The sequence below is a fragment of the Listeria farberi genome (assembly GCF_014229245.1).
In the GTDB taxonomy this organism is placed as follows: domain Bacteria; phylum Bacillota; class Bacilli; order Lactobacillales; family Listeriaceae; genus Listeria; species Listeria farberi.
Genome location: NZ_JAARZJ010000003.1, coordinates 173,015 through 230,685 on the forward strand (window position 1 = coordinate 173,015; position 57,671 = coordinate 230,685).

Consider the following 57,671-nt stretch of genomic DNA (forward strand, 5'->3'; position numbering starts at 1 on the left):
AAGATGAAGAAGGTAAACAAGGTCAACTTAAACCTGTTGAAACAGATGAAGAATGGGATATGATTGAAGAAATCCTTGCAACTTTCCTTGCTGACGAAGACGAAGAATAATATTTTAAAAAGCATGTCCTGACAAAAACTGTCAAGACATGCTTTTTATTTTGCGTTTCTAGCTCGTTTATTCCATACTTTGTAAGCAAGGTAGACAACGATGGCAATAACTAAAGCTAACATTAAATAGCTAATTGGTCGCGTATATTTTTCCACAACGCTCCAATTGGAACCTAATGAATAACCAAGCCATGTCAGAAAAATATTCCACGGAATGCAACCTAAAATCGTATATATAACAAATTTCCAGACATTCATTTTGGCAATTCCAGCCGGTAAAGAGATAAATGTTCGGATAACTGGCAAAATACGACCGAAAAATACAGCTCTAGCTCCGTAACGACCAAACCAAAGTTCGGCTTTATCCAAGTGCTTCACATTTAAGAATATGTACTTTCCGAATTTCAATACTAAAGCTCTACCGCCGAATTTACCAATGTAGTAAGCAATCAGTGAACCGACTAAGTTACCAGCGATACCAGCAAATACAACGAGCCAGAAATTCAATTTCCCAGCTTCCGCCATAAATCCGCCAAACAGCATGATAACTTCACTTGGAAGCGGAATGCAGACACTTTCGATGAGCATTCCGAGGAAAATTCCCCAGTGACCAAGTGAGTCTACTAACCACATCGTAAAATCTTGCAAACTTTGTATTAACGTATGTAACATCCAAAAGACTCCTTCAATCTTTATTTAATTGGCAGAAGCAAGTCCTTGACCGATTCTGTCTTGTTCGTTTAATCACGCTGTTTATTATACCGAAAAAACATAAAAACGTCACTTTTTAAGAAAATTTTCCGTATTGAATAGCATTTTTTTTAGATAATCGGTATAATAGATAGGAATTGTTTTCAATGAAATGAGGTCTATAATGAAGAATACAAAAGGTAAGAAAATTACAATTATTATTTCTGTTATTATTCTAATTTTAGTAATCGCAACTTTTGCAGGGTATTATTATGTGAAGTCTCAGCTAGAGCCAAGAGACGAAGCAAGCAAAGAGAAGATCGCTGTTGAAATTCCAGCAGGATCTAGTATTTCAGATATATCTACTATTTTAGAAGATAAAAAAGTCATTAATAACGCTTCTATTTTCTCTTTTTATGTAAAATATAATAATGATACGAATTTAAAAGCTGGGAACTATGAATTCAGTCCAGCGATGAACACAGATCAAATCGTAAAAAAAATGCAAGAAGGTAAAACTGTAGTACCTGCAAAACTAATCATTCCAGAAGGATACACGTTAGACCAAATTGCTGATAGAATTGTCGCTTATCAACCTAAATTAAAAAAAGCCGATGTTCTTAAAATAATGGATGATCCAGAGTTTGTTGCTTCCATGATAAAAGCATATCCAGAGACAGTAACCAATGATGTGTTAAATAAGGCCATTAAACATCCATTAGAGGGTTATTTGTATCCAGCTACGTATACTTTTAAAGGAACAGATGTATCTGCTGAACAAATTATTACGGAGATGGTCAAAGCAACAGATGTTAATATTGCTAAGTACCGCGACGAACTAACTAAACAAAAAATGTCCGTGCATAAATTCCTAACAATGTCTTCCATCATTGAAAAAGAAGCAACTGCTGATGTGGATCGCAAAATGATTGCTAGTGTTTTTTATAATCGTTTAGCAAAAAATATGCGTTTACAAACCGATCCTACTGTTCTATATGCGCTTGGTGAACATAAAAGCAAGACAACTTATAAAGATTTAGAAGTAGAGTCGCCGTATAACACATACAAAAACAATGGATTGCCACCAGGTCCAATTTCTAATAGCGGTGATACATCTATGGAAGCAGCTCTTTACCCAGAAAAAAGCGATTATCTATACTTTTTAGCGAATACGAAAACTGGTAAAGTTTATTTCTCTAAAACATTAGAAGAGCACAACAAACTAAAAGAAGAGCATATTACGAAAAATAATTAAAATGAACCACTTGTCAGAAACATGTTTTGCATGCTTTTGACAGGTGCTTTGTTTGTTAAAATGAGGGGATTTAGCAGTGAATGATATAATTCATGATTATTTATTAAAACATATTCCGAAGAGCGCGCCTTTTTTTGAAGAATTAGAAATATATGCAAAGAAACATGAAGTACCAATTATGGAGCCGGATTCGTTACATTGTTTATTACAAATTTTAGATATTCAAAAACCAAAGCGTATTTTAGAACTTGGAACAGCAATCGGATATTCTGCTTTAAAAATGGCAGATAAACTTCCAGGAACTGAGATTATCACTGTCGAACGTGATGAAGAACGATATAAAGAAGCTATACATAATATACAGCGTTACGGGGCTTCTGACAGAATAAAAGTCTTGCTTACGGATGCCATTGAAGGATCAGAAGAAATTTTAAAGTATGGTCCATTTGATGCCATATTTATTGATGCTGCCAAAGCGCAATATGAAAAGTTTTTCCATATTTATACAGATTCCCTTGCTCCAGATGGGGTGATTTATAGTGATAATGTTCTTTTCAAAGGACTTGCACTTGATATGTCACCAGAAAAACAGCGTAAACTTCGAGTTGCTCGCAAAATGCGCCATTTTAATGATTTCTTAGTGACGCATCCTGATTTTGATACTACAACTATTCCACTCGGAGATGGTTTATCTATCTCAAAAAGAAAGAAAACTGGAGGCATATCATGACAAAAAAACCAATCGTAGTTGGTGTAACTGGTGGTTCAGGTTCAGGTAAAACCAGTGTAACTAAAGCAATTTGTGATCATTTTAGTGGACACTCTATTTTAATGATTGCGCAAGATGTCTATTATCATGATCAAGCAGATATTAGTTTTGAAGAACGTTTAAAAGTAAACTACGATCATCCGTTAGCTTTTGATACGGACTTACTTATTTCCCATATAGCAGCGCTACGTCGTTATGAAACAATTGAAAAACCAATTTATGATTATGAAAAATATACACGTAAGCAAGAAGTAGAAATTCAAGAACCACGAGAAGTAATTATTTTAGAAGGTATTTTAATTTTAGAAGATAAGCGATTACGTGACTTGATGGATATTAAAGTATATGTTGACACAGATGACGATATTCGTTTTATTCGCAGGCTATTAAGAGATATGAAAGAACGAGGTCGAACAATGGATTCTGTTATCGATCAGTATCTTTCTGTAGTAAAACCAATGCATAACGAATTTATTGAACCAACAAAAAAGTTTGCTGATATAATTATTCCAGAAGGCGGGGAAAATCATGTGGCGATTGATTTGATGACAACTAAAATTGAATCAATCTTGCAAAAACATGTATAAGTAACAGGTAACACTTGTCAAACAGATTAATTTAAGGTAAAATTTTTCTAGTAAAAAGAGAGACAATTGCTTGCTATTTCAAGCGTGACATGTTAATCTTTCTCACGAGTAGTAATATTTTTTATGAAGGTGCGGAGCGATATCTCCGTGCTTTTCTATACAATAATGAACAAACAAAAGGAGCGAAAACGATTGGCGACAGAAAAAGTATTTCCAATGACCCTAGATGGGAAAGCAAAATTAGAAAATGAATTACAAGAACTTAAGACAGTAAAACGGAAAGAAGTAGTAGAACGGATTAAAATTGCCCGTAGCTTTGGTGATTTATCTGAGAACTCCGAGTATGATTCCGCAAAAGACGAACAAGCTTTTGTTGAAGGTCGTATCACTACTATTGAAAATATGATTCGTAATGCTCAAATTATTGATGCAGCAGAAGCTCATAATGGTTTAGTAACACTTGGAAACACCGTTACATTTATTGAATTACCAGACGGAGAAGAAGAAACATACACGATTGTAGGAAGCGCAGAAGCAGATCCTTTTGAAGGTAAGATTTCTAACGATTCTCCAATTGCTAAAGGTTTACTTGGTCATAAAGAAGGGGAAGAAGTAACTATCCAAACCCCTGCTGGCGACATGAGTGTTAAGATCGAAAAAATCACTGCATCTTAATTTTATCTGTTTTTATACAGCGGTTACTTATAAGGTGGTGAAAGCAAATGGCAGATAATCGACAATCAAATAACCGTCGCATTAAACAAAACCTAGTCGAGGGATCTCGCTCAAAACAAAATACAAAACGAAAAAAAACGAATTTAGTTTTAAATCTTTTAATTATCGTGGTAAGCTTACTTATCATTGGTAGTCTATATTTTGTTCTGTTTAAAACTGAAAGCGATCCAACTCAGCAAGATAACAAAACGGCATCTTCCAATACAAAAAAAGAAGATGCCGCTAAATCAAATAAAACTTCCGAAAAAAAATCGACTTCTTCGGATGAAAAATCAACAGAAACGACTAAAAGTGATGATCCTAATGTGGCAAAAGTTATTACAAAAGACTGGAAACCAATTGGAACTGAGCAAACTGGCAATCATGTGAATTCTTACAGCTCTACAAGTGTAGACTGGCAAGAAAAACGTAAAGCTTTTTCAGCAGCGACAGATATTCCAATCTCAAATACATCTCTTTGGTTTGTAGAGCAAGGGGCTGACCCTGCTACTCAAGCAATTGGAACACTTTCCACAAAAGAAAATCCTGATAAAGCTTACCGTGTTTATATTACATGGGTAGATGGTGAAGGATGGCAACCAACAAAAGTAGAAGAGCTAAAAACAAACGACAAAAGATAAAAGCACAGAAGTTAGTTGTTAACGACTGTGCTTTTTTGGAGGTTACATAATGAAAATAGGCATTATTGGAGCAATGGAAGAAGAAGTAGAACTTTTAAAAAACACCATGTCCAGTATAGAAGAAGTTATTATTGGCGGAGCAAAATTTTATATTGGCGAAATTGCCGGTAAAGAAGTGGTGCTTTTAGAATCAGGCATAGGAAAAGTTAATGCTGCCCTTGGTACCACACTTCTAGCAGACCGTTTTAAACCAGAAATTATTATTAATACAGGTTCAGCTGGAGGCATAGGTGAGGGTTTAGCAATTGGTGATGTCATTATATCTGATCGCTTAGCATATGGTGATGTTGATGTTACTGAATTTGGTTATACATATGGCCAAGTTCCCCGAATGCCAGCTTTTTATCAAGGTGATGCTGTTCTTTTGAAAAAAGCGGAGACAATTTATCGTGATTATTTTGCAGATAGTGAAAATAAAGCAGTATATGGTCTTGTAATTACAAATGATTCATTTATTATGCGTCCAGATCAACATGAAATTATTCGAACATTTTTCCCAGATGTGAAAGCTGTAGAAATGGAAGCTGCTGCCATTGCACAAGTAGCTTATCAATTTGATATTCCATTTCTCATTATCCGAGCTATATCGGATTTAGCCAATCAAGAAGCGACAATGTCTTTTGATGAGTTTATTCATCTAGCTGCAAAACAATCAGCTACTTGTATCATTGAATTATTAAAAACGATATAAAAAATCCAGGAGAAAGATTCTCCTGGATTTTTTTATTTTACATATTCTTCTGTTAAAGTAAGGAAATCTTCTACATCTTTAGCTGCAAGGGCAACTGCTTCTTCCCAGAAATCAGCTTTACGCAAGTCGACTCCAAGATGTTTTTCAGCAAGTTGCTCTGTAGTCATAGAACCCGTATCTCTTAGAAGAGCAATATATTTATCTTCATAGCCTGCACCCTCAGCTTGTGCTTTATGATATATACCAAGTGAGAATAAGTAACCAAAAGTATATGGGAAATTATAAAATGGTACGTCAGCAATATAAAAATGTAATTTAGAAGCCCAAAATTGCGGATGATATTCATCTAAAGCATCCAAGTAAGCTTCACGTTGCGCTTCCTCCATTAGGGAGTTAAGTCTATCAACTGAAACTACACCTTGTTTACGTGCCTCATAGAAATTACATTCAAAAATAAATCTAGCATGAATATTCATAAAGAAAGCAATACTACGACCAATTTTGTCTTCAAGTAGGGTGATTTTTTCTTCTTTTGTTTTCGCGTCTTTTACAGAAGCATCGGCAATAATCATTTCAGCAAAAGTAGAAGCAGTTTCCGCCACATTCATTGCGTAATCAGTGTTTTCAAATGGCTCTTCCCGAATAACGTGGGAGTGGAAGGCGTGTCCGAGTTCATGTGCAAGAGTTGCCACAGTACCAGGAGCTCCGTCATATGTCATGAAAATCCGGCTTTCTTTTTCGACCGGGAAATCCGTACAAAAGCCACCTGGACGTTTATTATCACGATCTTCAGCTTCAATCCATCCTTTTTCAAAAGCGGACTTCGCGAAGTTTGCCATTTTTGGGCTGAATTTATTAAATTGTTCGATGATAAATTCGGCGCCTTCTTGATACGTATATTTCTTAGGCTCACTTGAAAATACAAGAGGAGCTTCAACATCGTAAAAACTTAATTTTTCAAGACCAAGTAATTTAGCTTTTCTATCTAAGAATCGAACAAAAGTAGGCTTGTTCGTTTGGATAACATTCCACATAGATTTTAATGTTTGTTCATCTAAACGATTAATTGCTAGTGGCTCATCTAGGATATTTTCCCAGTTACGAATATCATATGTAGCTAAGCGGAAGCCTGACAAATGATTTAGTGTATCGCTAAATAAACGAGATTCTTCTTGCCAAACGCGCGTATATTCTTTGAAAACTGCTTGACGTACAGCGCGATCAGGATGATTTAACAAGTTTAGCGCTTGACCGGCAGAAACATCTTTTTCTTCTCCATCAATTGTAACGTGCATACGGAGTTTACCAACGATAGTATCATAGTGGTCAGACCAACCTCGATAACCATCTACGGATAAAGAATTAATCGCTGCTTCTTGTTCTTTACTGCCTTTTTTACGACGGTTGGTACGTGCTTCACTTAAAATAAAACTAATTTGTGATAAACCATTTTGCTTCATTAGTTCATCCCAAACACGGTCAGATATTTGAGCAAATTTGTCATGCCATTCATCTTCTGCCGTCGAAAGAGTAGCAACATATTGATAAATTAACGCAGAAAGTTCGTTTGCACGAGTATCATTCACATCTGCTGAAGCTAGACATTCTAAAAAAGAACCAGCAGTTAATAAAATTTTTGAGATGTCTGCATTTTGATTAACTAATAGTAGAAATTCTACTGAAGCTTCGGCATTTTCGGGAACTTCCCATTCAGATACATTCATAACAAAGCTATCCAAATCAGCTTTTACCTCTTGCAGTGTTTGCTGTAATTCTTCTGAACCACTACCGCCTACATATATGTTTTCTAAATCCCAAGTTAATGCATAATCTTTTGACATTAGTGTACCTCCTTAAAAAAATCATATCCTTTCATATTATAGCATTTTTCTAAGGTTTTTTTGTAAAATAAGCAGAAAGATGGTAAAATTTATAGATTATTAGTCTAATTGAATGTATGATAGAATAGACTGTACTAAATAAAAGAATGAGGTGCCAATACGTGTTAAAGCAATTCTCACCAGATAAAATGTTGAATACTCCATTTGGAATAACAGCAGAGCAGCTGCATAAAATGGGAAAGACTACTATTTTGACAGATCTTGACAATACGCTGCTTGCTTGGGATCAACTAGATGCAACGGATGAAGTTATCAACTGGTTTACTATATTGAAAGAAGAAGGAATCAAAGTTATGATTTTTTCTAACAATAATGAAGAACGAGTTGCTCGTGTGGCAAAAGCGATTGATGTCCCTTATTTAGCGCGGGCAAAAAAACCCTTAGGTGCTAATTTCCGCTGGGCACTAAAAGAAATGAATGCAACACCAGAAGAAACTGTGATGATTGGTGATCAAATTATGACAGATATATTCGGTGGGAATCGTCAAAAATTAACAACTATTTTTGTTCGTCCTGTGAAACAGACAGATGGTATGGCGACAAAATTAAATCGAATGATGGAAAGCGTTATTTTAAAGCGATTAGCAAAGAAAAACCAAATTAAGTGGGAGGAATCACTTTGACAGAAGAAATTAGATGTATTGGTTGTGGAGCGATTATTCAAACAGAAGATCCTGATAAAATCGGCTATGCGCCAAAATCATCCTTGAATAATGAACAAGTTATTTGTAAAAGATGTTTTCGTCTAAAGCATTACAATGAAATTCAAGATGTGGCGCTAACAGACGACGATTTTTTACGTATTTTAAATCAAATTAGTTCGAAGCAAGCTTTGATTGTCTATGTGGTGGATATTTTTGATTTTGATGGTAGTTGGTTGCCTGGGCTTCCTCGTTTTGCAGGAAGCAATCCGGTATTACTTGTCGGTAATAAAGAAGATGTATTACCAAAATCATTAAAACGCGATAAATTAACACGCTGGATGAGAACACGTGCCAAAGAACAGGGATTGGCGGCAACAGATGTGGTATTAGTTAGTGCTGAAAAAGGTCACGGTTTTGATACGCTTTTAGAGAAAATAGAAGAATTACGAAATGGACAAGATGTTTATGTTGTAGGTTGTACGAATGTTGGTAAATCAACACTTATCAATCGTATTATCAAACAAGCGTCTGGAGAAAACAATGTAATTACAACATCGCAATTTCCAGGGACAACACTGGATAAAATTGAAATTCCATTAGCAGATGGCAATGTACTTGTTGACACACCAGGAATTATCAATCATCACCAAATGGCACATTTTATTGATACGACGACACTAAAAGCTATTACACCTAAAAAAGAAGTCAAACCAGCCGTCTTCCAATTAAACGAAGAACAAACCCTATTTTTAGGGGCGCTTGCTCGCTTAGATTATGTTTCAGGTGGTCGCAAATCATTCGTAGTCTATGTATCTAATAATTTACCGATTCATCGGACGAAATTAGAAAAAGCGGATGCATTATATGAGAACCAAGCAGGATTAGTACTTCAACCGCCTACAGAAGAAGGAATAGAGGCACTTCCGAAGCTAGTACCGTATTCGTTCACAATTAAAGATAAAGCAGATATTGTCTTTTCCGGACTTGGCTGGGTTACAATTCCAGAAGGCGGCGCGAAAGTAACTGCTTGGGTTCCAGAAGGCGTGAGTGCAACTATCCGAACATCACTCGTTTAAAACTAAGGAGGCCTATCATTTGGAAAAATATGTTGTTATCGGAAATCCTATTCGTCACTCGTTATCCCCAGCTATGCAAAATCGGATTTTCCAAGAACTTGGAATGAATGCGGAGTATAATTCTGTTTTAATAGAAGAAGACACTTTTGAAACAGAAATCAAAAAACTAATGGATTCTGGTGTGCGCGGCTTTAATATTACCACGCCATTTAAAGAGCGTATTTTACCATTTTTAGACGAACTAGAGGATCTTGCAGCAGCTTCTGGCGCAGTGAATACGGTGCTGAAAAAAGAAAACAAGTGGTACGGATTTAATACAGATGGTAAAGGCTACTTAGAAGGATTAGAAGAAATCCGCTCAATTACAAAAGAAGATTCTATTTTAATCACTGGTGCAGGCGGTGCAAGTAAGGCAATTTATCTAGCACTTACAACGCATACAGATGCTAAAATAACCGTTGCCAACCGAACAGCGGAAAAAGCGATTGAAATGACGAAAGATAATAATCATCAAGCTTTAACACTAGAAGAAGCAGAAAAACAACTGGCTGATTTTACAATTATCATTCAAACAACTTCTATCGGTTTAGAAGCTTCTAAAAATAAAAGCCCAATTTCGTTGGCAAATGTAAAGCGAGGGACGATTTGTTCTGATATTATTTATAATCCAGCGGAAACTGCTTTTTTAAAAGAAGCAAAGAAAAATGGTGCCATTACCCAAAATGGCTTACCAATGTTTGTTAATCAAGGGGCACTTGCCTTTGAAATATGGACTGGCATTAAGCCAGAGCGATCACTGATGAAAGAAGCAGTACTCGAACAATTAGGAGGAAACTAATGTTAACAGCTACACAAAAACGTTTTTTAAGAAAAGAAGCGCATAATATCCAACCTATCTTTCAAGTAGGAAAAGGTAGCGTATCACCAAACTTAATTATCCACGTGAAAGAAGCTTTAGAAGCAAGAGAACTAATTAAAATCTCTATTTTGCAAAATTGCGAAGAAGATAAACAAACGGTTGCAGAAAAAATCAGCGCTCGCTCAGGCGCAGATATTGTTCAAGTTATTGGTAGAACGATCATTCTCTACAAAACTTCAATAAATAAGCAACAAATTAAATTGCCATAAATCTGGAGGAAACCTGCGATGAAACATAAAGTCGGTATCTTAGGTGGAACTTTTGATCCGCCACATTTAGCACACCTCCGCATGGCAGAAGAAGCCAAGCAGCAACTCGGGCTAGAGAAAATTCTTTTTCTACCTAACAAAATTCCGCCTCATAAACATATCAGTGGTATGGCTTCAAGTGATGAGCGTCTAGAAATGCTTCAATTGATGATAGAAGGTATTGATTCCTTTGAAATTGATACACGTGAACTCATGCGTACTGGAAAATCCTATACGTATGATACAATGCGTGATATGATTAGCGAACAGCCGGACACAGATTTTTATTTTATTATCGGCGGGGACATGGTAGAATATTTGCCAAAGTGGTATCATATAGATGACTTGGTAAAAATGGTGACATTCGTTGGAATTAATCGTCCACTTTATCAAACTGAAGTTCCGTATGATATCGTTAAAATCAATATGCCGGAAACGACAATTTCTTCCACAGAAATTAGGAATGATATTGAGAATGCAGGTGCCTTTCTACCAGAGAAAGTATGGTCATATATAAAGGAGCATCAACTTTATGGAAAGAAATGAAGTGCTAAAAAAAGTAGAAGCAGCTATGCCGAATGCTCGATTTAAACACACTTTAGGCGTAGAAAAAGCAGCAGTAGAACTTGCAGAACATTACCATATGGATGTAGAAAAGGCTAGAATTACAGCATTACTACATGATTATGCCAAGTACTATGATGATGATAAAGCGAGAAAAATCATTGAGGACGAGGGTTATGATCCACGTTTACTTGCGTTTCATCGTTCACTATGGCACGCTCCGGTTGGTGCCTATCTAGCAGAAAAAGAATTTGGTATTACGGATACAGAAATATTAGAAGCGATTCGTCTGCATACGACAGGAAGCGCTACGATGTCTGATTTCGATAAACTTATTTATCTAGCAGACTACACTGAACAAGGAAGAACATTTCCTGGTGTGTATAAGGCGCGTAGATTAGCACTTAAATCACTTGACGAAGCAATGTTATTCGCTTTATCGAATACGATTACGCATTTAATCAAAAAACAACAATTGGTTTTTCCAGATACTCTGGATGCATATAATTATTTTATTAATTTAAACTTGGAAGGAGACTATTAATAATTTGAACAGTTATGATACATTAATGCTGACCGCTAAGGCAGCAGATGATAAAAGAGCAGAGGATATTTTAGCACTAGATATGAAGGGGTTATCAAGTTTTGCGGATTATTTTGTAATCTGTCATGGTAATTCGGACAAACAAGTGCAGGCAATTGCTCGTGAAATTAAAGAAAAAGCTTTAGAAAATCAAGTAGATGTGAAACGTTTAGAAGGTTTTGATGCAGCACAATGGATTTTAATTGACTTAGGTGATGTCATTATCCATGTGTTCCATAAAGAAGAACGTTCTTACTATAACTTAGAAAAACTGTGGGGAGATGCGCCACTAGTGGACGTTTCCGCGGCGTTTATTTCATAATAAAAAACAGAACAGGCGGGAAATTCTCGTCTGTTTTTTTAAGGAGAAATTACTATGAGTTACGAACATTTTCCAGGTTTCTATGATAGATTAATGGATTCCGAACTTTACGATGAATGGCTAGAATTTACGGCTAATTTCATTGGAGATACTCCTAAAAAAGTACTTGATTTGGCTTGTGGAACAGCTGAATTTGCGCTACGATTAAGTTTTTCCAGTCATCAAGTTACTGGTGTAGATTTGTCTAAAGAAATGGTGACAGTTGCTAGAGAAAAAGTAGCGGCTGCTGAAATCAATTTGCCGATATTAGAACAAGATATGTCAAAATTAGCATTAAATCAAACGTTTGATGTTGTCACATGTTTCTGTGATTCACTTAATTATTTGGAAACAGAACAAGCGCTTGAAGCTACTATTCAAGCAGTCTCAGAACATTTAAAAACAGATGGCTTATTTTTATTTGATGTACATTCAGTCTTTAAAATGGACCAAGGGTTTAAAGATTATTCTTACGGAGATAGTGATGAAGAGATTTCAACGATTTGGAATTCATTTCTTGGCGAACATCCGCATTCTGTCGAACATGAACTTACCTTCTATATTTTAGGTGAAGATGATACGTATAATCGTGTGGACGAACTGCATAAAGAACGAACCTATCCAATCGCTACTTATGAAAATATATTAAAAAAATATGGTTTTACGAAAATTGATATTTATGCCGATTTTAGTCATGAAAAACCCAATGATACGAGCGAAAGAATCTTTTTCGTAGCAAGAAAGTAATTTTTTACTATTACTTTCTTTTTTTATGCCGTTTTTGCTTTAAGTTATCAAAAAGGAATTTGTTCTAGTATGGCGAATAGTATATTAAGGACGGTGATATGGATGGTAGAATTAATGAAAAAATACAAGAATTATATCTTAATAGGGATTGCTATTCTTTGTGCTGGTTTAGTTTATATTTGGATACCTGATGGTAAAACAGATGCAGTTACTGCGAAACCAACAGCAACCAAAGAAGAAAAGCCAGAGAAGGAAGAAGTGAAATTATCGAATTACGTCTATGTTGATATTAAAGGAGCCATACAGACACCTGGTGTGTATAAATTACCTTTTGACGCCAGAGTACAAGATGTAGTAAAAATCGCAGGCGGGCTTACAGAAGAAGCTGATAGTAGTAAATTAAACTTAGCTGAAAAATTAAAAGATGAGATGAGTATTTATGTGTACAAAAAAGGAGAAGAAGGCCCAGCATTACAAGAATCTAATATAGAAGAAACAACTGGTGTGTCTCAGAAAATTAACATTAATAGTGCAACGAAGGCAGATTTGCAACAAGTTCCAGGAATTGGAGAATCAAAGGCAACAGCGATAATGGAGTACCGAGAAAAAGAAGGATTATTTCAAACCATAGAAGATTTAAAAAACGTTTCGGGTATTGGCGAAAAAACAGTAGAAAAATTAAAAGAATATTTGGATGTTAATTAATAAAAGTGGTTGACGAACTTCCTTCTAAACACCTATACTAATATTTATCAAATCATAAGGGAGTTTTTAATGTGCAAAGGATCGCATGGGATCAGTTTTTTATGGCGCAAAGTCATCTAATATCTTCAAGGAGCACGTGTACACGATTAATGGTAGGTGCGACAATAGTTCGAGATAAACGTATTATTGCGGGCGGATATAATGGATCCATCGCTGGTGGTGATCATTGTGCAGAACATGGATGTTATGTTGTAGACGGTCATTGTATCCGAACTATACATGCAGAAATGAATGCGATTTTACAATGTGCAAAATTTGGTGCCACAACAGATAAAGCAGAGTTATATGTAACACATTTCCCTTGTCTGGCTTGTACGAAATCTATTATTCAAGCAGGAATAAAGAAAGTGTATTTTGCTAAAGACTACAAAAATCATCCATACGCTCTAGAACTATTTAACATTGCCGGCGTCGAATTACAAAAAGTGGAGTTTGATGAATCTGTTCTTCAAATAAACAATTGGAACGGGGAAAAAATGCATACTTTAGTAACAGAAGCCGCAGTGGAAGTAAATATCGAACCAGAAAAAGCAGAGCAACTTTATCAAAACATCTCAGAGAAATTAAACTAAATCGGGAGGGAACGTTATCGAGCGATATTTGGCTATTATTGTTTTAGCTATTGTTTGTGCGACTTTTGCAGGCTCTTTCGTTCCCATATGTATTTGTTTGCTCAGTTTCATCGCTTTTATTAAAAAATCCAAAATTATCCTTCTCTTTATCCTCGTCTATCTTCTAACATATTGTTTTTTATTTTTGGTAGAAAAATCCAATACATCTTCCTATACAGCAACTGAGTTTAGTGGTAATTGTCAAGTGGTTAATGATTTGAAAATCGATGGCGATAGTTTTCAAGCGATCTTGCGTTGTGAAAAAGAAAAGTTTCAATTGAGTTATAAAATTACAACAGAAGAAGAGCAGCAAAAATTAAAAAAAATCCAGTACGGACAAATTATTTCCGTTTCTGCTGTTTTAGAACAGCCTCAAACCAATCGTAACCAACATCAATTTAATTACAAAGCTTATCTTAAACGCAAAAATATACACTATATACTTCGAGCAAGCTCCCTCTCTATTTCAGATCAATTTTCACCATCTATTCTAATGCGAATTCAAAATATACGTTTAAAAACAATCTCTCATTTAACTGAAAATATTTCTCCAATACTATCTCCTTATTTTCTTGCATTAATTACTGGAGAAAAAAATGGCTTTTCGCCCGAAATGTATGAAGTTTATCAGCAAATGGGAGTTGTTCACTTACTAGCTATTTCAGGGCTACACGTTAATTTACTAATAGGAGCCATCTACTTTCTATTGCTGAAATTTGGCATCACGCGTGAGCGAGCTGTCTTTTGTCTACTTGTTTTTTTACCCTTTTACGTAATCCTAACAGGGGCAAATCCACCAGTCATACGTGCTGCTTCGATGACAGCACTACTGTTGTTATCAGAAAAATATGCTACTAAATGGAGTTCTTTTTCTGCTATTTGCTTATCTTTTATTCTCTTTTTCGTCTTGCAACCCTATGTTATCAATGAAGTGGGATTTCAGCTTTCTTATGTAGTGTCGTTTGGTATTATTTTATCGTCACGACAAATATTAACAAGGCAACAGAATGCGTTTACTAAGTCACTGGCTATTTCTTTTGTCTCCACTATCATGTCGTCCGTTGTTATGATGTATCATTTTTATTCATTTTCGTGGGTGGGGATTTTTTTAAATTTAATTTATGTTCCCATTTTTACAATTCTCATTTTACCTGGTTGTCTGGCTGTTTTTGTATTATCTATTTTCCCAACAGAAATAATCCGTTTCCCTGAAGCAGTGCTTACGTTTTTAATACAATTAGTAGAAAAGTTAACCTATATTTTTGCAAAAATACCGCATCAAACCATTGTTACTGGAAGACCAAGTCCCGTTATTTGTGTTTTAATAATTTTAACAATCCTAATATTCTTCTATCAATGGCAAAAGAAAAAGTTTCCATTAGGGATGTTTATTTGTTTTTGTTTATTATGTTATTTGTCTAGTTTTAATTTTAGTGGAAAAGTTAGCTTTATTGATGTAGGACAAGGAGACAGTATCTTAATTCAACTTCCATATAATCAAGGAGATTATTTAATAGATACTGGAGGTCAACTTCCATTTAAAAAAGAAGAATGGGCTAAGAAAAGAAAACCATTTACAATTGGCGGAAGCACACTTGCTCCGGTTTTGAAATCAAAAGGAATTAGTAGCTTAGATAAAGTAATTATTACACATAGTGATGCAGATCATATGGAGGGACTTGATGATTTACAGAAAAATATGACTATTAAAGAACTCATTTTCGCTAAAGGAGCCGAAAATAAACCCATTATGAAAGAAGCTCTTGCTACTATGCCAAACATAAAGAAAACGATTATTTTAGCTGGAGCTAAGTGGCGGAGCGGTAAAAATACATTTGAATGCTTATATCCAGCTAAATCTGGTGAAGGAGGCAACGATGACTCTATAGTTTTAAAAGCGATTTTAGATGATAAAGTGTGGCTTTTTACTGGTGATTTAGAGGAGAATGGGGAAAATAAAATTCTAAATCAACCAATCAAAGCGGATATTTTGAAAGTAGGGCATCACGGTAGCAAGACCTCAAGCTCTAAAGAATTTATTCAAAAAGTGAACCCATCTTTTGCAGTTATTTCATGTGGATTAAAAAACCGTTTTGGACATCCGCATGCAGAAACTATTGGTACGCTAGAAACAGCAGGAGTGACAATTTTACGAACGGATTTAGAAGGGGAGATAATTTATACATTTGGAAAAGGCTTTAAAGCGACTTTGAAATAAAACTTGCTATCTCTTATTTCATGTTTTACCATAGAAAGAGAAATAAGAGTGAAGCGAGGCGAAACGGATGCTGCCAGAATGGAAACAGATACGATCCAAAAAAATAACTCCATTATATTTAATTATTGGGACAGAAGATTATATTATTAATGAAACAAAACAATTATTAATAGATAACATTTTAGAAGGAGAAGAAGTAGAGTTTAACTATGCTAATTTAGACTTAGAAGAAATGCCCATTGAAGCTGTTGTTCAAGAAGCAGAAAGCATGCCGTTTTTTGGTGATAAGCGCTTAGTCATGGCAAATAATCCCCTCTTTTTAACGACAGAAAAAAGTAAAAACAAAGTGGAACATGATACTGCAAAATTAGAGGCTTATCTTAAAGAACCAGTAGATTATTCTGTTCTATGTTTTGTGGCACGTGTGGAAAAGTTAGACGAACGTAAAAAGCTTACTAAGTTACTCAAAAAGACAGCAACTGTCATAGAAGCTAAACGGCCTAACGAGAATGAATTGAAAAAGTGGATTGAAGCAAAATTAAGCGAAAGTAACATACAAATGTCACAAGTAGCCATAACTCGACTGATAGAATTAACTAGTGGTCAATTAACCACTGCCATGAATGAGTTGCAAAAATTAATGCTATATTGTTTTGAGACAAAAGAAATTACAATTCAAGATGTAGAATCTTTAGTTGTACGCTCACTTGAACAAAATATCTTTTTATTACTTGATAAGATGATTGCAATGGATATCAGCGGGGCACTTCGGATTTATTATGACTTATTAAAACAAAAAGAAGAGCCTATCAAGATACTTGCCTTAATCTCTAGTCAGTTTAGATTGTTGAATCAATTAAAAATATTAGAACAACAAGGATACTCCCAACAGCAAGCTGCGACTAAATTAAAAGTGCATCCATTCCGTGTTAAATTAGCGTCAAAACAAGCGAAGACTTTCTCGGAATTACAATTAAATCAAGCACTTAAACGATTAGCCGAAATAGACTTGGAAATGAAAACAGGCTTTGGTGATAAAGATCAGAAACTTGAATGGTTCTTATTCGAATTACAAGATAACCAGCAAAAAAGAGTATGAAAAATAGCTTTGTCATTAATGGCAAAGCTATTTTAAAAAACAAAAAACACCACACAAGGTGTGATGTTTTATACCGGCTTCGGTATTATTTAGCTAATTTAGCAGCTAAGCGAGATTTGTTGCGAGCAGCATTGTTTTTGTGAATCAATCCTTTGCTCACAGCGCTATCTAATTTTTTCGATGCTTCTACGTAAAGATCTTTCGCGTTGTCCGCGTTGTTTGCAGCTGCTTCATCAAATTTTTTGATAGCAGTACGCATTGCAGAACGTTGAGATGCATTACGGCTGTTACGAGTTTCAGCAGTTTTTACACGTTTAATTGCAGATTTAATATTTGGCATTCCATTCACCTCCGTCCAAACTAATGAGGTAGTATTTATTTCATATAACATACCTTTTTAAATTATATCAGAACAAATGCTATTATACCGAAATCACAGCCATATTGCAATAATACTTTCTATTTTATTTTAAATTTATTCGTAATTACTAAAGTAGTCATTGAATGTTAAGCGTTCTACTGATATAATCAAGGATAGCTTGCCATCGGATTTATGCGATGAGTTCTAATCAGGAGCTGGGGAAATGAACAAAGAAGAAATGAATGCAAGACAAAAGAAAATTAGAAATTTTTCGATTATCGCGCACATAGATCATGGTAAATCTACACTCGCTGATCGGATTTTAGAACAAACAGGTGCTTTGACGCATCGTGAAATGAAAAATCAGCTACTAGATTCGATGGATTTAGAACGTGAACGCGGGATAACCATAAAATTAAATGCTGTACAATTAAAATATAAAGCAAAAGACGGAGAAACGTATATCTTTCATTTGATTGATACACCTGGACACGTCGATTTCACTTATGAAGTATCTAGAAGTTTAGCCGCATGTGAAGGTGCTATTTTAGTAGTAGATGCTGCACAAGGTATCGAAGCGCAAACACTGGCAAACGTTTATTTAGCTCTAGATAATGATTTAGAAATTTTACCTGTTATTAATAAAATTGATTTACCAGCGGCAGACCCAGAAAGGGTTAGGGACGAAATTGAAGATGTTATTGGATTGGATGCATCAGACGCTGTACTTGCTTCTGCAAAATCTGGTATCGGTATTGAAGACATTCTTGAACAAATCGTCGAAAAAGTTCCAGAGCCTTCTGGTGATGTAAACAAACCACTAAAAGCGCTTATTTTCGACTCTGTTTTTGATGCTTACCGTGGCGTTATTGCTAACATTCGTATCGTAGACGGAGTTGTAAAAGCTGGTGATAGAATTAAAATGATGTCAAACGGCAAAGAGTTTGAAGTTACAGAAGTAGGTGTTTTTTCTCCAAAAGCAACACCACGGGACGAGCTCCTTGTGGGTGACGTTGGTTACTTAACAGCTGCAATCAAAAATGTTGGAGATACTCGGGTGGGTGATACAATCACACTTGCGAACAATCCTGCTGAAGAAGCGCTGGATGGCTACCGCAAATTAAACCCCATGGTTTATTGCGGACTTTATCCAATTGATTCTTCTAAATATAACGATTTGCGTGACGCACTTGAAAAATTAGAGCTTAATGATTCTGCTTTACAATTTGAAGCTGAAACCTCTCAAGCATTAGGTTTTGGTTTCCGTTGCGGATTTTTAGGTTTACTACACATGGAAATCATACAAGAAAGAATCGAGCGCGAATTTAATATCGATTTAATTACTACAGCTCCAAGTGTTATTTACCATGTAAACTTGACAGACGGATCCAATATTGTTGTCGACAACCCCGCTGAAATGCCAGAACCTGGTGTCATCGAGAGCGTGGAAGAGCCGTACGTAAAAGCAACAGTCATGGTTCCTAATGATTATGTTGGAGCTGTCATGGAACTGGCACAAAACAAACGGGGAAACTTCATTACAATGGAGTACTTAGATGATATTCGCGTTAGTATTGTGTACGAAATTCCACTATCTGAAATAGTATACGACTTCTTCGACCAATTAAAATCATCTACAAAAGGTTACGCGTCCTTTGATTATGAATTAATTGGCTATAAAGCATCTAAACTTGTGAAAATGGATATTCTTTTAAATGCAGAAAAAGTTGATGCACTTAGCTTTATTGTCCACCGTGATTTTGCTTATGAGCGTGGGAAAATCATTGTGGAGAAACTAAAAGAACTCATACCAAGACAACAATTTGAAGTACCAATTCAAGCCGCAATTGCAACGAAAATCGTTTCTCGTTCTACTATTAAAGCGCTACGTAAAAACGTGCTTGCTAAGTGTTATGGCGGGGACGTATCACGTAAAAGAAAACTTCTAGAGAAACAAAAAGAAGGTAAAAAACGAATGAAACAAATTGGTTCAGTTGAAGTTCCGCAAGAAGCTTTCATGGCTATCTTGAAAATGGATGAATCGAAATAATAAAGATTGTGCTAAGAGCGAATATGTTCATAGCACAATTTTTTATGTTAAAAGCGAAACCTCCACATAAGCACTAAAAAATATGTTAAACTGACTTGTGGATAACGAAGCAAATTTAAGTACAAGGAATTGATAAAATTGAAAAACATGAACCAATCGAGTAATGAGAGTTCAGCGATATATATCCATATCCCGTTTTGTGAACACATTTGCTATTACTGTGATTTTAATAAAGTATTCTTAGAAGGGCAACCAGTCGATGAATACGTAGATTTACTAATAAAAGAAATGGAAATGACTGCTGCAAAAGGTCCTATCGCGCCTGTTGACACGGTTTTTGTGGGCGGCGGAACACCTACAACCTTAAATGAAGCGCAAATTGCAAGACTTTGCACAGCTATCCAAGAAATATTACCACTCAAGAACGAAATAGAGTTTTCCTTTGAAGCAAATCCAGGAGACCTCTCCTTATCTAAATTACAAGCAATGCAAGATCATGGTGTTAATCGTATTAGTATGGGTGTTCAAAGTTTCAATAACGAGCTTCTCAAAAAAATTGGTCGCATTCATACCGTGAAAGATGTATACCAGTCTGTTGAAAACATGCGCAAAGTTGGTTTTGAAAACGTAAGTATTGATTTGATTTTTAGCTTGCCAGGTCAAACCGAGGCTGACTTTAAAGACACTTTAAAACAAGCACTTGATTTAGACTTACCTCACTATTCAGCATACTCGCTAATTATTGAACCAAAAACGATTTTTTACAACCTTATGCAAAAAGGAAAACTATTTCTTCCAGGCCAAGATGCCGAAGCAAATATGTATGATTTATTACTAATAGAAATGGAAAAACACGGTCGTAAACAATATGAGATTAGTAATTTCGCGAAAGAAGGTTTTCAAAGTAAACACAATATTACTTACTGGAGCAATGAGCATTATTACGGGTTTGGCGCCGGGGCACACGGATATGTCGGCAACACCCGTTATAGCAATTTCGGTCCAATAAAAAAATATATGGAACCATTACAAGAAAATAAACTTCCCACATTCCAACAAAAAGAACTTTCACTAAAAGAGAAAATGGAAGAAGAAATGTTTTTAGGTCTTAGAAAAATAGATGGAGTTAATAAAATTCACTTCAAGCAAAAATTCGGTCAAGATTTAGATACGACTTTTGCCCATGCTATTCAAAAAACTACCGCAAAAGGCTGGCTTGAAAATAACAAAGAAAATGTGGCACTTACAAGAAGCGGAAGATTTTTAGGGAATAATGTTTTTCAAGAATTTCTCTAAAAGCGCATCATTTGACCTTTTTTGACCAAACAATCCTACTTTAGTCTGAAATCGAGTGTTTTCGGTTGACTAAGGGGGAATTGTTTGGTAAATTTATACTTGTATTTAGCACTTGACGTTATTGAGTGCTAAAAGAGGTGATTGCTATGTTAACAGAAAGACAACTTTTGATTTTCCGTGCCATCATCGATCATTTCACTTGGACTATTCAGCCGGTTGGATCAAAAAATTTGCTGAAAGAAAAAGGTTTGCCTTATAGTTCCGCGACAATCCGTAACGAAATGGGCGTCCTTGAGGAATATGGCTTTATTGAAAAGACGCATTCTTCATCGGGACGAGTTCCATCAGAGAAAGGTTATCGCTTCTATGTCGATTATTTACTCCAGCCTAAAAAGCTAGATAAATTTGACAGACAAATGATTCGTTCTTTCTTTTCAGAGAATTATTATGAAATGGAAGGACTTATTCAAAATTCAGCATTAATGTTATCCAATCTAACCAATTACACTTCCATCTTACTTGGTCCTGAAGCAACGAAAAATCATTTAAGCGGCTTTAGATTTGTACCAATAAATAATTTTCAAGCAATGCTCATTTTAATTACCGATCAAGGGCATGTTGATAACCATCTTGTGACGATACCCGAGGGCACAACGCTTTCTGATATTGAGCGAATGGTCAACATCTTAAACGAACGGTTAGTTGGGCTTTCACTGGATGATTTAAAAGTACAAATACCAATGGAAGTAAAAGAACTACTTGGAAAGCATGTTAGAAACTATGAAAGCTTTATGCATGTCTTTTCTGATTCTTTTGCCCAGGCCAGCCAGCAAAAAGTGTATTTTGGCGGAAAAACGAATATCTTAAATCAACCAGAATTTCATGATATTAATAAAGTCCGTGAGATGCTCCATTTGATGGAAGAAGAACAAGATGTATATGAATTGTTTAGGGATATTCCCGATGGCCTACAAGTTAAAATTGGCCGTGAAAACAATAATAGTCTAATGGAAGATTGTAGTATCATTACAGCAACATACAATATTGCTGGCGAACGTGTTGGTGGTATTGTGCTCCTAGGTCCAACAAGAATGGAATATAGCAGAATGATGGGCTTAGTTGATGTAATGAGTCGAGATTTAACCGATGTGTTAACCAAACTTTATCGTGATAACCAAAATTAGGAAGGCTGAAAAAGCATAAGTTTTTTCAGGAGGTGACTACAGTGTCTGAGAAAAAGAACAAAAAAGAAAAACTAGCTGAGGAAATCGAACAAGAAGAATTAAATAGTTTAGATGAATCAGAAGAAACAGTGGAAGAAGAAGCGACAGAAGAAACTTTAACAGAAGAACAAGCCAAAATTTTAGAGCTTGAAAACAAACTAGATGAAGTGGAAAATCGTTATCTTCGCATGCAAGCGGATTTTGAAAATGTCAAAAAAAGACATATTGCAGACCGCGATGCTAGCCAAAAGTACCGTTCACAAAGCCTAGCGCAAGATTTACTTCCTGCACTAGATAGTTTTGAAAAAGCTCTTGCAACGACTTCTGATCAAGAAGAAGTGAAACAAATTCTAAAAGGAATGGAAATGGTATACAACCAAATTCTTGTTGCTTTTGAAAAAGAAGGTATTGAGGTAATTCCGGCTGTCGGCGAACAATTTGACCCGAACTTTCATCAAGCCGTTATGCAGGATAGTGATGAAAATGCAGGTAGCAATGAAATCACTGCTGAACTTCAAAAAGGCTATAAATTAAAAGACCGGGTTATTCGCCCATCTATGGTAAAAGTGAATCAATAAAAAATAATTACTGAATAACAGGAGGAAATAACAATGAGCAAAATTATCGGAATTGACTTAGGAACAACAAACTCTGCAGTAGCAGTATTAGAAGGCGGAGAAGCTAAAATTATCCCTAACCCAGAAGGCGCACGTACAACACCTTCTGTAGTTGGTTTCAAAAATGGCGAACGCCAAGTTGGTGAAGTAGCGAAACGTGCTGCTATTACAAACCCAAATACAATTAGTTCTATTAAACGCCACATGGGTACTAACTATAAAGAAACAATCGAAGGAAAAGACTACTCACCACAAGAAATCAGTGCAATCATTTTGCAATACCTAAAAAGTTATGCAGAAGACTACCTTGGTGAAACTGTAGATAAAGCTGTTATTACAGTTCCAGCTTACTTCAACGATGCACAACGTCAAGCAACAAAAGATGCTGGTAAAATCGCTGGTCTTGAAGTAGAACGTATTATTAACGAACCAACAGCAGCAGCTCTTGCTTATGGTATGGATAAAACAGAAACAGACCAAACAATCCTAGTATTTGACCTTGGTGGTGGTACTTTTGACGTGTCTATCCTTGAATTAGGTGACGGCGTATTCGAAGTACATTCTACTGCAGGTGACAACGAATTAGGTGGAGATGACTTCGATAAAAAAATCATCGACTATCTAGTAGCAGAATTCAAAAAAGACAATGGTATTGATTTAAGTCAGGATAAAATGGCGCTTCAACGTTTGAAAGATGCAGCTGAAAAAGCGAAAAAAGATCTTTCTGGCGTAACAAGCACACAAATCTCCCTACCATTTATCACAGCTGGAGAAGCTGGTCCACTTCACTTAGAAGTAACCCTTACTCGTGCTAAATTTGATGAACTAACACATGACTTAGTTGAACGTACTATTGCGCCAACTCGTCAAGCATTAAAAGATGCGAACCTTTCTGCAAGTGATATTGACCAAGTAATTTTAGTTGGTGGATCTACTCGTATTCCTGCAGTTCAAGAAACAATTAAAAAAGAATTAGGCAAAGAACCTCATAAAGGTGTAAACCCAGATGAAGTTGTAGCAATGGGTGCTGCAATTCAAGGTGGCGTAATCACTGGTGATGTAAAAGACGTTGTACTACTTGACGTAACTCCATTATCCCTTGGTATTGAAACAATGGGTGGCGTTATGACTACGCTTATCGAACGTAATACAACTATCCCAACATCTAAATCACAAACTTTCTCTACAGCAGCTGATAACCAACCAGCCGTAGATATCCATGTTCTTCAAGGTGAACGCCCAATGGCAAAAGATAATAAAACATTAGGTCGTTTCCAATTAGCAGACATTCCAGCAGCTCCACGTGGAATTCCTCAAATCGAAGTATCCTTTGATATAGATAAAAATGGTATCGTAACAGTTCGTGCAAAAGATCTTGGAACTGGTAAAGAACAAAATATCGTTATTAAATCTTCTTCAGGTTTAACAGACGAAGAAATTGAAAAAATGGTTCAAGATGCTGAGGCTAATGCTGAAGAAGATAAAAAGAACAAAGAAAACGCTGAACTTCGCAACAATGCAGATCAATTAGTATTCACTGTAGATAAAACATTGAAAGAATTAGAAGGCAAAGTAGACGAAGAAGAAGTGAAAAAAGCAGAAGCGGCTCGCGATGAACTACAAGAAGCGCTTAAAGGTGAAGATTTTGATGCAATTAAAGAAAAAACAGAAAGCTTAAACGAAATCGTTCAAAACCTATCTGTTAAATTATATGAACAAGCTGCAGCAGAACAACAAGCAGCTGGTGGCGCAGAAGGTCAAGAAGCTCCTCAAAATGATGACGTAGTAGACGCTGAATTTGAAGAAGTAAATGACGACGACAAAGAAAGCAAATAATCTTTTTTAAAGGTAAGGATAATGAGTCAAAGTCTACTGTGGCTTTGGCTTTTTATCTGAAATAAAGTTTTTACAACATCTCTTTCAAATGTTACAATACGTTAGGACTATAAAAATATATCATGGACAGGAGTGATGGCGGATGGCAAAACGAGATTACTATGAAGTGCTTGGTGTTTCCAAAAGCGCCTCAGCGGACGAAATAAAAAAAGCTTACCGGAAACTGTCCAAACAGTATCATCCGGACATAAATAAAGAAGCAGGCGCTGATGAAAAATTCAAAGAAATATCAGAGGCTTATGAAGCATTAAGTGATCCACAAAAACGTGCGCAATATGATCAATATGGACACGTAGATCCAAACCAAGGCTTCGGCGGAGGTGGTGCAGGTGGCGGCTTTGGCGGAGGAGGATTCTCTGGATTTGAAGATATCTTTGACACATTCTTCGGTGGCGGTGGGCGTCAACAAGATCCAAATGCCCCAAGACAAGGTAGCGATTTACAATATACAATGCGCCTTAAATTCAAAGAAGCTATTTTCGGTAAGGATGCAGAAATCGAAATTCCTCGTGAAGAAAACTGTGATACATGTCACGGTTCTGGCGCAAAACCAGGAACAACACCTGAAAAATGTAGCCATTGTGGTGGTAAAGGTTCCATTAACGTGGAACAAAATACCCCATTTGGTCGTGTAGTTAACAAGCGGACATGTCAATACTGTAATGGTACTGGTAAAGAAATCAAAGAAAAATGCCCAACTTGTCACGGTAAAGGCCGTGTAACTAAAACGAAAAAAATCAAAGTGAAAGTTCCAGCTGGTGTGAACGACGGACAACAAATGCGTGTATCTGGTGAAGGGGAAGCGGGTATAAATGGCGGACCTAATGGCGATTTATATGTCGTGTTTGTTGTTATTCCAGATGAGTTTTTTGAACGTGAAGCAGACGATATTTATGTAGAAGTTCCCATTACTTTCGTCCAAGCTACATTAGGCGACGAAATTGATGTACCAACTGTACACGGTAAAGTTCGCTTGAAAATCCCTAGTGGTACTCAAACAGGAACCACTTTCCGCTTACGAGGTAAAGGTGTGCCTCATCTACGAGGAAATGGAACAGGCGACCAACATGTAATCGTCAAAGTAATTGTTCCGAAAAAACTTGATGATAAACAAAAAGAAATCTTACGAGAATTTGCTTCAACTACAGGAGACAAAGTAGATGAACAAACATCCGGATTTTTTGACAAAATGAAACGAGCTTTTAAAGGCGATTGATGAACGTAGAGGTCGATAGTTGTGTGAGAAGCAACCATCGACCTTTTCTACATACTAAAGGAGTGTTGAAAAATGGAATGGTCAGAAGTAGAAGTCCATACAACAAACGAAGCTGTAGAGCCAGTAGCTAATGTTTTGACAGAATTTGGTGCAGCAGGAGTGTCAATTGAAGATATTGCTGATTTTTTACGGGAACGAGAAGATAAATTCGGTGAAATTTATGCACTTAGACGAGAAGATTATCCAGAAGACGGTGTTATCATTAAAGCTTACTTTTTAAAGACAACAGAATTTGTAAAGCAAATTCCAGAAATCGAACAAACATTGAAAAACCTCACTACTTTTGATATTCCGCTTGGTAAGTTTCAATTTGTTGTTAATGATGTAGATGACGAGGAGTGGGCTACTGCGTGGAAGAAATATTATCATCCAGTTCAAATTACTGACCGAATTACAATTGTACCGAGTTGGGAATCGTATACACCGTCCGCTAACGAAATAATCATTGAGTTAGACCCAGGGATGGCTTTTGGGACTGGTACACATCCGACAACGCAACTATGTATACGTGCACTGAGCGATTATTTACAACCAGGAGATGAAGTAATTGATGTTGGGACTGGTTCAGGGGTCTTAAGTATTGCCAGTGCTAAATTAGGCGCAAAATCTATTTTAGCAACAGACCTTGATGAAATCGCCACTCGTGCAGCAGAAGAAAATATTAAATTAAATAAAACAGACCATATTATTACTGTAAAACAAAATAACTTACTTCAAGATATTAATAAACAAAACGTGGATATTGTTGTTGCGAACATTTTAGCAGAAGTTATTTTACTTTTCCCTGAGGATGTTTATGCGACGCTTAAACCGGGCGGAATTTTCATTGCTTCCGGGATTATTGAAGACAAAGCGAAAGTAGTCGAGGAAGCACTTAAAAAGGCTGGGCTTGTTATTGAAAAAATCGAGCAACAAGGGGACTGGGTTGCGATTATTTCCAAACGAGGAGTGGAATAAATGCAACGTTATTTTGTAACAAATGAGCTAGAGAATGATAACGATACACTATCCATTACTGGAGAAAACTTTCATCATATTACTCGTGTTATGCGAATGAAAGAATCCGACCAAGTTTTCATTGTTTTTCCTAGCAAAAAAACATGTATTGCCGCTATTACAGCTATAAACGATGACGAAGTATTTTTAAATTTAGTGAAATGGCTAGAAGAAGATACCGAATTGCCTATAGAAATTACCATCGCAAGTGGTCTACCAAAAGGTGACAAACTAGAACTCATCATTCAAAAAAGTACAGAACTAGGCGCACACAAATTTATCCCTTATAAAGCAGAACGATCTGTGGTGAAATGGGATGACAAGAAAGTCATCAAAAAAATCGAGCGACTTCAAAAAATTGCGCAAGAAGCTGCTGAACAATCGCACCGGACAATCATTCCAGAAGTTCATTATGCAGCTAGTTTCAAAGAGTTAATGTTTGACCACGTTCATTATGACTTTGTTATCGCAGCATATGAAGAGAGTGCCAGAGAAGGCGAGGACAGCGCGCTTGTAGGCTTATTCCAAACCATGAAGCCAGGACAGTCTGTTTTATGTATTTTTGGACCTGAGGGAGGCATTAGCGAAAAAGAGTTAATGCAACTTCAAGAAGTAAATGCAAAACTCGCAGGACTCGGCCCGAGAATTTTAAGAACAGAAACTGCTCCGCTCTATGTTTTATCCGCTGCTTCATTCTATTTTGACCTTTACAAAAATAAAAAAAGCTAACATTTCAAAGTTTTATCCGAAAGTTAACGATTTCATGTTGACGATGCCCGATGTTTCGTATATAATTTTTAATGAGTGAATGCTTATCTGCATTACTTCAGAATAATTCATAATTTATTTTCCGTTATGTCCTATTCTGGAACTTAAATGAAGGATTTAAGTGAGTGCATGTAAGTGCCGGAGGGAGGGAAAGAGAGATGTCAAAAACAGTAGTTCGTAAAAACGAATCGCTTGAAGATGCTCTTCGTCGCTTTAAACGTACTGTTTCCAAAAGTGGAACTTTGCAAGAATCCAGAAAGCGCGAATTTTATGAAAAACCAAGCGTAAAACGTAAGAAAAAATCCGAAGCAGCAAGAAAACGCAAATTCTAATTAAAAGGCGATGATTTCGTTGACACTGCTTGACAAGTTAAATGAAGATATGAAACAAGCGATGCGCGATAAAGAGAAAGAAAAACTTTCCGTTATTCGTATGTTAAAAGCAGCTTTACAAAACGAAGCAATTCACCAAGGTGTGAAAGATCTTACTCCGGATGATGAAGTAACCGTGATTTCCCGCGAACTCAAACAACGCAGAGATTCTCTTGCAGAGTTTGATAAAGCTGGACGTAGCGACCTTTCTGATAAAGTCCGTTCCGAGATTGTCATTGTGGAGGACTACGCGCCAAAACAATTGACTCCTGAAGAGCTTGAGAATATTGTGAAAGCAACTATCGAAGAAGTTGGCGCATCTAGTAAAGCTGATTTCGGCAAAGTAATGTCCGCTATTATGCCTAAAGTAAAAGGCAAAGCTGATGGTGGTGCCGTTAACCAATTCGTAAAAAAATATCTTTCATAAACTAATTCAAACTAGTTTTGAAAACATTAAAAACAGGATTTCTTCATATTTTATGAAGGAAATCCTGTTTTTTTATACATACTTCAAGTAGAAATTAAAGCTTCTTATCGCTTCGTTTTTCAAGCAAGGAAATTTCGTGTATAATATAACTAATTAAAGCACTTATAACAGGTGAAGGGGTTAGCCAATGCTAAATGAATTTAATGAAGTAGTCGAATTATCCGAAGACACAAATATTCAAGATTTATTCGGCAATAATAATAAGAATATCGAACTTGTAGAAGAATTGCTTCAAGTAAAAATTATTACTCGTGGAGAAGAACTCTCTATCACGGGAGAAGAAGAAGCTGTCCAGCATACTATTGCTGTTTTAAATGAACTAATCTTAACAGTTAAGCGAGGCATCCATATTGATGGCCGAGATATAGCTCAAGCTGTAAAAATGCAAAGAAATGGGACACTCATATATTTCCACACTCTTTTTGAAGAAGAAATCACTAAAAATGCCAAAGGAGCGCCTATCCGACCTAAGACATTTGGACAAAGAACTTATATTCAAATGATAAAAAAACATGATATTGTTTTTGGTGTTGGCCCAGCAGGAACAGGGAAAACCTATCTTGCGGTCGTAATGGCAGTAGACGCTTGGAAAAAAGGTAAAGTTAGCAAAATTATTTTAACTAGGCCGGCCGTTGAAGCAGGCGAAAGCTTAGGTTTTTTACCAGGAGACCTAAAAGAAAAAGTGGATCCTTATTTACGCCCCGTGTATGACGCGCTATATGATATTTTTGGAACAGAGCATACAACAAGATTAATGGACCGTGGTGTTATTGAGATAGCCCCCCTCGCTTATATGAGGGGACGTACCCTTGATCATGCTTTTGTTATCTTGGATGAAGCTCAAAATACTACTATTGCCCAAATGAAAATGTTTTTAACACGTCTGGGCTATGATTCTAAAATGATTGTAAATGGTGATATGACACAAATTGATTTACCAAAAGGTGCAACGAGTGGCCTTGTTAATGCAGAACAAGTATTAAAAGACGTCAAAGATATTGGTTTTGTTTACTTTGAACACCATGATGTAGTCAGACATCCTTTAGTAGCTGAAATTATTAAAGCATATGAAGGGAAACAAAATTAGAAAGGAGACAAAGATGTGAAGCTAGCCAAGAAATGGAGAGATTGGTACATCGAAAGTGGAAAAAAATACCTTTTCCCACTTCTCCTTATTTGTTTTGCTGTCGTAGCTTACTTGCTTGTCTGCCAAATGACAAAGCCGGAATCGTATAATGTAAAGCTATTTCAAGTAGCTGAAAAAACGATTCGATCACCACAGACTGTTGAAGATACGGAGAAAACAAAAGAAGAACGGACTAAGGCAAGTAATGCCGTAGAAGATGTGTATGTTTACAACCGTGAAACAGGACAAAATCGAGTAGCATTAATTCAAAGTCTTTTCGCTTATGTAATTGAAGTGAATTCTGAAGCAGAAGAAAACGATAAGAAAAATAAAGAAAAAGCAGCAAAAGATAAAGAACCAGCCCCAGCCCCAACTACAACAGAAACTAAATTAAAAAACTTGAAAAACAAATTATCAAGTAATGTATCCGAAAAAATCACTTCGAATATATCAGATGAAGTTTTCACTACTTTAATTGAGGCTGATAGCAAAGATTTTAATGTAATGGAAGACGTTATTACCACTGAAGTAGCCAAAACAATGGAAAATAAAATTCGTGATGAAAATCTTAATGCCGCCAAAATAAGGGCACGTGATGACATCGAATTGTCCGCCATATCTTCTTATTATAAAAACGTATCAAAAGTACTTGTCTCATACGCGATTGTCCCAAATGAAATTTATAATGAAGAACAAACTGATGAACGGCGTAAAGAAGCAGCTCAGTCTGTTGTTCCTGTAAAAATTCTACAAGGTCAAGTAATTGTACAAGAAGGGCAAATTGTAGACCGGGAAACGTATCGGCAATTAAATATGTTGCATTTATTAGATCAAAAAATGCCAGTCAAACAATATGCTGGCTTTGCCATTTTTATTATTGCACTTGCAGCTATTTTATTCCTATATACGAAAAAACAAACTACTTCAAAAACAAAAAAGATGCAAACGATGCTTATTTTTTCGTCTGTATATGTCGTTTCTTTATTCATGCTACTGATTATTTTATTTTTAGAAAATCAAAATATATCTAATATCGCCTTTTTATTCCCAGCAGCATTTGCGCCGATGATACTTAAAATCTTACTTAATGAGAAATATGCTTTTTTAAGTGTTCTATATATTGCTGTAACTAGCTTATTTGCGTTTCAAAATGATTCAACTAGTGGAATTACGATTTTTATCTTATTAAGTGGTATTACGAGTATAGTTGCTTTACGGGATTATAGTAGACGTTCTGCCATCATGTTTTCAGGCTTTATGGTTGGTCTAATCAATATGGCATATGTCTTTATTTTATTGTTAGTTAATAATAGTACGCTACTTCAAGTGTCTACTTTGATGGCAATTGGTTATGCCTTTTTAGGGGGATTTGGTGCATTTATTCTTGGGGTTGGAGTTATTCCACTCTTTGAAACTATTTTTGGATTACTAACTACGAGCAGATTAGTAGAGCTAGCCAATCCGAATCATCCTCTACTCAAAAAAATACTAATGAAAGCTCCAGGAACTTATCATCATAGTATGATGGTTGCAAACTTAGCTGAAGCATGTGCAGATAAAATTGGAGCAAATAGCTTACTTGTTCGCGTGGGTTGTTTTTATCACGATATTGGTAAAACATTACGCCCGCCCTATTTTGTGGAGAATCAACTTCAAGGAATTAATCCGCATGATAGGCTGACACCAGAGCAAAGTCGTGATATAATTCTTTCGCACACTAAAGATGGGGCGGAAATATTAAAAGAAAATCATATGCCTCAACCGATTATTGATATTGCTTTACAACATCACGGGACAACGTTGCTTAAATACTTTTATTATAAAGCTAAGGAAACAAACCCGGATGTAAAAGAAGCAGATTTCCGTTACAGTGGACCAAAACCGCAAACAAGAGAAATTGCGATAATCAATATTTCTGATAGTGTGGAAGCGGCTGTTCGATCTTCCTCAGAACCCACAATGGCCAAAATAACAGAAATTATCGACGGAATTATTAAAGATCGTTTCCTAGATGGGCAATTTACTGAATGCGATATTACCATCAAAGAAATTAAAATCATTCGCGACACTTTAATTGCCACATTGAACGGAATATATCATCAACGAATTCAATATCCTGATGACAAAGATTGAAATAGGAGGACGTAAAATGACGGTCTTAGAAATAGACTTGTTGGATGAAACAAATAAATTACCGGATGAAGATAAACAACTGGTTGAAAACATTTTACAATTTGCAGCAAGTTATTTAAAAATTGAGGAAGGCACAGAACTCTCCCTAACTTTTACAACAAATGAAGGCATTAGAGAAATAAATCGAGAATATCGTAATAAAGATCAAGCAACAGATGTTATTTCCTTTGCTCTCGAGGAAATGGGCGATGGCGAAACAGAAATTGAGTGGGGAGATTTAGAGGGCGAGACTCCACGAATGCTCGGGGATATTATCATTTCTACTGAAAAAGCAGAAGAACAAGCAAAAGATTACGGACATACGAAAGCAAGAGAATTAGGTTTTCTAGCAGTTCACGGATTACTGCATTTGCTTGGTTATGATCATATGGAGCCTGACGAGGAAAAAATAATGTTTGGCTTACAAAAAGAAGTGTTGGATGCTTATGGACTCGAAAGATAGAAAGTATAAACGTAGTAAAAACTATGCAGAGTCCTTTCAGCACGCTTTTACCGGGCTAAAAACTGCTTTTTTAGAAGAACGAAATATGAGGTTTCATACATTTGCGGCACTTGCGGTAGTTATTTGTGGCTTTTTCTTTCATGTGACTAGATCTGAATGGATTTTATTAATTCTATCTATTTTTGGTGTATTAACGTTAGAAATGGTTAATACAGCGATTGAAAGAGCCGTGGATGTAGCAACAGAGCAATACATTGATGAAGCGAAAAAAGCAAAAGATGTTGCTGCTGGTGCAGTTTTACTCGCAGCCATTGTAGCGAGTTTTATCGGACTAATTATATTTATACCATACTTTTGTCAGATGTTTTTATAAAAAGAAGGGATTGTGACTTGGTAAATGAAAGAAAATAATTTTATCTCACTGGCAAAACAAGCAAGAGAGTTTGCGTATGTTCCTTACTCGAAATTTCCAGTTGGAGCAGCTCTTGTAACGAAAGATGATGAAGTCGTATTAGGTTGTAACATCGAAAATGCTTCTTTCGGCTTAACAAATTGTGCTGAACGGACAGCGATTTTCAAAGCTGTATCAGAAGGGAAAAGAGATTTTAAACAATTAATTGTAGTAGCAGATACAGATGGACCAGTATCGCCTTGCGGGGCATGTAGACAAGTAATTAGTGAATTTTGTGCGCCAGATATGCCAGTAATTTTAACAAACTTAACAGGAAAAACAGCGACGGTAACAGTGAAAGATCTTTTACCAGGCGCATTCACATCGGAGGATATGTTATGAGTGAACCATTTAAATCAGGATTTGTCGCTATAGTTGGGCGACCGAATGTTGGGAAATCAACTTTATTAAATCATATTATTGGCCAAAAAATTGCTATTATGAGTGATAAAGCGCAAACAACTAGAAATAAAGTGCAAGGCGTGTATACAACAGACGAATCACAAATTATTTTTATCGATACACCAGGAATACATAAACCCAAACATAAATTAGGCGACTTTATGGTAAAGATTGCATTAAACACTTTTCAAGAAGTTGATTTGATTTATTTTGTTATCGATGCATCCACTGGTTTTGGTCGCGGGGATGAATTTATCATTGAAAAACTTAAAAATGTTCAAACCCCTGTGTTTCTTCTAATTAATAAAATCGACTTAATTTCCCCAGAGGATTTAATCAAACTTATTGAACAGTACCGAGAACTTATGGATTTTGAAGAAATAATTCCAATTTCCGCGCTTGAAGGAAATAATGTGCCTAATTTATTAGAACAAACAAATAATAACCTTGAAATTGGTCCTATGTATTATCCAAAAGATCAAATTACAGATCATCCAGAACGTTTTATTATTTCTGAATTGATTCGTGAGCAAGTTTTGCAATTAACACGTGAAGAAGTACCGCATTCTGTTGCTGTAGTTATTGAAGGAATTGAAAAAAATCCTAAAACGGAGAAATTAACCATTAATGCAACTATTATCGTGGAAAGAAGCACCCAAAAAGGGATTATTATTGGTAAACAAGGCCAAATGCTGAAGCAAATAGGAATGCGTGCTAGAAAAGAAATTGAAAGTTTGCTCGGTTCTAAAGTGTTTCTAGAAATCTGGGTGAAAGTTCAAAAAAATTGGCGAGATAAAGAGCATTATTTACATGATTATGGTTTTGATCGCGAAGAATATTAATAAAAAGCATCTAGTACACACAATTTAATTGTGTATACTAGATGCTTTTTATTCAGTCCAACTGTAATTGTCATACTCTATACTATAAGGACCAAAATTATATACTTCATAGTAAAGCGTTAATTCTTTTGTTTCGCCTGGCTGAACATCTCCAGAGAAACCATCTTCTGTAATTTGTTGGCCATAGTCTTCCGCTGCATCATCGTAAAGAGAGATGTCCTCCGAATAAAATGGTGTAGGATCTACCCCTGTGTTTTCATATTTTACTTTTACTTGATAAACATCGTAACCATCTTTCTTTTGAGACACTTCAGGTTTATAAACAGTTATAGTACTATCATTTTCTAAAACAACGGACTCGCCATAATCTACATCCGTATAATCATTATAAAAATCTTCATCGTAGTTTTCTGCATAGTCATTAGAATAAACATCTGTTCCACTATTACTATAAAAAGAAAATGGGTTATTAAAGCCTTGAAGTAAGCTAACAGTTGTTACGTTTAACCCTGCTAACAATACGTAAAATCCAATCCCAAATGATAATCCAGTAACAATAATACCAGCCCATCTTTCTTTTCTAACAATTAGCAAAATAATTCCTACAACTACACCTATGAATGTGAGTATAAATAAGCTGATTAACAATATAAGTAACATACCCATAGAATTAAAAATCCTTTCTTTCCTGCCTTTTTCTCTATTTTACAATAGCAAGTCGTGGAAAGATAGCAAAAAATATAAAAAGACATAATCCATTAGAAAATGTTATAATAAAAAGAATCAAAAAGGAGGGTGCCACATGGAGAAATGCGAAGGAATCGTGATACGGCAGACGAGTTATCGTGAATCAGATAAAATAGTCCGCATGTATACGCGAGAATTTGGAAAAATTGGTGTGGTTGCTCGGGGTGCAAAGAAAACCAAAAGTAGATTAGCAGCTGTTACACAATTATTTACAAATGGTTACTTCACTTTTTTTGGAGGGAATGGGCTTGGGACACTTCAACAAGGAGAAGTTATCGAAAATTTTTCTTCCATCCAACAAGACATTTTTATGACGGCTTATGCCACATATGTATGTGAGTTATTGGATAAGGCAACAGAAGAACGTCAACCCAATCCATATCTATATGAGCTAACTTTTCAAGTTTTACGTGATATTGATGAAGGATATGATCCACAAATTCTAACACAAATTTACGAAATGAAAATGCTACCTGTTTTAGGACTTTACCCAATGATGGATAAATGTGCTATTTGCGGAGAGACAACAGGACATTTTGATTTTTCAACAAGGAGCAACGGAATTATTTGCCATCGCTGCTTTGATAAAGACCATTACCGGATGCATTTACCGGAAAACGTAGTAAAACTTTTGCGGCTATTTTTTATATTCCAATTAGATCGATTAGGCAATATTGATGTAAAACAAGAAACAAAAGAATGGTTACAAAAAGCTATTGACACTTACTACGATGAATATTCTGGATTATATTTAAAAAGCAGGAAATTTTTGCGCGATATGGATAAATGGGAAAATATGTTAAAAAAAGATAGTGACGATTGACTTTTTTACAAAAATACAGTATCTTGTAATATATCAACTAATAGGTACATTGAAGGAAAATAGTAACAAAAAGCTCTATTTTTAGCGAGTTCGGGTGTGGTGAGAGCCGGATATCTAACTTTTTGTGAAGGCGTTCTGGAGTACAGCGAAATCAAGGTGGGAATTATTTCAATTCCAAATAGGGTGGAACCGCGAGCTAACTCTCGTCCCTATATGCTTTAAATCAGCATATAGGGACGAGAGTTTTTATATTGGCTGAATTATCTTTGGAGGTGGAAGCAATGAATTTACAAACAATGATTAGAACATTACAAGATTATTGGTCCGAACAAGGTTGTATTATGTTGCAATCGTATGATGTGGAAAAAGGTGCTGGCACAATGAGCCCTTATACTTTCTTAAAAGCAATTGGTCCAGAACCATGGAAAGCAGGTTACGTAGAGCCGTCGCGTCGTCCAGCAGATGGTCGTTACGGAGAAAATCCAAACAGATTATTCCAACATCACCAATTTCAAGTAGTGATGAAGCCTTCTCCTGACAATATTCAAGAGCTTTACTTAGGTTCTTTAGAAAAATTAGGTATCAATCCATTAGAACATGATATCCGTTTTGTAGAAGATAATTGGGAAAATCCTTCTTTAGGATGCGCAGGCCTTGGATGGGAAGTGTGGTTAGATGGAATGGAAATTACTCAATTCACTTATTTCCAACAAGTAGGTGGTTTGGAATGCTTCCCAGTTACATCCGAAATTACTTATGGTGTGGAACGTTTAGCAAGTTATATTCAAGATAAAGAAAATGTATTTGATTTAGAATGGACAGAAGGCATTAGTTACCGTGATATTTTCTTTCAAGCAGAATACGAAAACTCCACTTACGCCTTTGAAACTTCTAATACAGATATGTTGTTAACTCTTTTTGACACATATGAAAGAGAAGCAGCTCGTCAAATGCAGGAAGGATTAGTTTTCCCAGCGTATGACTATGTATTAAAATGTTCGCATACCTTTAACCTTCTAGATGCTCGTGGGGTAGTTTCGGTTACCGAACGTGCGCAGTATATTGGTCGAATTAGAAATCTAGCCAGACGAATCGCCAAAACTTTTTATGAATCACGAGAAAAACTTGGCTTCCCATTAGTCAAAGAAGAGGGAGGAAAACGTCATGAGTAAAGACTTTTTATTAGAAATTGGTTTAGAAGAAATGCCAGCACAATATGTGACTAGCTCTGTTTTACAATTGGAAAAACGTGTAACGGACTGGCTAATGGAAAATAAAATCGAATTTGGCGAAATTAAAACCTATTCGACACCAAGACGCTTAACTGTTCTTGTTGAAAAAATGGCAGAAGAACAAGCAAACCGTGTAGAAGAAGCAAAAGGTCCGGCGAAAAAAATTGCATTAGACGAAGATGGCAACTGGTCAAAAGCTGCACTAGGTTTTGCAAAAAGCCAAAAAGTAGACCCAGCTGATCTTACTTTCCGAGATATTAAAGGCGTTGAATATATCTATATTAAAAAAGAAGTAATCGGTGAAAAAACAAGCAACTTACTACCAAGCTTAGAAAAAGTAGTAACTAGCATGACTTTCCCTGTAAGTATGCACTGGGGCAGTAATGATTTACGATACATTCGCCCGATTAAATGGTTGATTGCTATGTTCGGTGAAGAAATCATTCCTTTTGAGATTACTGGAGTTGAAACGAGCAACACATCTCGTGGTCACCGTTTCTTAGGAAAGACAGCTACAATTAAAAAACCTAGTGACTATCCAAATGCATTACTAGAACAATTTGTAGTCGTTAATGCTAAAGAACGTAAACAAGCCATCGTCGAACAATTACGCGAAATAGAATCTATGGAAAATTGGCAAATTAAAGAGGACGATGACTTGTTAGAAGAAGTAACCAACCTCGTCGAATACCCAACGGTTTTATCTGGTAATTTTGAAAAAGAATATTTAGAGCTACCGGAAGAAGTGTTAATCACCACAATGAAAGAACATCAACGTTATTTCCCTGTATTTAGCCAAGAAGACGAGCTCTTACCTCATTTTGTTACAGTACGTAATGGGAATCATGAAAACCTTGACACAGTAGCCCGAGGAAACGAAAAAGTGTTGCGCGCTCGTTTGTCTGATGCGGATTTCTTCTATCAAGAAGATTTAAAAATGACGATTGACGAAGCAGTGGCTAAACTCCAAAATATTGTTTTCCACGAAAAATTGGGCACGCTAACAGAAAAAATGAAACGTGTTCAAAAAGTAGCATTAATGCTTGCTGACTACCTGGATTGGCAAGAAGAAGATAAACAAGATATCATCCGCTTAACCAATATCTATAAGTTTGATTTAGTGACAAACATAGTTGGTGAATTCCCTGAATTACAAGGTTTAATGGGTGAAAAATACGCGTTATTACAAGGTGAAAAACCAGCAATCGCAACTGCTATTCGTGAACATTATTTACCAACTTCTGCAGAAGGCGATTTACCACAAACGGACTTAGGTTCACTTATTGCTATTGCAGATAAATTAGAAACATTAATTGGCTTTTTCTGTGTAAATATTGCACCAACAGGTTCTGCTGATCCATTTGGTTTACGCCGTAGTGCTTTTGGGGCGGTGCGTATTATCCAAGCAAATGGTTGGGACATTCCAATGCTTGAAGTGGTTTCTCGTATTGTGGATATGGAACGTGCAGAAGGAGCTACAGAATTACCAAGTTCAGATGTAATAAAAGAAGTGCAGACTTTCTTGAAAAATCGTTTACGTGTTATTTTACAAGGCCATCATATTCGCCATGATATTATTGATGCTGTGATCGGCGGCGATCCTAATATGATCCCTCAATTGATTGATCGTGCTCAAATATTGAATAAACATGCGGACGCAGAGTGGTTCCGCCCAACCATCGAAGCTTTAACAAGAGTAGTTAATATTTCTAAAAAATATGAAGATGGTGTAGAAGTAGATCCAAACTTGTTTGAAAATGAATACGAACAAGCACTTTTCAATAAGTTAGAAAAACTGAAATTTGATTTTGCTGGTTTAAAAATTGTTGACAGACTCAAAGCTTTTGCGGATTTACGTACAACAATTGATGCTTATTTCGATAATACGTTAGTTATGACCGATAATGATGAATTAAAAAATAATCGTCTAGCACTTCTATTCGAACTTGCCAGCTTTATTAAAGAATTTGCTCAAATGGATGAAATTAATGTAAAATAAAAGTAAAATTTGAGCAAAGAGGAGGAAGTATGTATGACTCAACCAGCCGTATACGTGGTTTCGGATTCAACAGGAGAAACGGCCGAACTCGTGACAAGAGCAGCACTTAGTCAATTTGGTCAAACACCGAAGTTTATTCATCGTTTTCACCATGTCGATTCTTCTCACATGATTGAAGAGATTGTTGACTTAGTGGCCGTAAATAATGGAATAATCGTGCATACGATTGTACTAGAGAGTGTTCGAGAAGAGCTAAATAAAACAGCTCAAGCTTTCGGCGTACCGATTATTGACTTATTTGGTCCGCTTTTAAATCAGTTAGAAGAAACTTACAAAATTAAACCACTTTCTGAACCTGGCCGAGTTCGTTCGATGGATGAAGCTTATTTCAATAAAGTAGCAGCAATCGAATTTGCTGTAGAGAATGATGATGGTCGTAATCCAAGAGGCATTTTGCAAGCGGATTATGTATTAATTGGTATTTCCAGAACCTCAAAAACTCCATTATCACAATATCTGGCACTTAAAGGATTAAAAATTGTCAATATCCCAATCGTTCCAGAAGCACAAATCCCAGATGAACTTTTTGAAATTGACCCTAAAAAAATAATTGGTCTAAAAATTAGTAAACAAAAATTAACGAAAATTAGACAAGAGCGTTTAATTTCGATTGGTTTACCTGGCGCTGGTACTTATGCAAGTAATCAACGAATTGATGAGGAATTAGCGATTTTTACTAAACTAGCTAGTAAATTAAATTGTTTCGTGTTAGATGTGACTAATAAAGCCATTGAAGAGACTGCAAACGAGATTTTAATCCACATTGGTGAAATTGTTGATGAAAATTTAGAATTATAAGAAGGACTTTTGCTTTTTATGGCGAATATATATATTATACGGGAAAAACTACTTGTAAAAGTTAGTTACTTCTCGTATAATCTAAATTCGCATGTAAAAAAGCTGAATCTACGAATAATATTAAAAAAACGGGTTGAAAACTCGTTTTTTAACATGTCTTCATAGATTTTAAGAGAGGATGGAATATGTGCCAAAAATTTTAGTTGATGCCGATGCTTGTCCAGTAAAAGCAGAAATAAAGCAAGTCGCAGAGCAATTTCAGTTAGACGTTATTTTTGTGGCTTCTTTTAACCATTACTCTATCAATACAAATGGAGAGAATTGGATTTTTGTGGATACTGGAAAAGAATCAGCGGATATGCGAATGATGAATTTAGCAAATAAAGGTGATATTATCGTAACGCAAGATATTGGCCTTGCTAGTATTCTACTTGCAAAAGGCACATATGTCTTTTCGAATCGGGGCGAACTTTACCGAGAAGAAGAAATGTCATTAATGTTAGATATTCGCTATAGACATGCCAAGGAAAGGCAACAAGGCAAATATAGCAAAGGTCCTAAAGCAATGACCGATCAAGATCGTGTGCTTTTCAAAGACCGGATGACTACATTTTTCAAAAATAAGTAAATAGGAGTTGACTGTCAAGATGGCGCGGATTCCTGAAGAAGTAATCGATCAAGTCCGGAATCAAGCGGATATAGTAGATATTATTGGTAATTATGTCCAATTAAAAAAACAAGGTCGTAACTATTCTGGCTTATGTCCATTCCATGGTGAAAAAACGCCTTCCTTCTCTGTATCACCAGAAAAACAAATTTTCCATTGTTTTGGTTGTGGTAAGGGAGGAAATGTCTTTTCATTTCTAATGGAACATGATGGGCTCACATTTGTAGAATCGGTCAAAAAAGTCGCGGATATGAGTCATTTAGACGTCGATATTGAACTTCCAGAAGAGCGTGATACAAGTAGTTTGCCGAGAGAAACTTCTGAAACTGCTAGAATGGTTGAAATGCATCAGATTACAGCCAAGCTTTACCATTATATTTTGATGGAAACAGAAGAAGGGGCAGCTGCTCTCACGTACTTAAAGGAGCGAGGTATGTCTGAACAAATGATGACATCCTTTCAAATTGGATTTGCACCAAACCATCACGCAACCATCACTTCTTTCCTAGAAAAAAGAGGGATGGATTTGCAACTAGCTGGAATGGCTGGGCTTTTATCTGAACGTGATGATGGGCAAATGGTTGACCGGTTTCGTAATAGAATTATGTTTCCAATTACGAATGATCGCGGTCAAATTATTGCTTTTTCTGGCCGTTTATTTGACCGAGAAGATGGCCCGAAATATTTAAATAGTCCTGAAACACCTATTTTTAATAAAAGAAGAACTTTATTTCATTTTTCAGAGGCAAGGCAGGCTATTAGAAAGCAAGAAGAAATCACGCTTATGGAAGGCTTTATGGATGTAATTTCTGCAGAAGAAGCCGGCGTTCAAAATACTGTTGCTTCAATGGGAACAAGCCTAACAGAAGAGCATGCCGATTTAATCAAACGGCTTACTAATCGGGCGATTATTTGTTATGATGGTGACCGAGCAGGAATTGAAGCAGCCTATAAAGCCGGTACACTTCTAGTTGAACGAAATCGTTTAGATGTTTTTGTGTTACAACTCCCAGCAGGAAAAGATCCAGATGACTTCATTAGAGCAAGTGGTGCAGATAAATTCAAAGAAATCTACAAACAGCAACGAATGACTTGGACAGCTTTTAAAATCAACTATTTACGCAAAGAACGCAATTTGCAAAATGAGACAGATCAAATCGCTTATATCGATGACTGTTTACGTGAAATTGCTAAGCTTGATCAAGCTGTTGAACGAGAATTATACTTAAAACAACTAGCAGATGAATTTGAATTAACTATAGAAACATTAAAACAACAATTGCAACAATCGCTGAAAAATACACAAAAAGAGCGACAAAATCAAAGCTATAATGAACCGCTGATAGATGATTCTTTTATGGGGATGATTCCGCAAGAAGATTCAGAAATGCTCTTTTCCTTTGAGCAGCCAATACAAAAGTTATCTGCGCATACGATTTCAGAGCAGCAACTCATGAAAGCTATGATGGAGAGCCGAGATAATTTTCTTTTAATTAAGCAACTTCTTGGCGACACTACGTTTTACCATGATAACTACAAAGCGCTTTATACCTATCTAATCGGATACTTTGCAGAGGGTAATGATGCGGATCCAACGAAATTCATGGATAGTATTTCTGACCCTACAATGAAAGGACTTATCAGTAGCCTTGAGATGATTATTAGTCCAGATGAACAAGGTAAAACACAGTTTGAAGACTACATTAAAAGCCTCAAACGTTTTAAATTAGAACAAACAAAGAAAGAACTTGAGCAACAACTAGCGGCTTTGATTCGCGAAAACGACAAAGAAAATGAAGTTCGCGTGATGCTTGAAATCGTCCAGCTTAACCGTAAGTTAAACAGCGGCCAATTGGATTAATAACGTTTTAAAACCGCTAAATGATGGTATTATTACCTAAGAGAAGCCTTTTAATAAGGTTAGCGGCATTTTGGAAGGAGGAATACAGGCAGTTATGAGTGATAAAACACAAAACACAAAACCAGTTGCTGAACTAAATGTTGAGCAAGTAAAAGAAGCCCTGATAGAAGAAGGTAAGAAAAAGGGGATTTTAACTTATGCAAAAATCGCTGCCAGATTAGCTCCATTTACTTTAGATTCCGATCAAATGGATGAGTATTTAGAACATGTCGGTGAAGCGGGCATTGAAGTTTCTGACGATGCAGACGACGAGGACCCAGATGAAACAGAACTTGTAAAAGAAGAAACCGAATCCTTTGATTTAACAGATATGAGTGTGCCACCAGGTGTTAAAATTAATGACCCTGTGCGCATGTATCTAAAAGAAATTGGTCGCGTAGACTTACTTACTGCCGATGAAGAAATTGCTTTAGCGAAACGCATTGAAGCTGGTGATATTGAAGCGAAAGGACGTCTTGCAGAAGCCAACTTACGACTTGTAGTAAGTATTGCAAAACGTTATGTCGGTCGAGGTATGTTATTCCTGGATTTAATTCAAGAAGGCAACATGGGACTAATGAAAGCCGTTGAAAAATTCGACTTTAACAAAGGATTTAAATTCAGTACCTATGCAACATGGTGGATTCGTCAAGCAATAACCCGTGCGATTGCGGACCAAGCAAGAACCATCCGTATTCCTGTTCACATGGTCGAAACAATTAACAAACTAATTCGTGTGCAACGCTCCTTATTACAAGATTTAGGGCGTGATCCTTCACCAGAAGAAATTGGAGAAGAAATGGACTTACCAACTGAAAAAGTTCGGGAAATTCTAAAAATCGCTCAAGAACCAGTTTCACTTGAAACACCAATCGGCGAAGAAGACGATTCACACCTTGGTGATTTTATCGAAGACCAAGATGCGACTTCACCGTCCGATCATGCAGCTTATGAATTACTAAAAGAACAACTTGAAGATGTGCTTGATACATTAACAGACCGGGAAGAAAATGTACTTCGCTTACGTTTTGGTCTAGACGATGGTCGTACGCGCACTTTAGAAGAAGTTGGTCGTGTGTTTGGTGTAACTCGTGAACGGATTCGTCAAATCGAAGCAAAAGCTTTACGTAAATTACGTCATCCGAGCCGCAGCAAACAATTAAAAGACTTCCTGGAATAATTGCACGAACCGGGCAGGAGGACAAAACGTTCTCCTGCCTTTTTAATGAAAAGGAAAGCAGGGAATCAAATGAACGAGGAACAACTATCGAAGCGACTCGAAAAGGTAGCTTCTTACATAAAAACAAACGAACGAATTGCTGACATTGGTAGTGATCATGCGTATTTGCCATGTTTTGCAATAAAAAATAAAACTGCCTCTTTCGCAGTCGCTGGTGAAGTTGTCGATGGACCTTTTAAGTCTGCGCAAAAACAAGTACGGACCTCTGGCTTAACTGATCAAATTGATGTAAGAAAAGGAAATGGTTTAGAAGTTATTGAAAAAGATGATAAAATTGATACAATTGTTATCGCTGGAATGGGTGGTACATTAATTCGTACAATTTTAGAGGAAGGCGCTGAAAAACTTGCTGGTGTAAGCAAAATGATATTGCAGCCAAATATTGCAGCGTGGCAACTTAGAGAATGGTCCGAAAAAAATAATTGGTTAATTTCTTCAGAGGCTATTTTGCGTGAAGACAATAAAATATATGAAATCATTGTTCTTGAACCTTCTCAAAAAGAAGTTACTTGGACAAAACAAGAAATCTTTTTCGGTCCTTGTCTATTAAAAGAACAATCAGCTGTTTTTAAGAGCAAATGGCGCCATGAAGCTAATACATGGCAAAACATTATTCAAACTATCTCCAGCAACCAACCAATATCAGATGAAAATCAAGCAAAAATTCACGAATTAGAACATAAAATCTCACTAGTAGAGGATGTGCTAAAATGAAAGTCGCAAATGGTTATGAATATACCGCTATAATGGAAAAAATTGCTCCTAAAAAATTAGCAATGGAAGGCGACCCAATCGGCCTTCAAGTAGGAGATTTATCCAAAAAAGTAAGGAAAGTTATGTTTACATTAGACGTATTAGAAGAAGTAGTGGATGAAGCAATTGAAAAAAGAGTGGATTTAATAATCGCGCACCATCCGTTCTTATATCGTCCAACACAACACATTGATACAACAACAAACCAAGGGAAAATGATAAAAAAACTTATTAAGCACGATATTACTGTTTTTGCTGCTCATACCAATTTAGATATTGCTCAAGGCGGAGTGAATGATATTTTAGCAGATTTACTCCATTTGCAAGATACTACGATGATTGAGGAAACTTACACAGAACCTTATTGCAAAATTGCTGTTTATGTTCCAGAAAACGAACTCGAATCTGTCCGTTTAGCACTTGTAAATAACGGAGCAGGACAAATAGGGACAAATTATACAGAATGTACTTTCCATACAACTGGAATCGGTTCATTCAAACCAGGCACTGACGCAAATCCAACTATCGGCGAAAAAGAAACTTTAACTTCTATCCCTGAAGTTAAAATAGAAGCTATTTTCCCTCAATATTTAACTGAAACAATCACAAAAGCTGTGAAAATTGCTCATCCATATGAGGAACCAGCAATTGATGTTTATACACTTGAAACACAGACTTACAAAGAAGGACTTGGTCGTGTTGGAACTTTACCTAAGAAAATTAGTATGGTTTCCTTTATTGATAAGTTAAAAACAGCTTTTGCAATTGATAATGTTCGTTTTATAGGAGATTTAAAAGCTAGCGTCCAAAAGGTAGCCATTATTGGTGGGGATGGAAATAAATTTATTCACCAAGCAAAAGCTACAGGTGCCGATGTTTTCATTACAGGAGATGTTTATTATCATACAGCTCATGATTTACAAGCTATTAATTTACCGACTATTGATGCTGGACACAATATTGAAAAAGTAATGAAAGGCTACTTGAAAAACAAAATGGAAGAGCAAGCAAAAATTTTAGATTATGAGGCAGAATTTATTGTTTCAGAGGTCAATACGGATCCTTTCCAATTTTGTTAATTAAAAACGACTAATTTCCCAAAAAGGAATTAGTCGTTTTTTTTGCGTTATTTCTTTAAAAAATTCTGTAATTAGTTTAATCGATTTGATTGTTTTGACAAAGTTGTCTTATCGCGCGCACGAATGACCTAATATGTGCTATAATGGCTACTAGGTATAGAACGGAGTGGAAATATTTTATGACGAAGAAATCAAGGTTTGACCAATTTGGCTTTCAACCTTTTATTGGGCTTGCAATAGATAAATTAGGATTCTATGAGCCAACAGAAGTACAGCAGAAGCTAATCCCAGGCATTTTAAAAGGGGAAAGTATCATTGGACAATCTCAAACAGGTACTGGGAAAACCCATACTTTTATTTTGCCAATTATTAACAATGTGAATCCTGAAAAAGATGCAGTACAAGCGGTTATTACGGCACCAAGTCGTGAGCTTGCTACTCAAATTTATAATGAAATTCGCAAAGTAACGAAATTTAGTGAAAAAGAAATCGCTGTTCAACTCGTTATTGGTGGTACGGATAAACAACGTGCAATTGATAAACTGAAAAAACAACCACAAATTATTGTTGGAACACCTGGTCGTATTAATGACTTAATTCGCGAACAAGCTTTATTTGTTCATACTGCTAAAACATTAGTTATTGATGAAGCAGATATGACGCTTGATATGGGCTTCTTAAACGATGTCGACCATATTGCTGGAAAAATGCCTGCTAACTTACAAATGCTTGTTTTTTCCGCGACAATTCCGCAAAAATTAAAACCATTTTTAAGCAAATATATGGAAAATCCGCGTTATGAGCATATTCAACCAAAAGTTGCTGCTTCAAAAACAGTGGAACATCGTATTATGGCGACTCGTAGCCGTAATAAACTTGATTTACTTAAAAATGTTTTGGTTGGTTCACAGCCGTATTTAGCGATTGTTTTTACTAATACAAAAACAACAGCTGATGAGGTAGCAAACGGTTTAATCGAACGTGGGCTAAAAGTAGCGAAAATCCATGGTGATGTAAACCCTCGTGAACGTAAACGGACGATGAAACAAATCGAAAACTTAGATTATCAATATGTTGTTGCGACAGATTTAGCTGCTCGCGGTATTGATATTCAAGGAATTAGTCATGTTGTAAACTACGAACTACCAGATGATCTCGATTTTTATATTCACCGTACTGGTCGGACTGGACGTGCAGGACATTCAGGTATTGCACTTACTTTATTTGAACCATCAGACGAAGATCGCCTAAATCAACTTGAAAAAATGGGTATCGAGTTTAAACACGTAGATTGGAAAAATAAAGAATTCGTTACACTAGAAGACCGCAATCGCCGTGCCAAACGTGAAGCTAAACGCGAAACAGCTGATCCACGTGAAATTGGTATGCGTAAAAAAGCGAAACAAAAAGGTAAGCCAAACTATAAAAAGAAAATCAACTATAAAATGAACGAAATCAAACGTCGTGAAAGACGGAAAAAACGATAAGTGAGGAATGAATTTATGTTAAGACTAGGTTCTCATGTATCAATGAGTGGGAAGAAAATGCTTCTTGGCGCAAGTGAAGAGGCAGCTTCTTACGGCTCAAATACGTTTATGATTTATACTGGTGCTCCGCAAAATACGCGTAGAAAGCCAATTGAAGAGTTAAATATTGAAGCAGGCTTAGAACACATGAAAGCTCACGATATGGCTGACATCGTTGTCCATGCGCCTTATATTATCAATATTGGTAACTCAGTTAAGCCAGAAACATTTGAATTAGGCGTTAATTTCTTACAATCTGAAATCGAACGTACGCGTGCGCTTGGTGCAAAACAAATCGTACTTCATCCCGGCGCGCATGTCGGTGAAGGTGCGGACAAAGGAATTAAACAAATTATCCAAGGGCTTAACGAAGCTTTAATACATGATCAAGATGTACAAATCGCTTTAGAAACAATGGCTGGAAAAGGTTCTGAATGTGGCCGCACTTTTGAAGAACTAGCACAAATTATTGACGGTGTGACACACAATGAATTATTATCAGTTACTTTCGATACATGTCATACACACGATGCTGGTTACGATATTGTCAATGATTTTGACGGAGTGTTAAATGAATTTGATAAAATTATCGGTATTGACCGCTTAAAAGTGTTACATATCAATGATAGTAAAAACGAGCGAGGCGCACATAAAGACCGCCATGCTAATATTGGTTTTGGCCATATCGGCTTTGATGCGCTTCATTATATTGTGCATCATCCGCAACTATCGAACGTTCCAAAAATACTTGAAACGCCTTATGTTGGTGAAGATAAAGCATCGAAAAAAGCCCCATACAAATGGGAAATCGCCATGTTAAAAAATGGCGAATTTGACCCAGATTTATTAAATAAAATTCAAAACAGCTAAAAGGAGACGAAAATAATGACAAAAACACTTGTATTCGGTCATAAAAATCCAGATACAGATACGATTTGTTCTGCCATTAGTTACGCAGAATTAAAAAAAACACAAGGAGCAGATATTGAAGCGGTTCGTTTAGGAGAGCTTAATAGTGAAACAGCTTTTGTTCTTGATTATTTCCAAGTAACAGCACCTCGCCTAGTTCAAACTGTTGCAAATGAAGTTTCTGAAGTCGCGCTTGTTGACCATAATGAGCGCCAACAAAGCGTGGATGATATTGATGATGTAACAGTAGTTGCAGTCGTTGATCATCACCGCATCGCTAATTTCGAAACATCTGATCCACTATACTACCGCGCTGAGCCGGTTGGATGTACTACTACAATCCTTCTAAAAATGTTCCGTGAAAATGAAGTAGAAGTAAGTAAAACTGTCGCAGGTTTAATGCTTTCCGCAATTATTTCTGACACACTTTTATTCCAATCACCAACATGCACAGAAGAAGATAAAGTGGCTGCTCAAAAATTAGCTCTCATTGCAGACGTTGATATTCAAGCATACGGTATGGAAATGCTAAAAGCTGGAGCAGATGTTAGCAAAAAAACAGTTGCTGAACTATTACTTGATGCGAAAGAATTCAACATGAACGGCAACAAAGTAGAAATCGCTCAAATCAATGTAGTTGATGTAAATGATGTACTTAGCCGTCGCACGGAAGTTGAAGCACTTATGACACAAAACATTGTGGATAAAGGACTTGATTTATACTTATTTGTCATCACAAATATTCTTACTAATGACTCGGTTGGAATTGCTATTGGTTCCAAGACAGCCGTTGTAGAAGAAGCATACGGCGTTAAATTTGTAGAAAATCAAGCACCACTTAAAGGTGTCGTATCTCGTAAAAAACAAGTTGTTCCAATCTTAACTGACACTTTTGCTAAATAATTATACGAACCTGGGAATGCTCACTGCTTTCCAGGTTTTTTTGGCTATTTTTTAATTCGAAGTAATTACGATTTACATTTTAACCAATCTTTTATATACTAGTAAAAGCGGCTAGCAAATGCTGTCAAAGGAGAAACATGAATGAACAAAATCATAGAAGTAAATAATGTTAGTTACCATTATGACAAAGAACATGCCTTAGAAAACATTCATTTTCAAGTGGAAAAAGGCAGTTTTACTGGTTTAATCGGCCCTAACGGCTCAGGTAAATCAACCATGTTAAAATTAATCCTTGGCGTACTCAAAAAACAACAAGGAAGTATAGCTTTATTTGGAGAAAAACAAGCAGATTTTAAAGATTGGGTCAAAATTGGCTTTGTTTCTCAAAAATCCAATGCTTTTAATTCCGCTTTTCCTGCTACTGTGAAAGAAGTCGTTGCAAGTGGTTTAACAAAGAAAAAAGGCTTATTTAAAACCTTGAATAATCAAGATAAAGAAGCTATTGATTATGCTTTAAAACGAGTTGAAATGACTGATTATCTACATCGCAATATTGGCGAACTTTCCGGTGGTCAACAACAACGTGTTTTTATCGCGCGTGCATTAGTTAGTAGACCAGAGCTTTTAATTTTAGACGAGCCGACTGTTGGAATCGATGTAGAAAATGTAAAAGCATTTTATGAGCTTTTAGCAGAATTAAACCGGACAGAAGAAATGACGCTTTTACTTGTAACGCATGATTTAGTTGCAGTGAATACGTATGTTAATCATGTTATTAGTATTAATAAACGAATTATTTTTGACGGTTCAGCCCATGAATACCAACATTATTTGGCCGACCGCGAACTTGAAATATTAGCAGAACAACGTAGAAGGGAGGATGCTTGTCTTGATTGCGACGCTTCTCCAGTATGATTTTATTCGTAATACATTTATCGTTGGTATTGTTATTGGTGTTATCGCTCCACTGCTCGGAAGTTTTATCGTTGTAAGAAAGCTTTCGTTAATGGCAGATGCACTCAGTCATGTGACATTGGGTGGGATTGCAGTTAGTTTATTCTTAAGTAAAACTTATTTGCCACTAGCAGCACTTAATCCGTTATATCTTGGTTTTGGTTTTTCCGTAGTGGGCTCTTTATTAATGGAGAAATTACGCACCGTTTATAAACATTTTGAAGAACTAGCCATTCCGATTATTATGTCGGCTGGTATGGGTTTTTCTGTTATTTTTATTTCTTTAGCCAATGGATTTAATACTGATTTATTTAGTTATTTATTTGGTAGTGTAAGTGCCGTGAGTCGGACTGATATGATTACGATTGTTGTTACAGCAATCATCGTATTTATCGTTATATTATCATTATACAAAGAGCTATTTTTGTTATCATTTGATGAAGAATATGCAAAAGTTTCCGGCTTGAAAGCTAAAGTATTCGATATTATTTTTATGGTTTTAGTCGCGCTTGTTATTGCGTCTTCCATGCGAATCGTTGGTATTTTACTTGTATCATCGTTAATGACTTTGCCAGTTGCAGCAGCGATTCGGATTGCCAAAGGATTTAAACAAACTATCTTACTTTCAATTTTATTTGGTGAAATTGCGGTTATTGGTGGTTTATTTACAGCCTATTATTTAAATTTAGCTCCAGGTGGGGCAATCGTCATTATTTCTGTTTTACTTTTAATCATCACCATTTTATATCAAAAAATACGTCAAAAAATATTAATTTCAAAACGAGGTGAGGAAAATGGGACTTACAGCAACTGAAGCACTCATGAAGATGAAGGAAAAAGGCTATAAACATACAGATAAACGTGAATTTCTAATTAACTTACTAGCTCGTAAAAATAAATATTTAACAGCCAAAGATGTGTTAGAAAATATGAAAGACGATTTTCCAGGAATTAGTTTCGATACAATTTACCGTAATCTCTCTTTATTTGTTGAGATAGGTATTTTTGAAGAAACAGATCTTTCTGGGGAACGAAATTTCCGTCTGGCTTGTACACACGAGCATCACCATCATCACTTTATTTGCATGAAATGTGGCAAAACAAAAGAAATTATGATGTGTCCAATGGATTTTTTAACTGAAGCTTTACCTGGTTACCAAATTGACGGTCATAAATTTGAGGTTTACGGTGAATGTCCAGAATGTTTACAAGCCTCTTAATAGAAAAAAAGGTCCCCATTCAGGACCTTTTTTTATTTTGGAGATAATGTTCATAGTTATTTCATATTTGTTTCTTATTCTCGACACTTTTTATCGTTAAAGTAATAAGTAGCCGAAAGATGAAGGAGAGGAACAGTTTGAAAAAATTAAAAAAAGTGATGATTTCCCTCGTAGCAGCAACACTACTTTTACTCGCTGGGTGCGGAAGTAGTGCTGTAGTAAAAACAGATGCAGGAAATGTCACACAAGACGAGTTATATGAAGCGATGAAAACGACTTACGGTAATGAGGTCGTGCAACAACTTACTTTCAAAAAAATCTTAGAAGATAAATACACTGTTACTGAAAAAGAAGTAAGTGCAGAATATAAAAAATACGAAGAACAGTATGGTGACTCATTTGAATCGACCTTATCGTCCAATAATTTAACAAAAACTTCTTTCAAAGAAAATTTAGAGTATAACCTTCTAGTTCAAAAAGCAACAGAAGCAAATATGAATGTAAGTGAAAGTAAACTAAAAACATACTACAAAACATGGGAGCCAGACATCACTGTGCGTCATATTTTAGTAGATGATGAAGCAACAGCCAAAGAAATTCAAACTAAATTGAAAAATGGTGAGAAATTCGCTGACTTAGCTAAAGAGTACTCAACAGATACTGCAACTAGCACAAATGGTGGGCTTTTGGATCCGTTTGGCCCTGGAGAAATGGATGAAACATTTGAAAAAGCAGCCTACGCACTTAAAAATAAAGATGATGTAAGTGGTATTGTTAAATCAACTTACGGATACCACTTGATTCAATTAGTGAAGAAAACAGAAAAAGGCACTTACGCAAAAGAAAAAGCAAACGTAAAAGCAGCCTATATAAAATCTCAATTAACTTCTGAAAATATGACAGCTGCCCTTAAAAAAGAATTAAAAGCAGCTAATATTGATATTAAAGATAGTGATTTAAAAGATGCATTTGCTGACTATACAAGCACGTCATCTTCTAGTTCAACATCCACATCTAATTAAGTTACTTCGGTTCCACCAATAAAAAAGCCCTTTACTGGTTTTGATTCCCGTCAAAAACACACTCCAGTAAAGGGCTTTTCTATATGACCAAACGAATAACAGCCATTGATATAATTCCTACAACAACAATCCACATTAAATTTTTCGTTAAAATAGCTGTAATGATAGTTGGTAAGGTGGCAAGTAGGTTTTCAATATTAATGCTAGGAAAACTCCTTTCGTTTGTAATGAGAAGACTTTGAACGAAAAGAGCAGTCAGTATGCATAAAGGTACATAAGATAAATAGCGAATCACAACACTGGGGAGTTGCAGCTTTCGAACAAAGATAAAAGGTAAGACACGTGGAATAAATGTCACTAAACCACAACCTAAAATAACTAGCAACGTATAATTACTTATTGCCATTTTTCAATTATCACTCCAATCAAACAACCAAGTAATGTAGCTGCTAAAATGGCTAATTCTGGTGTCATAAAACGCATAAACACGATTAATAAAATCGCGACCATTAACATAATAACTAAACTTGTCGCGATTTTTTTACTTTTATCGCTAACCACTTGTAAATAAAGCAAACCAATAAACATTGCCGATAACGCAAAATCAAGACCAAACTGTTCTGGATTTGGTAACCAATTCCCAATGAAAGAACCTAAGATACAAGCTGCTATCCAAGCTATATAGGCAGTTACATTAATCCCGTGCATCCATTTTGCGCTAACTGGTTTTTTATTGCCAATTTGATTCATTGAAACGCCAAATGTTTCATCCGTGAGAAGCGCTCCAATCCCAATGTTATTCAAAAGGGAATACTTTTTAAAATGAGGAGCTTCTGCCATACTCATCAAAAAATGCCGTGAATTAATTAAAAAAGTAGTAAAAATAATGGCTGACATAGGACTTTGTAATAATAATAATCCTGAAATAATAAACTGAGCAGCTCCAGCATAGACGATAATTGCGAGTAAAGTTACTTCTAAGACGCTTAAGTGAGAAGCTCTTCCAACAACACCAGCAGCTATACCAATACCGGCATAACCTAGTACAGTTGGCAAACAAGCCTTCACACCATCATAAAAACTAAGTTCGATTTCTTTTTCCAAAAAAACTCCCCCCATTAAATTAAAACTAGGAGCCTTAATGTTAGGCTAAAAGTTATATATTTTTTTACTAAAAGGTCAAATCTCTCACACGAACCTAAGACGCATTTCCACGATATGTGTGCTCGTTCAAATTTTAGTTTTAATTTTCTAATCATACCACTTTTCTAATAGGAAATCACCTGAATAATGCACAAAAAAACCACCTGCAAAAAGCGCAAGTGGTTAAGTTATTATTTTTCTAAAATAGTTGGTTCGCTTGGTGGAATCGAGCGGATTGCAAGGAATACAAAGATCATACTTACAACCATATTGATTTCCATTCCAAAAGGAACAATCACTTGTAAAGCCTCCATAACCATCGTGAAAACAGCTGCTAATGTAATACTGTAAGAAGCTATCATCCAGTTTTGACGGAAAGCAATACCCGTGCGACCAAAACCAGAAAGAATAAATCCAAATAACGCATAAAGAGCTACTCGGAAGAAAATCGATCCAAGCGTAAAGAAGAATAGAACAAGTAAGGCAATAGGAATAAAGTATTTCGCTAGAGATTCAATAGAAGAATACAAATCAACTAAATCAGCTTTATTACTAATTCCAGCAGTTTCATAACTTACAGATTGAGAAACACCAGCAGCAGTTATATAAATACTATCTGACAAAAAAGCTACAGCGCTATCATAAGAAGAAATTTTATTATCCACATCATCTTTATCTAAAGTTCCAGAGGCATCAAAATAAATATGTAATTCATCTTGGTCAATAGAGATTGGTATATTTTTGACAGTGTCATCTGTTAAGACTAATTTCCCGTCAGTTACTTTAAAAGCAGGAATTTCATTTGTCAAGGTTTCTTCGCCGACTTTCAGCGCATTTTTTGTCGTAACGTTTGTAAAATATGCTAATGGAAGGAAAGTAACAAATGATAAAACAATAATGTAGACGATACTTTTTCTGATCTTATCATTTCGAAACGAAGCAATATCCGCAGGGGAATACAAACTCTTCCAGAAGCGTTTAAAAATATTCATTCTTTTTTCAACACCTCACCTAATGGTTTAACTTTTCATTTTCCGGGAAAAAGATACATGTATGTGCAAAAGAGCGTAATTTTTCCACCTAAACTTAATCATAGCTTGAAATGAATGCAAAATCAATATTGAAACATCACTGAGCAGAAAAATTGCAAGCATTTCTAGGTCGTGGTAGGCTAAATGGTGTAAAGAAAAACGTTATTTATGGCGTTAACTAGTTCTATAGAAATAGGATGTGTATCTTTCGTCTTATAAGTAATTTCTTTTCACGTAAAATAAAAACAATACAAGGAGGAATTTTTAATGACTTACGAATTACCTAAATTACCTTATACTTATGATGCTTTGGAGCCGAATTTTGATAAAGAAACAATGGAACTTCATTATACAAAGCACCACAATACTTATGTAACAAAACTAAACGAAGCGGTTTCAGGTCGCCCTGAACTTGCAAGTAAACCAGTGGAAGAATTAGTTGCTAACTTAGATAGTGTTCCTGAAGATATTCGCGGCGCTGTACGTAACCACGGTGGTGGTCATGCTAACCATACTTTATTCTGGTCTATCCTTAGCCCAAATGGTGGCGGTGCTCCAACTGGTGAGTTAAAATCTGCTATTGAAAGCGAATTCGGCACATTTGATGAGTTCAAAGAAAAATTCAACGCAGCAGCTGCAGCACGTTTTGGTTCTGGCTGGGCTTGGTTAGTAGTTAATAACGGTAAATTAGAAATCGTTTCTACTGCAAACCAAGATTCTCCACTAAGCGAAGGAAAAACTCCTGTACTAGGCTTAGATGTTTGGGAACATGCTTATTACCTTAAATTCCAGAACCGTCGTCCTGAATATATCGACACATTTTGGAATGTTGTTAACTGGGATGAAGCTAACAAACGCTTTGACGCAGCTAAATAATAATAGAAAGGCTCACTTCGGTGGGTCTTTTTTTATTTCTAATGAATTTCTAATGAACTTACAGTGGAAAAATGATGCTTTTTCAGCTACAATAGGGAAAGGTATTATTGAAAAGTGAGGTAACTTTGCGTGAAACTAAATTTTAGAAAAAAGAAAAGAGATTCCACTAAGAAAAAACGCGCCATCATTCCATTACGTTTAAATATTCTATTCTTTATAATTTTTATATTATTTTCCGTGTTAATTTTACGACTTGGTATTGTGCAAATTGTGCAAGGAGATACGTACAAACGTCAATTAGAAGAAACAGATAATGTGACCGTTTCTAAGAATGTTCCGCGTGGCAGTATTTATGACCGAAATTACAATTTGTTAGTGGGTAATTCAGCAGTCAAATCGATTACCTACACCAGGAGCCAACAAACAGAAACTTCAGAAACACTTCACGTAGCTCAAACATTACAAAAATTAATTACAGTTGAACCAGAAAAACTAACCGAGCGCGATTTAAAAGATTATTGGATTTTGACACATCAAACCGAGTCTTTAAATCGTCTATCTGCAAAAGAACAAGCACTTGAGTCTTCTAAGGCCTATAAAATCCAAGTAGAAAAAGTAACAAAAGATGATATAGCTAGCCTAACAACAGAAGATTTAAAAGTAGCAACCATCTATAAAAAAATGACGACAGGCTACGCAATGACTGAGTCCGTTATTAAGAATAAGGATGTAACGGATGAAGAAATTGCTCGTGTTAGTGAAAATATGGATAGCTTACCAGGTGTTGATACAACTACAGACTGGAATCGTTATTACACTTATGATGAAACGTTACGTTCTATTTTAGGCTCTGTTTCGACAGCAAAAGAAGGGTTACCAAAAGACAAAGCTGAGTATTACTTATCTCAAGGATATAGTCGCAATGACCGTGTCGGTAAGAGTTATTTAGAAGCTCAATACGAAAGTGTTCTAGCTGGGTCAAAATCCCAATCAGAAAGCGTACTTGATTCTAAAGGAAATATTATCGAGACCGTAAGTAAATATGAAGGTTCAAAAGGAAAAGACTTAGTTCTTTCTGTAGATGTAGAATTCCAGAAAGCTGTAGAAGATATTTTACGTAAAAATATTAAACAAGGTAAACAATATGCTGGTTCTGACTTATTTGATCGTGCATTTGTAGTTGCAATGGATCCATATTCTGGAGAAGTTCTCGCACTTGCTGGTCAAAAATTAAATGACAAAGGAGAGTTTGATGACTACTCCTTAGGGACATTCACCACTGCTTATGCAATGGGTTCCGCAGTCAAAGGTTCCACTATTCTAGGTGGCATAATGGACGGTGCAATTACAAATAAAACAGTATTCACCGACCAACCAATTGCCTTAAAAGGAACAAAACCGAAAAGTTCTTGGTTCAATAGAACTGGCGCTGGCAACCGGCCACTTGATCCAGTTGGCGCGTTAGAAATCTCCTCTAACTCCTACATGTATCAAGTAGCAATGAAAATGGGTGGCGCTAAGTATGTTCCAAATGGTCCACTAAGAGCTCCATTAAGTACATTTGATGATATGCGTTATTATTACAATCAATTTGGTTTAGGTGTTAAAACAGGTATTGACCTTCCTGGAGAACAAGTTGGCTACAAAGGGGACGACCAAACAATTGGTAAAATTCTCGATTTCGCCATTGGTCAATATGATTCTTATACACCGCTTCAAATGGCGCAATACGTTTCAACGATCGCAAATGGAGGTTCTAGAATTGCACCAAGTATGGTAAAAGAAATCCGCAATCCTAGTACAAATGGTGATTCTGTTGGAACTCTCGCAACGGCAAATGAACCAAAAGTTTTGAATAAAATCGGCGTTTCAGACAATGATATCAAAACAGTCCAAGAAGGTTTTTATGAAGTAACTCATGGATCAACTGGTACAGCAAGAACAGTCTTTACTTCCAGTGATTATGATGTTGCTGGTAAAACAGGAACAGCTGATGCTTTCTATGATGGACCAAAAGAAGGTAACAAAATGGCCAGTGTCTGGAATACAACGTTTGTTGGATACGCACCAGTTAAAAAACCAGAAATAGCGATTTCCGTTGTAGTACCTTGGATTTACCGTCCATACGGCACAGACCAAAAAACAAATATGAAGATTTCTAAAGAAGTATTTGATAAATATTTTGAATTAAAAAAAGAACGTGCTGAGTCTAATAAAGATGCTTCTAAAGTTGAACAACCAATTAACAATAAAGAAGCAGCTGCAAAAGCACAATCTGAACAAACCGAAAATTAATCTAAAAACCACTTTCATTCTTGCGAAAGTGGTTTTTTATAATTCAAACTGACAAACAATTAAAAAAATGGTGTCTAATATAGATAAAAAACTGCGAAATGGCTTTGTTTATGGTATGATAAAGTAAGTGTAAAATTAACCAGATTTCTGTTTTAAAGCAGAGGTACGAGGATTAAATTGAAGGAGGAATTGTAAACTATGACAAAAAGCTATCATGTCGCAGTTGTAGGTGCTACCGGTGCAGTTGGTACCCAAATGATTGAATTACTAGAAGAGGCGGCGACTTTTAAGATAAAGCAAGTTTCGTTCTTGTCTTCTATTCGTTCTGCTGGAAAAAAATTATCCTTCCGCGGGGAAGAAGTGACTATTCAAGAAGCTACACCTGAGAGTTTTGAAGGAGTAGATATTGCTTTATTTAGTGCTGGAGGTTCTGTATCTAAAGCA

General features: G+C 36.0%; 61 protein-coding genes and 1 other annotated feature (2 of these 62 running past the window's edge). Of the genes, 54 read left to right on the forward strand and 7 right to left on the reverse strand.

The window, feature by feature from the left end; genetic code table 11:
- Positions 1–110 carry the 3' end of a DUF1292 domain-containing protein gene (locus tag HCB45_RS03955; protein WP_003722010.1) on the forward strand. It extends 193 nt beyond the left edge of the window, so 110 of the gene's 303 nt are visible here — the last part of the coding sequence; the start codon falls outside the window, past its left edge; it ends in the stop codon at positions 108–110.
- A 45-nt stretch (positions 111–155) separates the two neighbouring features.
- Here the strand turns inward: HCB45_RS03955 and HCB45_RS03960 are convergent, their stop codons facing one another.
- Positions 156–782, reverse strand: coding sequence for a DedA family protein (locus HCB45_RS03960; protein WP_185618918.1), 627 nt, complete (start codon positions 780–782; stop codon positions 156–158).
- Between the two features lie 202 nt (positions 783–984).
- Between HCB45_RS03960 and mltG the strand changes: the two genes are divergently transcribed.
- The 6 genes from mltG (at position 985) to HCB45_RS03990 (ending at position 5,517) form a co-directional block, all read left to right on the forward strand.
- Entirely contained in the window at positions 985–2,055 is a 1,071-nt protein-coding gene (mltG, locus tag HCB45_RS03965) for an endolytic transglycosylase MltG (protein ID WP_185618920.1), read from the forward strand.
- 76 nt (positions 2,056–2,131) lie between these two features.
- Positions 2,132–2,785 (forward strand): O-methyltransferase, encoded by a 654-nt coding sequence (locus HCB45_RS03970; protein WP_185318823.1) that lies wholly within the window; start codon positions 2,132–2,134, stop codon positions 2,783–2,785.
- On the forward strand, positions 2,782–3,411 hold the full coding sequence (gene udk, locus HCB45_RS03975) for a uridine kinase (RefSeq protein ID WP_003762345.1): 630 nt from the start codon (positions 2,782–2,784) through the stop codon (positions 3,409–3,411). The genes HCB45_RS03970 and udk overlap by 4 nt, the downstream gene beginning before the upstream one ends.
- A gap of 192 nt (positions 3,412–3,603) precedes the next feature.
- Entirely contained in the window at positions 3,604–4,086 is a 483-nt protein-coding gene (gene greA, locus HCB45_RS03980) for a transcription elongation factor GreA (protein ID WP_003722004.1), read from the forward strand.
- 47 nt (positions 4,087–4,133) lie between these two features.
- On the forward strand, positions 4,134–4,766 hold the full coding sequence (locus HCB45_RS03985) for a YrrS family protein (RefSeq protein WP_185607761.1): 633 nt from the start codon (positions 4,134–4,136) through the stop codon (positions 4,764–4,766).
- Positions 4,767–4,815: 49 nt separating this feature from the next.
- Positions 4,816–5,517 carry a 5'-methylthioadenosine/adenosylhomocysteine nucleosidase gene (locus tag HCB45_RS03990; protein ID WP_185618922.1) on the forward strand — a complete coding sequence of 234 codons (702 nt, stop codon included), beginning with the start codon at positions 4,816–4,818 and terminating at the stop codon, positions 5,515–5,517.
- 32 nt (positions 5,518–5,549) lie between these two features.
- On the opposite strand, the gene HCB45_RS03995 is transcribed toward HCB45_RS03990, so the two are convergent.
- Positions 5,550–7,358, reverse strand: a complete 1,809-nt coding sequence (locus tag HCB45_RS03995; RefSeq protein WP_185618924.1) for a M3 family oligoendopeptidase — start codon at positions 7,356–7,358, stop codon at positions 5,550–5,552.
- Between the two features lie 161 nt (positions 7,359–7,519).
- On the opposite strand from HCB45_RS03995, the gene HCB45_RS04000 reads away from it, so the two are divergent.
- The 12 genes from HCB45_RS04000 (at position 7,520) to holA (ending at position 17,253) form a co-directional block, all read left to right on the forward strand.
- Positions 7,520–8,041, forward strand: coding sequence for a YqeG family HAD IIIA-type phosphatase (locus tag HCB45_RS04000; protein ID WP_185618926.1), 522 nt, complete (start codon positions 7,520–7,522; stop codon positions 8,039–8,041).
- On the forward strand, positions 8,038–9,138 hold the full coding sequence (gene yqeH, locus HCB45_RS04005; protein WP_185318818.1) for a ribosome biogenesis GTPase YqeH: 1,101 nt from the start codon (positions 8,038–8,040) through the stop codon (positions 9,136–9,138). The genes HCB45_RS04000 and yqeH overlap by 4 nt, the downstream gene beginning before the upstream one ends.
- A 19-nt stretch (positions 9,139–9,157) precedes the next feature.
- On the forward strand, positions 9,158–9,976 hold the full coding sequence (gene aroE / locus HCB45_RS04010; RefSeq protein WP_185318817.1) for a shikimate dehydrogenase: 819 nt from the start codon (positions 9,158–9,160) through the stop codon (positions 9,974–9,976).
- On the forward strand, positions 9,976–10,266 hold the full coding sequence (gene yhbY / locus HCB45_RS04015) for a ribosome assembly RNA-binding protein YhbY (protein ID WP_185318816.1): 291 nt from the start codon (positions 9,976–9,978) through the stop codon (positions 10,264–10,266). The genes aroE and yhbY overlap by 1 nt, the downstream gene beginning before the upstream one ends.
- A gap of 18 nt (positions 10,267–10,284) precedes the next feature.
- Positions 10,285–10,851, forward strand: coding sequence for a nicotinate-nucleotide adenylyltransferase (locus HCB45_RS04020; RefSeq protein WP_185318815.1), 567 nt, complete (start codon positions 10,285–10,287; stop codon positions 10,849–10,851).
- Complete coding sequence (gene yqeK, locus HCB45_RS04025) at positions 10,838–11,413, forward strand: bis(5'-nucleosyl)-tetraphosphatase (symmetrical) YqeK (RefSeq protein ID WP_185618928.1); 576 nt, start codon at positions 10,838–10,840, stop codon at positions 11,411–11,413. Before HCB45_RS04020 ends, yqeK begins: the two co-directional genes overlap by 14 nt.
- Positions 11,414–11,417: 4 nt before the next feature.
- Positions 11,418–11,774: a ribosome silencing factor gene (gene rsfS / locus HCB45_RS04030; RefSeq protein WP_003721994.1), complete on the forward strand. Its 357-nt coding sequence runs from the start codon at positions 11,418–11,420 to the stop codon at positions 11,772–11,774.
- 54 nt (positions 11,775–11,828) lie between these two features.
- Positions 11,829–12,560, forward strand: coding sequence for a class I SAM-dependent DNA methyltransferase (locus tag HCB45_RS04035; RefSeq protein ID WP_185618930.1), 732 nt, complete (start codon positions 11,829–11,831; stop codon positions 12,558–12,560).
- A 102-nt stretch (positions 12,561–12,662) separates the two neighbouring features.
- Complete coding sequence (locus tag HCB45_RS04040) at positions 12,663–13,265, forward strand: helix-hairpin-helix domain-containing protein (protein WP_185318812.1); 603 nt, start codon at positions 12,663–12,665, stop codon at positions 13,263–13,265.
- 71 nt (positions 13,266–13,336) lie between these two features.
- Positions 13,337–13,897 (forward strand): ComE operon protein 2, encoded by a 561-nt coding sequence (locus tag HCB45_RS04045; RefSeq protein WP_185318811.1) that lies wholly within the window; start codon positions 13,337–13,339, stop codon positions 13,895–13,897.
- Positions 13,898–13,931: 34 nt separating this feature from the next.
- Positions 13,932–16,154, forward strand: coding sequence for a DNA internalization-related competence protein ComEC/Rec2 (locus tag HCB45_RS04050; RefSeq protein WP_185618988.1), 2,223 nt, complete (start codon positions 13,932–13,934; stop codon positions 16,152–16,154).
- Between the two features lie 67 nt (positions 16,155–16,221).
- The gene (gene holA, locus HCB45_RS04055; RefSeq protein WP_185618932.1) at positions 16,222–17,253 is read left to right on the forward strand and encodes a DNA polymerase III subunit delta; all 1,032 of its coding nucleotides are present in this window, start codon (positions 16,222–16,224) and stop codon (positions 17,251–17,253) included.
- An 85-nt stretch (positions 17,254–17,338) separates the two neighbouring features.
- Here holA and rpsT read toward each other — a convergent pair whose 3' ends face one another.
- Complete coding sequence (gene rpsT / locus HCB45_RS04060; RefSeq protein ID WP_003726526.1) at positions 17,339–17,593, reverse strand: 30S ribosomal protein S20; 255 nt, start codon at positions 17,591–17,593, stop codon at positions 17,339–17,341.
- Between the two features lie 244 nt (positions 17,594–17,837).
- On the opposite strand from rpsT, the gene lepA reads away from it, so the two are divergent.
- From lepA to era, 16 genes are all read left to right on the forward strand, one after another.
- Complete coding sequence (lepA, locus tag HCB45_RS04065) at positions 17,838–19,664, forward strand: translation elongation factor 4 (protein WP_185618934.1); 1,827 nt, start codon at positions 17,838–17,840, stop codon at positions 19,662–19,664.
- A 138-nt stretch (positions 19,665–19,802) separates the two neighbouring features.
- Entirely contained in the window at positions 19,803–20,960 is a 1,158-nt protein-coding gene (gene hemW, locus HCB45_RS04070) for a radical SAM family heme chaperone HemW (protein WP_185618936.1), read from the forward strand.
- 146 nt (positions 20,961–21,106) lie between these two features.
- Positions 21,107–22,144 carry a heat-inducible transcriptional repressor HrcA gene (gene hrcA / locus HCB45_RS04075; protein WP_185618938.1) on the forward strand — a complete coding sequence of 346 codons (1,038 nt, stop codon included), beginning with the start codon at positions 21,107–21,109 and terminating at the stop codon, positions 22,142–22,144.
- Positions 22,145–22,185: 41 nt separating this feature from the next.
- The gene (grpE, locus tag HCB45_RS04080; RefSeq protein WP_033533023.1) at positions 22,186–22,761 is read left to right on the forward strand and encodes a nucleotide exchange factor GrpE; all 576 of its coding nucleotides are present in this window, start codon (positions 22,186–22,188) and stop codon (positions 22,759–22,761) included.
- Positions 22,762–22,794: 33 nt separating this feature from the next.
- Positions 22,795–24,636: a molecular chaperone DnaK gene (gene dnaK, locus HCB45_RS04085; protein ID WP_185318806.1), complete on the forward strand. Its 1,842-nt coding sequence runs from the start codon at positions 22,795–22,797 to the stop codon at positions 24,634–24,636.
- A gap of 142 nt (positions 24,637–24,778) precedes the next feature.
- Positions 24,779–25,912 (forward strand): molecular chaperone DnaJ, encoded by a 1,134-nt coding sequence (gene dnaJ / locus HCB45_RS04090; protein WP_185318805.1) that lies wholly within the window; start codon positions 24,779–24,781, stop codon positions 25,910–25,912.
- Positions 25,913–25,984: 72 nt separating this feature from the next.
- On the forward strand, positions 25,985–26,929 hold the full coding sequence (gene prmA / locus HCB45_RS04095; RefSeq protein ID WP_185618941.1) for a 50S ribosomal protein L11 methyltransferase: 945 nt from the start codon (positions 25,985–25,987) through the stop codon (positions 26,927–26,929).
- On the forward strand, positions 26,930–27,697 hold the full coding sequence (locus HCB45_RS04100; protein ID WP_185318803.1) for a 16S rRNA (uracil(1498)-N(3))-methyltransferase: 768 nt from the start codon (positions 26,930–26,932) through the stop codon (positions 27,695–27,697).
- 197 nt (positions 27,698–27,894) lie between these two features.
- Complete coding sequence (gene rpsU, locus HCB45_RS04105; protein ID WP_003719762.1) at positions 27,895–28,068, forward strand: 30S ribosomal protein S21; 174 nt, start codon at positions 27,895–27,897, stop codon at positions 28,066–28,068.
- A gap of 19 nt (positions 28,069–28,087) precedes the next feature.
- Positions 28,088–28,534, forward strand: coding sequence for a GatB/YqeY domain-containing protein (locus HCB45_RS04110; protein ID WP_003736634.1), 447 nt, complete (start codon positions 28,088–28,090; stop codon positions 28,532–28,534).
- 187 nt (positions 28,535–28,721) lie between these two features.
- Complete coding sequence (locus HCB45_RS04115) at positions 28,722–29,681, forward strand: PhoH family protein (protein ID WP_185618943.1); 960 nt, start codon at positions 28,722–28,724, stop codon at positions 29,679–29,681.
- A gap of 15 nt (positions 29,682–29,696) precedes the next feature.
- Positions 29,697–31,853, forward strand: coding sequence for an HD family phosphohydrolase (locus HCB45_RS04120; protein ID WP_185618945.1), 2,157 nt, complete (start codon positions 29,697–29,699; stop codon positions 31,851–31,853).
- A gap of 16 nt (positions 31,854–31,869) precedes the next feature.
- Entirely contained in the window at positions 31,870–32,355 is a 486-nt protein-coding gene (gene ybeY, locus HCB45_RS04125) for an rRNA maturation RNase YbeY (RefSeq protein WP_185318800.1), read from the forward strand.
- The gene (locus HCB45_RS04130) at positions 32,333–32,728 is read left to right on the forward strand and encodes a diacylglycerol kinase family protein (RefSeq protein ID WP_003771868.1); all 396 of its coding nucleotides are present in this window, start codon (positions 32,333–32,335) and stop codon (positions 32,726–32,728) included. The genes ybeY and HCB45_RS04130 overlap by 23 nt, the downstream gene beginning before the upstream one ends.
- 24 nt (positions 32,729–32,752) lie before the next feature.
- Complete coding sequence (locus HCB45_RS04135; RefSeq protein WP_185618947.1) at positions 32,753–33,148, forward strand: cytidine deaminase; 396 nt, start codon at positions 32,753–32,755, stop codon at positions 33,146–33,148.
- On the forward strand, positions 33,145–34,050 hold the full coding sequence (era, locus tag HCB45_RS04140) for a GTPase Era (protein WP_185618949.1): 906 nt from the start codon (positions 33,145–33,147) through the stop codon (positions 34,048–34,050). The genes HCB45_RS04135 and era overlap by 4 nt, the downstream gene beginning before the upstream one ends.
- Before the next feature lie 48 nt (positions 34,051–34,098).
- Here era and HCB45_RS04145 read toward each other — a convergent pair whose 3' ends face one another.
- Complete coding sequence (locus HCB45_RS04145) at positions 34,099–34,716, reverse strand: DUF4352 domain-containing protein (RefSeq protein WP_185318798.1); 618 nt, start codon at positions 34,714–34,716, stop codon at positions 34,099–34,101.
- Between the two features lie 136 nt (positions 34,717–34,852).
- On the opposite strand from HCB45_RS04145, the gene recO reads away from it, so the two are divergent.
- The 16 genes from recO to prsA1 all read left to right on the forward strand — a co-directional run bounded on the left by recO (position 34,853) and on the right by prsA1 (position 51,882).
- A complete protein-coding gene (recO, locus tag HCB45_RS04150) occupies positions 34,853–35,620 on the forward strand; it encodes a DNA repair protein RecO (RefSeq protein WP_185318797.1) in 768 nt (255 codons plus the stop codon).
- Positions 35,621–35,660: 40 nt separating this feature from the next.
- Positions 35,661–35,834: a binding site (T-box leader), on the forward strand.
- Positions 35,835–35,901: 67 nt separating this feature from the next.
- Positions 35,902–36,792 (forward strand): glycine--tRNA ligase subunit alpha, encoded by an 891-nt coding sequence (gene glyQ, locus HCB45_RS04155; RefSeq protein ID WP_185318796.1) that lies wholly within the window; start codon positions 35,902–35,904, stop codon positions 36,790–36,792.
- Positions 36,785–38,851, forward strand: coding sequence for a glycine--tRNA ligase subunit beta (glyS, locus tag HCB45_RS04160; RefSeq protein ID WP_185618951.1), 2,067 nt, complete (start codon positions 36,785–36,787; stop codon positions 38,849–38,851). The genes glyQ and glyS overlap by 8 nt, the downstream gene beginning before the upstream one ends.
- A 33-nt stretch (positions 38,852–38,884) precedes the next feature.
- Entirely contained in the window at positions 38,885–39,709 is an 825-nt protein-coding gene (locus HCB45_RS04165) for a pyruvate, water dikinase regulatory protein (protein WP_185318794.1), read from the forward strand.
- A 187-nt stretch (positions 39,710–39,896) separates the two neighbouring features.
- On the forward strand, positions 39,897–40,337 hold the full coding sequence (locus HCB45_RS04170) for a YaiI/YqxD family protein (RefSeq protein ID WP_185618953.1): 441 nt from the start codon (positions 39,897–39,899) through the stop codon (positions 40,335–40,337).
- A 19-nt stretch (positions 40,338–40,356) separates the two neighbouring features.
- A complete protein-coding gene (gene dnaG / locus HCB45_RS04175; RefSeq protein WP_185318792.1) occupies positions 40,357–42,237 on the forward strand; it encodes a DNA primase in 1,881 nt (626 codons plus the stop codon).
- Positions 42,238–42,331: 94 nt separating this feature from the next.
- Entirely contained in the window at positions 42,332–43,456 is a 1,125-nt protein-coding gene (rpoD, locus tag HCB45_RS04180; protein ID WP_003730430.1) for an RNA polymerase sigma factor RpoD, read from the forward strand.
- Positions 43,457–43,525: 69 nt separating this feature from the next.
- Positions 43,526–44,230 (forward strand): tRNA (adenine(22)-N(1))-methyltransferase, encoded by a 705-nt coding sequence (locus HCB45_RS04185; protein ID WP_185318791.1) that lies wholly within the window; start codon positions 43,526–43,528, stop codon positions 44,228–44,230.
- Positions 44,227–45,348, forward strand: coding sequence for a Nif3-like dinuclear metal center hexameric protein (locus tag HCB45_RS04190; RefSeq protein WP_185318790.1), 1,122 nt, complete (start codon positions 44,227–44,229; stop codon positions 45,346–45,348). The genes HCB45_RS04185 and HCB45_RS04190 overlap by 4 nt, the downstream gene beginning before the upstream one ends.
- A 179-nt stretch (positions 45,349–45,527) precedes the next feature.
- On the forward strand, positions 45,528–46,835 hold the full coding sequence (gene cshB / locus HCB45_RS04195; protein ID WP_010991558.1) for a DEAD-box ATP-dependent RNA helicase CshB: 1,308 nt from the start codon (positions 45,528–45,530) through the stop codon (positions 46,833–46,835).
- Positions 46,836–46,850: 15 nt separating this feature from the next.
- Positions 46,851–47,744 (forward strand): deoxyribonuclease IV, encoded by an 894-nt coding sequence (locus tag HCB45_RS04200; RefSeq protein WP_185318789.1) that lies wholly within the window; start codon positions 46,851–46,853, stop codon positions 47,742–47,744.
- 15 nt (positions 47,745–47,759) lie between these two features.
- Positions 47,760–48,686, forward strand: coding sequence for a manganese-dependent inorganic pyrophosphatase (locus tag HCB45_RS04205; RefSeq protein WP_185618954.1), 927 nt, complete (start codon positions 47,760–47,762; stop codon positions 48,684–48,686).
- A 141-nt stretch (positions 48,687–48,827) separates the two neighbouring features.
- On the forward strand, positions 48,828–49,601 hold the full coding sequence (gene zurA / locus HCB45_RS04210; RefSeq protein WP_185318787.1) for a zinc ABC transporter ATP-binding protein ZurA: 774 nt from the start codon (positions 48,828–48,830) through the stop codon (positions 49,599–49,601).
- On the forward strand, positions 49,576–50,454 hold the full coding sequence (gene zurM, locus HCB45_RS04215; protein ID WP_003766892.1) for a zinc ABC transporter permease ZurM: 879 nt from the start codon (positions 49,576–49,578) through the stop codon (positions 50,452–50,454). The genes zurA and zurM overlap by 26 nt, the downstream gene beginning before the upstream one ends.
- On the forward strand, positions 50,435–50,860 hold the full coding sequence (zurR, locus tag HCB45_RS04220; protein ID WP_185318786.1) for a transcriptional regulator ZurR: 426 nt from the start codon (positions 50,435–50,437) through the stop codon (positions 50,858–50,860). The genes zurM and zurR overlap by 20 nt, the downstream gene beginning before the upstream one ends.
- Positions 50,861–50,997: 137 nt before the next feature.
- Entirely contained in the window at positions 50,998–51,882 is an 885-nt protein-coding gene (prsA1, locus tag HCB45_RS04225) for a post-translocation chaperone PrsA1 (protein WP_185618956.1), read from the forward strand.
- 79 nt (positions 51,883–51,961) lie between these two features.
- Here prsA1 and HCB45_RS04230 read toward each other — a convergent pair whose 3' ends face one another.
- The 3 genes from HCB45_RS04230 to HCB45_RS04240 form a co-directional block, all read right to left on the reverse strand.
- Complete coding sequence (locus HCB45_RS04230; protein WP_185618958.1) at positions 51,962–52,288, reverse strand: branched-chain amino acid transport AzlD family protein; 327 nt, start codon at positions 52,286–52,288, stop codon at positions 51,962–51,964.
- Positions 52,279–52,986, reverse strand: a complete 708-nt coding sequence (locus HCB45_RS04235; protein ID WP_185318783.1) for an AzlC family ABC transporter permease — start codon at positions 52,984–52,986, stop codon at positions 52,279–52,281. The genes HCB45_RS04230 and HCB45_RS04235 overlap by 10 nt, the downstream gene beginning before the upstream one ends.
- Positions 52,987–53,216: 230 nt before the next feature.
- The gene (locus HCB45_RS04240) at positions 53,217–54,017 is read right to left on the reverse strand and encodes a DUF1189 domain-containing protein (RefSeq protein WP_185618960.1); all 801 of its coding nucleotides are present in this window, start codon (positions 54,015–54,017) and stop codon (positions 53,217–53,219) included.
- Between the two features lie 306 nt (positions 54,018–54,323).
- On the opposite strand from HCB45_RS04240, the gene HCB45_RS04245 reads away from it, so the two are divergent.
- The 3 genes from HCB45_RS04245 to HCB45_RS04255 all read left to right on the forward strand — a co-directional run.
- Positions 54,324–54,932: a superoxide dismutase gene (locus HCB45_RS04245; RefSeq protein ID WP_185618962.1), complete on the forward strand. Its 609-nt coding sequence runs from the start codon at positions 54,324–54,326 to the stop codon at positions 54,930–54,932.
- Positions 54,933–55,061: 129 nt separating this feature from the next.
- A complete protein-coding gene (locus HCB45_RS04250; RefSeq protein WP_185318780.1) occupies positions 55,062–57,227 on the forward strand; it encodes a peptidoglycan D,D-transpeptidase FtsI family protein in 2,166 nt (721 codons plus the stop codon).
- 198 nt (positions 57,228–57,425) lie between these two features.
- A protein-coding gene (locus tag HCB45_RS04255; protein WP_185618964.1) for an aspartate-semialdehyde dehydrogenase crosses the window boundary here: on the forward strand, positions 57,426–57,671 show its 5' portion. It continues 798 nt past the right edge of the window; the window shows 246 of its 1,044 coding nt (coding positions 1–246); the start codon lies at positions 57,426–57,428; its stop codon lies off the right edge, out of view.

What these genes read in the sequence shown, in the direction of transcription:
- ybeY (WP_185318800.1), top strand. Translation starts at nt 31,870, where the DNA reads ATGACGGTCTTAGAAATAGACTTGTTGGATGAAACAAATAAATTACCG.
- HCB45_RS04135 (WP_185618947.1), top strand. Translation starts at nt 32,753, where the DNA reads ATGAAAGAAAATAATTTTATCTCACTGGCAAAACAAGCAAGAGAGTTT.
- HCB45_RS04230 (WP_185618958.1), bottom strand. Translation starts at nt 52,288, where the DNA reads ATGGCAATAAGTAATTATACGTTGCTAGTTATTTTAGGTTGTGGTTTA.
- dnaK (WP_185318806.1), top strand. Translation starts at nt 22,795, where the DNA reads ATGAGCAAAATTATCGGAATTGACTTAGGAACAACAAACTCTGCAGTA.
- prmA (WP_185618941.1), top strand. Translation starts at nt 25,985, where the DNA reads ATGGAATGGTCAGAAGTAGAAGTCCATACAACAAACGAAGCTGTAGAG.
- dnaJ (WP_185318805.1), top strand. Translation starts at nt 24,779, where the DNA reads ATGGCAAAACGAGATTACTATGAAGTGCTTGGTGTTTCCAAAAGCGCC.
- HCB45_RS03995 (WP_185618924.1), bottom strand. Translation starts at nt 7,358, where the DNA reads ATGTCAAAAGATTATGCATTAACTTGGGATTTAGAAAACATATATGTA.
- rpsU (WP_003719762.1), top strand. Translation starts at nt 27,895, where the DNA reads ATGTCAAAAACAGTAGTTCGTAAAAACGAATCGCTTGAAGATGCTCTT.
- HCB45_RS03990 (WP_185618922.1), top strand. Translation starts at nt 4,816, where the DNA reads ATGAAAATAGGCATTATTGGAGCAATGGAAGAAGAAGTAGAACTTTTA.
- lepA (WP_185618934.1), top strand. Translation starts at nt 17,838, where the DNA reads ATGAACAAAGAAGAAATGAATGCAAGACAAAAGAAAATTAGAAATTTT.
- cshB (WP_010991558.1), top strand. Translation starts at nt 45,528, where the DNA reads ATGACGAAGAAATCAAGGTTTGACCAATTTGGCTTTCAACCTTTTATT.
- HCB45_RS04115 (WP_185618943.1), top strand. Translation starts at nt 28,722, where the DNA reads ATGCTAAATGAATTTAATGAAGTAGTCGAATTATCCGAAGACACAAAT.
- dnaG (WP_185318792.1), top strand. Translation starts at nt 40,357, where the DNA reads ATGGCGCGGATTCCTGAAGAAGTAATCGATCAAGTCCGGAATCAAGCG.
- HCB45_RS04245 (WP_185618962.1), top strand. Translation starts at nt 54,324, where the DNA reads ATGACTTACGAATTACCTAAATTACCTTATACTTATGATGCTTTGGAG.
- HCB45_RS04200 (WP_185318789.1), top strand. Translation starts at nt 46,851, where the DNA reads ATGTTAAGACTAGGTTCTCATGTATCAATGAGTGGGAAGAAAATGCTT.
- hrcA (WP_185618938.1), top strand. Translation starts at nt 21,107, where the DNA reads ATGTTAACAGAAAGACAACTTTTGATTTTCCGTGCCATCATCGATCAT.
- udk (WP_003762345.1), top strand. Translation starts at nt 2,782, where the DNA reads ATGACAAAAAAACCAATCGTAGTTGGTGTAACTGGTGGTTCAGGTTCA.
- HCB45_RS04020 (WP_185318815.1), top strand. Translation starts at nt 10,285, where the DNA reads ATGAAACATAAAGTCGGTATCTTAGGTGGAACTTTTGATCCGCCACAT.
- HCB45_RS03985 (WP_185607761.1), top strand. Translation starts at nt 4,134, where the DNA reads ATGGCAGATAATCGACAATCAAATAACCGTCGCATTAAACAAAACCTA.
- glyQ (WP_185318796.1), top strand. Translation starts at nt 35,902, where the DNA reads ATGAATTTACAAACAATGATTAGAACATTACAAGATTATTGGTCCGAA.
- zurA (WP_185318787.1), top strand. Translation starts at nt 48,828, where the DNA reads ATGAACAAAATCATAGAAGTAAATAATGTTAGTTACCATTATGACAAA.
- era (WP_185618949.1), top strand. Translation starts at nt 33,145, where the DNA reads ATGAGTGAACCATTTAAATCAGGATTTGTCGCTATAGTTGGGCGACCG.
- rpsT (WP_003726526.1), bottom strand. Translation starts at nt 17,593, where the DNA reads ATGCCAAATATTAAATCTGCAATTAAACGTGTAAAAACTGCTGAAACT.
- HCB45_RS03960 (WP_185618918.1), bottom strand. Translation starts at nt 782, where the DNA reads ATGTTACATACGTTAATACAAAGTTTGCAAGATTTTACGATGTGGTTA.
- HCB45_RS04035 (WP_185618930.1), top strand. Translation starts at nt 11,829, where the DNA reads ATGAGTTACGAACATTTTCCAGGTTTCTATGATAGATTAATGGATTCC.
- holA (WP_185618932.1), top strand. Translation starts at nt 16,222, where the DNA reads ATGCTGCCAGAATGGAAACAGATACGATCCAAAAAAATAACTCCATTA.
- HCB45_RS04185 (WP_185318791.1), top strand. Translation starts at nt 43,526, where the DNA reads ATGAACGAGGAACAACTATCGAAGCGACTCGAAAAGGTAGCTTCTTAC.
- HCB45_RS04190 (WP_185318790.1), top strand. Translation starts at nt 44,227, where the DNA reads ATGAAAGTCGCAAATGGTTATGAATATACCGCTATAATGGAAAAAATT.
- mltG (WP_185618920.1), top strand. Translation starts at nt 985, where the DNA reads ATGAAGAATACAAAAGGTAAGAAAATTACAATTATTATTTCTGTTATT.
- yqeK (WP_185618928.1), top strand. Translation starts at nt 10,838, where the DNA reads ATGGAAAGAAATGAAGTGCTAAAAAAAGTAGAAGCAGCTATGCCGAAT.
- zurR (WP_185318786.1), top strand. Translation starts at nt 50,435, where the DNA reads ATGGGACTTACAGCAACTGAAGCACTCATGAAGATGAAGGAAAAAGGC.
- HCB45_RS04205 (WP_185618954.1), top strand. Translation starts at nt 47,760, where the DNA reads ATGACAAAAACACTTGTATTCGGTCATAAAAATCCAGATACAGATACG.
- rpoD (WP_003730430.1), top strand. Translation starts at nt 42,332, where the DNA reads ATGAGTGATAAAACACAAAACACAAAACCAGTTGCTGAACTAAATGTT.
- HCB45_RS04130 (WP_003771868.1), top strand. Translation starts at nt 32,333, where the DNA reads ATGCTTATGGACTCGAAAGATAGAAAGTATAAACGTAGTAAAAACTAT.
- HCB45_RS04100 (WP_185318803.1), top strand. Translation starts at nt 26,930, where the DNA reads ATGCAACGTTATTTTGTAACAAATGAGCTAGAGAATGATAACGATACA.
- HCB45_RS04040 (WP_185318812.1), top strand. Translation starts at nt 12,663, where the DNA reads ATGGTAGAATTAATGAAAAAATACAAGAATTATATCTTAATAGGGATT.
- HCB45_RS04145 (WP_185318798.1), bottom strand. Translation starts at nt 34,716, where the DNA reads ATGGGTATGTTACTTATATTGTTAATCAGCTTATTTATACTCACATTC.
- HCB45_RS04165 (WP_185318794.1), top strand. Translation starts at nt 38,885, where the DNA reads ATGACTCAACCAGCCGTATACGTGGTTTCGGATTCAACAGGAGAAACG.
- yhbY (WP_185318816.1), top strand. Translation starts at nt 9,976, where the DNA reads ATGTTAACAGCTACACAAAAACGTTTTTTAAGAAAAGAAGCGCATAAT.
- HCB45_RS04240 (WP_185618960.1), bottom strand. Translation starts at nt 54,017, where the DNA reads ATGAATATTTTTAAACGCTTCTGGAAGAGTTTGTATTCCCCTGCGGAT.
- glyS (WP_185618951.1), top strand. Translation starts at nt 36,785, where the DNA reads ATGAGTAAAGACTTTTTATTAGAAATTGGTTTAGAAGAAATGCCAGCA.
- recO (WP_185318797.1), top strand. Translation starts at nt 34,853, where the DNA reads ATGGAGAAATGCGAAGGAATCGTGATACGGCAGACGAGTTATCGTGAA.